Source organism: Photobacterium profundum (genome assembly GCF_003026285.1).
Classification (GTDB): Bacteria; Pseudomonadota; Gammaproteobacteria; order Enterobacterales; family Vibrionaceae; genus Photobacterium; species Photobacterium profundum.
In genome coordinates this window covers 461,158-518,828 of sequence record NZ_PYOD01000003.1, presented here as the reverse complement: position 1 = coordinate 518,828, position 57,671 = coordinate 461,158, and the positions used below count along the sequence as shown (strand labels likewise).

Annotated in this window: 58 protein-coding genes (2 of these 58 only partly in view); 31 read left to right on the top strand and 27 right to left on the bottom strand. The window is 38.9% G+C overall.

Annotation, left to right across the window (positions count from 1 at the left end; translation table 11 throughout):
* Nucleotides 1-269: the 5' end (the start) of a fumarylacetoacetate hydrolase family protein gene (locus tag C9J48_RS11890; protein ID WP_006229552.1), read on the bottom strand. Its footprint begins 754 nt before the window's first position; the window shows 269 of its 1,023 coding nt (coding positions 1-269); the start codon lies at nt 267-269; its stop codon lies beyond the left edge, outside the window.
* A 91-nt stretch (nt 270-360) separates the two neighbouring features.
* Complete coding sequence (locus C9J48_RS11885) at nt 361-1,503, bottom strand: homogentisate 1,2-dioxygenase (protein ID WP_006229553.1); 1,143 nt, start codon at nt 1,501-1,503, stop codon at nt 361-363.
* Between the two features lie 495 nt (nt 1,504-1,998).
* Here C9J48_RS11885 and phhA point away from each other — a divergent pair, with 495 nt between their 5' ends.
* From phhA to C9J48_RS11860, 5 genes are all read left to right on the top strand, one after another.
* The gene (gene phhA / locus C9J48_RS11880) at nt 1,999-2,811 is read left to right on the top strand and encodes a phenylalanine 4-monooxygenase (protein WP_006229554.1); all 813 of its coding nucleotides are present in this window, start codon (nt 1,999-2,001) and stop codon (nt 2,809-2,811) included.
* A complete protein-coding gene (locus C9J48_RS11875; protein ID WP_006229555.1) occupies nt 2,804-3,142 on the top strand; it encodes a 4a-hydroxytetrahydrobiopterin dehydratase in 339 nt (112 codons plus the stop codon). The genes phhA and C9J48_RS11875 overlap by 8 nt, the downstream gene beginning before the upstream one ends.
* A 485-nt stretch (nt 3,143-3,627) precedes the next feature.
* Nucleotides 3,628-4,971 carry a paraquat-inducible protein A gene (locus C9J48_RS11870; protein WP_006229556.1) on the top strand — a complete coding sequence of 448 codons (1,344 nt, stop codon included), beginning with the start codon at nt 3,628-3,630 and terminating at the stop codon, nt 4,969-4,971.
* 37 nt (nt 4,972-5,008) lie between these two features.
* Nucleotides 5,009-6,655, top strand: a complete 1,647-nt coding sequence (gene pqiB / locus C9J48_RS11865; protein ID WP_006229557.1) for an intermembrane transport protein PqiB — start codon at nt 5,009-5,011, stop codon at nt 6,653-6,655.
* The gene (locus C9J48_RS11860) at nt 6,655-7,248 is read left to right on the top strand and encodes a PqiC family protein (protein ID WP_006229558.1); all 594 of its coding nucleotides are present in this window, start codon (nt 6,655-6,657) and stop codon (nt 7,246-7,248) included. Before pqiB ends, C9J48_RS11860 begins: the two co-directional genes overlap by 1 nt.
* 98 nt (nt 7,249-7,346) lie before the next feature.
* Here the strand turns inward: C9J48_RS11860 and C9J48_RS11855 are convergent, their stop codons facing one another.
* Nucleotides 7,347-8,342, bottom strand: a complete 996-nt coding sequence (locus tag C9J48_RS11855) for an NADP-dependent oxidoreductase (protein ID WP_006229559.1) — start codon at nt 8,340-8,342, stop codon at nt 7,347-7,349.
* 351 nt (nt 8,343-8,693) lie between these two features.
* Between C9J48_RS11855 and C9J48_RS11850 the strand changes: the two genes are divergently transcribed.
* Entirely contained in the window at nt 8,694-9,116 is a 423-nt protein-coding gene (locus C9J48_RS11850; RefSeq protein ID WP_006229560.1) for a MarR family winged helix-turn-helix transcriptional regulator, read from the top strand.
* A gap of 103 nt (nt 9,117-9,219) precedes the next feature.
* Here the strand turns inward: C9J48_RS11850 and C9J48_RS11845 are convergent, their stop codons facing one another.
* A complete protein-coding gene (locus C9J48_RS11845) occupies nt 9,220-9,435 on the bottom strand; it encodes a hypothetical protein (RefSeq protein WP_006229561.1) in 216 nt (71 codons plus the stop codon).
* Between the two features lie 328 nt (nt 9,436-9,763).
* On the opposite strand from C9J48_RS11845, the gene C9J48_RS11840 reads away from it, so the two are divergent.
* On the top strand, nt 9,764-10,669 hold the full coding sequence (locus C9J48_RS11840) for an ROK family protein (RefSeq protein ID WP_006229562.1): 906 nt from the start codon (nt 9,764-9,766) through the stop codon (nt 10,667-10,669).
* 105 nt (nt 10,670-10,774) lie between these two features.
* Here the strand turns inward: C9J48_RS11840 and C9J48_RS11835 are convergent, their stop codons facing one another.
* Complete coding sequence (locus C9J48_RS11835; RefSeq protein ID WP_006229563.1) at nt 10,775-11,821, bottom strand: porin; 1,047 nt, start codon at nt 11,819-11,821, stop codon at nt 10,775-10,777.
* Between the two features lie 4 nt (nt 11,822-11,825).
* Nucleotides 11,826-12,311 (bottom strand): hypothetical protein, encoded by a 486-nt coding sequence (locus C9J48_RS11830; RefSeq protein ID WP_006229564.1) that lies wholly within the window; start codon nt 12,309-12,311, stop codon nt 11,826-11,828.
* 257 nt (nt 12,312-12,568) lie between these two features.
* Here C9J48_RS11830 and C9J48_RS11825 point away from each other — a divergent pair, with 257 nt between their 5' ends.
* Nucleotides 12,569-15,295: a hybrid sensor histidine kinase/response regulator gene (locus C9J48_RS11825; protein ID WP_006229565.1), complete on the top strand. Its 2,727-nt coding sequence runs from the start codon at nt 12,569-12,571 to the stop codon at nt 15,293-15,295.
* A gap of 733 nt (nt 15,296-16,028) precedes the next feature.
* On the opposite strand, the gene C9J48_RS11820 is transcribed toward C9J48_RS11825, so the two are convergent.
* Nucleotides 16,029-17,189, bottom strand: a complete 1,161-nt coding sequence (locus C9J48_RS11820; protein WP_006229567.1) for an MFS transporter — start codon at nt 17,187-17,189, stop codon at nt 16,029-16,031.
* Nucleotides 17,190-17,844: 655 nt separating this feature from the next.
* Nucleotides 17,845-18,789 carry a ribosome biogenesis GTPase YlqF gene (ylqF, locus tag C9J48_RS11815; protein WP_006229568.1) on the bottom strand — a complete coding sequence of 315 codons (945 nt, stop codon included), beginning with the start codon at nt 18,787-18,789 and terminating at the stop codon, nt 17,845-17,847.
* Nucleotides 18,790-19,291: 502 nt separating this feature from the next.
* On the opposite strand from ylqF, the gene aphA reads away from it, so the two are divergent.
* Nucleotides 19,292-20,011 (top strand): acid phosphatase AphA, encoded by a 720-nt coding sequence (gene aphA, locus C9J48_RS11810; protein ID WP_006229569.1) that lies wholly within the window; start codon nt 19,292-19,294, stop codon nt 20,009-20,011.
* 152 nt (nt 20,012-20,163) lie between these two features.
* Here aphA and C9J48_RS11805 read toward each other — a convergent pair whose 3' ends face one another.
* Nucleotides 20,164-20,463, bottom strand: a complete 300-nt coding sequence (locus tag C9J48_RS11805; RefSeq protein ID WP_006229570.1) for a hypothetical protein — start codon at nt 20,461-20,463, stop codon at nt 20,164-20,166.
* A gap of 263 nt (nt 20,464-20,726) precedes the next feature.
* Nucleotides 20,727-22,883: a heavy metal translocating P-type ATPase gene (locus C9J48_RS11800; protein ID WP_006229571.1), complete on the bottom strand. Its 2,157-nt coding sequence runs from the start codon at nt 22,881-22,883 to the stop codon at nt 20,727-20,729.
* Nucleotides 22,884-23,138: 255 nt separating this feature from the next.
* Here C9J48_RS11800 and C9J48_RS11795 point away from each other — a divergent pair, with 255 nt between their 5' ends.
* Entirely contained in the window at nt 23,139-23,840 is a 702-nt protein-coding gene (locus C9J48_RS11795) for a class I SAM-dependent DNA methyltransferase (protein ID WP_006229572.1), read from the top strand.
* 37 nt (nt 23,841-23,877) lie between these two features.
* Nucleotides 23,878-24,309: a GNAT family N-acetyltransferase gene (locus C9J48_RS11790; protein ID WP_036802656.1), complete on the top strand. Its 432-nt coding sequence runs from the start codon at nt 23,878-23,880 to the stop codon at nt 24,307-24,309.
* 323 nt (nt 24,310-24,632) lie between these two features.
* Here C9J48_RS11790 and C9J48_RS28360 read toward each other — a convergent pair whose 3' ends face one another.
* From C9J48_RS28360 to C9J48_RS11765, 5 genes are all read right to left on the bottom strand, one after another.
* On the bottom strand, nt 24,633-24,866 hold the full coding sequence (locus C9J48_RS28360) for a hypothetical protein (protein WP_006229574.1): 234 nt from the start codon (nt 24,864-24,866) through the stop codon (nt 24,633-24,635).
* A 111-nt stretch (nt 24,867-24,977) separates the two neighbouring features.
* Nucleotides 24,978-26,507 carry a winged helix-turn-helix domain-containing protein gene (locus C9J48_RS11780; RefSeq protein ID WP_006229575.1) on the bottom strand — a complete coding sequence of 510 codons (1,530 nt, stop codon included), beginning with the start codon at nt 26,505-26,507 and terminating at the stop codon, nt 24,978-24,980.
* Between the two features lie 285 nt (nt 26,508-26,792).
* Nucleotides 26,793-27,239 (bottom strand): universal stress protein, encoded by a 447-nt coding sequence (locus C9J48_RS11775; RefSeq protein WP_006229576.1) that lies wholly within the window; start codon nt 27,237-27,239, stop codon nt 26,793-26,795.
* A gap of 192 nt (nt 27,240-27,431) precedes the next feature.
* On the bottom strand, nt 27,432-28,214 hold the full coding sequence (locus C9J48_RS11770; protein ID WP_131541633.1) for a DUF3313 family protein: 783 nt from the start codon (nt 28,212-28,214) through the stop codon (nt 27,432-27,434).
* A 110-nt stretch (nt 28,215-28,324) separates the two neighbouring features.
* The gene (locus C9J48_RS11765; protein ID WP_006229578.1) at nt 28,325-28,762 is read right to left on the bottom strand and encodes a hypothetical protein; all 438 of its coding nucleotides are present in this window, start codon (nt 28,760-28,762) and stop codon (nt 28,325-28,327) included.
* A gap of 429 nt (nt 28,763-29,191) precedes the next feature.
* Here C9J48_RS11765 and C9J48_RS11760 point away from each other — a divergent pair, with 429 nt between their 5' ends.
* The 4 genes from C9J48_RS11760 (at nt 29,192) to C9J48_RS11745 (ending at nt 34,557) form a co-directional block, all read left to right on the top strand.
* The gene (locus C9J48_RS11760) at nt 29,192-30,340 is read left to right on the top strand and encodes an efflux RND transporter periplasmic adaptor subunit (RefSeq protein ID WP_036802657.1); all 1,149 of its coding nucleotides are present in this window, start codon (nt 29,192-29,194) and stop codon (nt 30,338-30,340) included.
* A gap of 11 nt (nt 30,341-30,351) precedes the next feature.
* A complete protein-coding gene (locus C9J48_RS11755; protein WP_006229580.1) occupies nt 30,352-33,417 on the top strand; it encodes an efflux RND transporter permease subunit in 3,066 nt (1,021 codons plus the stop codon).
* 107 nt (nt 33,418-33,524) lie between these two features.
* Entirely contained in the window at nt 33,525-34,085 is a 561-nt protein-coding gene (locus tag C9J48_RS11750; RefSeq protein ID WP_006229581.1) for an HdeD family acid-resistance protein, read from the top strand.
* A gap of 70 nt (nt 34,086-34,155) precedes the next feature.
* On the top strand, nt 34,156-34,557 hold the full coding sequence (locus tag C9J48_RS11745) for an NUDIX hydrolase (RefSeq protein ID WP_006229582.1): 402 nt from the start codon (nt 34,156-34,158) through the stop codon (nt 34,555-34,557).
* 106 nt (nt 34,558-34,663) lie between these two features.
* On the opposite strand, the gene C9J48_RS11740 is transcribed toward C9J48_RS11745, so the two are convergent.
* The 3 genes from C9J48_RS11740 to msrP all read right to left on the bottom strand — a co-directional run bounded on the left by C9J48_RS11740 (nt 34,664) and on the right by msrP (nt 37,202).
* Nucleotides 34,664-35,158, bottom strand: coding sequence for a hypothetical protein (locus C9J48_RS11740; protein ID WP_242610802.1), 495 nt, complete (start codon nt 35,156-35,158; stop codon nt 34,664-34,666).
* A gap of 386 nt (nt 35,159-35,544) precedes the next feature.
* On the bottom strand, nt 35,545-36,186 hold the full coding sequence (gene msrQ / locus C9J48_RS11735) for a protein-methionine-sulfoxide reductase heme-binding subunit MsrQ (protein ID WP_006229584.1): 642 nt from the start codon (nt 36,184-36,186) through the stop codon (nt 35,545-35,547).
* Nucleotides 36,186-37,202 (bottom strand): protein-methionine-sulfoxide reductase catalytic subunit MsrP, encoded by a 1,017-nt coding sequence (msrP, locus tag C9J48_RS11730; protein WP_006229585.1) that lies wholly within the window; start codon nt 37,200-37,202, stop codon nt 36,186-36,188. The genes msrQ and msrP overlap by 1 nt, the downstream gene beginning before the upstream one ends.
* 285 nt (nt 37,203-37,487) lie before the next feature.
* Here msrP and C9J48_RS11725 point away from each other — a divergent pair, with 285 nt between their 5' ends.
* The 4 genes from C9J48_RS11725 to C9J48_RS11710 all read left to right on the top strand — a co-directional run bounded on the left by C9J48_RS11725 (nt 37,488) and on the right by C9J48_RS11710 (nt 41,055).
* Nucleotides 37,488-37,898, top strand: coding sequence for a hypothetical protein (locus C9J48_RS11725; RefSeq protein WP_006229586.1), 411 nt, complete (start codon nt 37,488-37,490; stop codon nt 37,896-37,898).
* Between the two features lie 89 nt (nt 37,899-37,987).
* Nucleotides 37,988-38,458: a hypothetical protein gene (locus tag C9J48_RS11720; RefSeq protein WP_006229587.1), complete on the top strand. Its 471-nt coding sequence runs from the start codon at nt 37,988-37,990 to the stop codon at nt 38,456-38,458.
* A 280-nt stretch (nt 38,459-38,738) separates the two neighbouring features.
* On the top strand, nt 38,739-39,878 hold the full coding sequence (locus tag C9J48_RS11715; RefSeq protein ID WP_006229588.1) for an acyl-CoA desaturase: 1,140 nt from the start codon (nt 38,739-38,741) through the stop codon (nt 39,876-39,878).
* A gap of 271 nt (nt 39,879-40,149) precedes the next feature.
* A complete protein-coding gene (locus tag C9J48_RS11710) occupies nt 40,150-41,055 on the top strand; it encodes a L,D-transpeptidase family protein (RefSeq protein WP_006229589.1) in 906 nt (301 codons plus the stop codon).
* A gap of 361 nt (nt 41,056-41,416) precedes the next feature.
* Here C9J48_RS11710 and C9J48_RS11705 read toward each other — a convergent pair whose 3' ends face one another.
* The 4 genes from C9J48_RS11705 to C9J48_RS11690 form a co-directional block, all read right to left on the bottom strand.
* The gene (locus C9J48_RS11705; RefSeq protein WP_006229590.1) at nt 41,417-41,680 is read right to left on the bottom strand and encodes an Lpp/OprI family alanine-zipper lipoprotein; all 264 of its coding nucleotides are present in this window, start codon (nt 41,678-41,680) and stop codon (nt 41,417-41,419) included.
* A gap of 412 nt (nt 41,681-42,092) precedes the next feature.
* Nucleotides 42,093-42,689 (bottom strand): SCO family protein, encoded by a 597-nt coding sequence (locus C9J48_RS11700; protein ID WP_006229591.1) that lies wholly within the window; start codon nt 42,687-42,689, stop codon nt 42,093-42,095.
* Nucleotides 42,686-43,180, bottom strand: coding sequence for a hypothetical protein (locus C9J48_RS11695; protein ID WP_006229592.1), 495 nt, complete (start codon nt 43,178-43,180; stop codon nt 42,686-42,688). The genes C9J48_RS11700 and C9J48_RS11695 overlap by 4 nt, the downstream gene beginning before the upstream one ends.
* Nucleotides 43,181-43,365: 185 nt before the next feature.
* A complete protein-coding gene (locus tag C9J48_RS11690; protein WP_107281129.1) occupies nt 43,366-44,283 on the bottom strand; it encodes a polyprenyl-phosphate transporter in 918 nt (305 codons plus the stop codon).
* Between the two features lie 260 nt (nt 44,284-44,543).
* Here C9J48_RS11690 and C9J48_RS11685 point away from each other — a divergent pair, with 260 nt between their 5' ends.
* The gene (locus tag C9J48_RS11685) at nt 44,544-44,999 is read left to right on the top strand and encodes a GtrA family protein (RefSeq protein WP_006229595.1); all 456 of its coding nucleotides are present in this window, start codon (nt 44,544-44,546) and stop codon (nt 44,997-44,999) included.
* On the opposite strand, the gene C9J48_RS11680 is transcribed toward C9J48_RS11685, so the two are convergent.
* Nucleotides 44,950-46,242: a sensor histidine kinase gene (locus C9J48_RS11680; protein ID WP_006229596.1), complete on the bottom strand. Its 1,293-nt coding sequence runs from the start codon at nt 46,240-46,242 to the stop codon at nt 44,950-44,952. The two genes, C9J48_RS11685 and C9J48_RS11680, sit on opposite strands and share 50 nt — an antisense overlap.
* A 5-nt stretch (nt 46,243-46,247) precedes the next feature.
* A complete protein-coding gene (locus C9J48_RS11675; RefSeq protein ID WP_107281128.1) occupies nt 46,248-46,922 on the bottom strand; it encodes a response regulator transcription factor in 675 nt (224 codons plus the stop codon).
* Between the two features lie 156 nt (nt 46,923-47,078).
* Between C9J48_RS11675 and C9J48_RS11670 the strand changes: the two genes are divergently transcribed.
* The 7 genes from C9J48_RS11670 to C9J48_RS27900 all read left to right on the top strand — a co-directional run bounded on the left by C9J48_RS11670 (nt 47,079) and on the right by C9J48_RS27900 (nt 51,830).
* Nucleotides 47,079-48,230, top strand: a complete 1,152-nt coding sequence (locus tag C9J48_RS11670; RefSeq protein WP_006229598.1) for a glycosyltransferase family 2 protein — start codon at nt 47,079-47,081, stop codon at nt 48,228-48,230.
* Nucleotides 48,230-49,693 carry an ArnT family glycosyltransferase gene (locus tag C9J48_RS11665; RefSeq protein ID WP_006229599.1) on the top strand — a complete coding sequence of 488 codons (1,464 nt, stop codon included), beginning with the start codon at nt 48,230-48,232 and terminating at the stop codon, nt 49,691-49,693. The genes C9J48_RS11670 and C9J48_RS11665 overlap by 1 nt, the downstream gene beginning before the upstream one ends.
* A 234-nt stretch (nt 49,694-49,927) precedes the next feature.
* Nucleotides 49,928-50,179 carry a hypothetical protein gene (locus tag C9J48_RS11660; protein ID WP_006229600.1) on the top strand — a complete coding sequence of 84 codons (252 nt, stop codon included), beginning with the start codon at nt 49,928-49,930 and terminating at the stop codon, nt 50,177-50,179.
* 291 nt (nt 50,180-50,470) lie between these two features.
* Entirely contained in the window at nt 50,471-50,869 is a 399-nt protein-coding gene (locus tag C9J48_RS11655) for a VOC family protein (protein WP_006229601.1), read from the top strand.
* A gap of 168 nt (nt 50,870-51,037) precedes the next feature.
* A complete protein-coding gene (locus C9J48_RS11650; protein ID WP_006229602.1) occupies nt 51,038-51,301 on the top strand; it encodes a hypothetical protein in 264 nt (87 codons plus the stop codon).
* Nucleotides 51,302-51,487: 186 nt separating this feature from the next.
* Nucleotides 51,488-51,661 (top strand): hypothetical protein, encoded by a 174-nt coding sequence (locus C9J48_RS27905; protein ID WP_165481762.1) that lies wholly within the window; start codon nt 51,488-51,490, stop codon nt 51,659-51,661.
* Between the two features lie 13 nt (nt 51,662-51,674).
* Nucleotides 51,675-51,830, top strand: a complete 156-nt coding sequence (locus C9J48_RS27900) for a hypothetical protein (RefSeq protein ID WP_006229603.1) — start codon at nt 51,675-51,677, stop codon at nt 51,828-51,830.
* Between the two features lie 297 nt (nt 51,831-52,127).
* Here the strand turns inward: C9J48_RS27900 and pdsS are convergent, their stop codons facing one another.
* Nucleotides 52,128-54,371 carry a proteobacterial dedicated sortase system histidine kinase gene (gene pdsS, locus C9J48_RS11645; protein ID WP_258191560.1) on the bottom strand — a complete coding sequence of 748 codons (2,244 nt, stop codon included), beginning with the start codon at nt 54,369-54,371 and terminating at the stop codon, nt 52,128-52,130.
* An 18-nt stretch (nt 54,372-54,389) separates the two neighbouring features.
* A complete protein-coding gene (gene pdsR / locus C9J48_RS11640; protein WP_006229607.1) occupies nt 54,390-55,076 on the bottom strand; it encodes a proteobacterial dedicated sortase system response regulator in 687 nt (228 codons plus the stop codon).
* Nucleotides 55,077-55,335: 259 nt separating this feature from the next.
* Between pdsR and pdsO the strand changes: the two genes are divergently transcribed.
* From pdsO to bla, 4 genes are all read left to right on the top strand, one after another.
* Nucleotides 55,336-56,094, top strand: coding sequence for a sortase-associated OmpA-like protein PdsO (pdsO, locus tag C9J48_RS11635; protein ID WP_006229608.1), 759 nt, complete (start codon nt 55,336-55,338; stop codon nt 56,092-56,094).
* A 46-nt stretch (nt 56,095-56,140) separates the two neighbouring features.
* Nucleotides 56,141-56,377 (top strand): hypothetical protein, encoded by a 237-nt coding sequence (locus tag C9J48_RS11630; protein ID WP_006229609.1) that lies wholly within the window; start codon nt 56,141-56,143, stop codon nt 56,375-56,377.
* A gap of 23 nt (nt 56,378-56,400) precedes the next feature.
* Nucleotides 56,401-56,610, top strand: coding sequence for a hypothetical protein (locus C9J48_RS11625; RefSeq protein WP_006229610.1), 210 nt, complete (start codon nt 56,401-56,403; stop codon nt 56,608-56,610).
* A 65-nt stretch (nt 56,611-56,675) separates the two neighbouring features.
* Nucleotides 56,676-57,431 (top strand): subclass B1 metallo-beta-lactamase, encoded by a 756-nt coding sequence (gene bla, locus C9J48_RS11620; protein WP_006229611.1) that lies wholly within the window; start codon nt 56,676-56,678, stop codon nt 57,429-57,431.
* A gap of 168 nt (nt 57,432-57,599) precedes the next feature.
* Here the strand turns inward: bla and C9J48_RS11615 are convergent, their stop codons facing one another.
* On the bottom strand, nt 57,600-57,671 hold the end of the coding sequence (locus tag C9J48_RS11615; protein WP_006229612.1) for a chemotaxis protein CheV. 891 nt of this gene lie beyond the right edge of the window; 72 of the gene's 963 nt are visible here — the last part of the coding sequence; its start codon lies beyond the right edge, outside the window; the stop codon is at nt 57,600-57,602.

Sequence of the window (57,671 nt, the reverse complement as noted above, 5' to 3'; positions counted from 1 at the left end):
TGGTTAACATAAGCACTGCCATCAGCCCATTGATATGCACGAGGAAGCGGCGAAGCACATCCGTGCGGGTTAAAAGGAAAGATATCATGGGCAACACCATCATTAAGGTTGCGGTAGAGGTGCTGTAAATCGGCTTCGACTTGGTCCCAGTTATCTAACGCAAACTGTAGGGTTGGGGCAATGTCGTGTGCGTGAACGGCTTGTGTTAAATCTCTTGATACAACAACGAGTTGACCATCACGACCTTGATGTAAAGACGCTAATTTCACTGTGTGCTCCTTATTTACAATGTAAATCTATATATCCAAGTTAGTAGAAAATAACTAATGCTATTAATGATTTATGTGTTATTACTTGTTGCTATTTACGATTCAACCAAGAATAAACATAGTCTTTATTTTCCACACCTTCAGGTAAGTCTGCTATTTCTAATGGGAAGCGTGTATCGATCATCACGGCAACTTCGTCAGTTTCTTTTTTCTGATTAGTCTGACTCGCAGCAAGTGCTTTAGGGTGAGGGCCATGAGAGAATCCGCAAGGGTGATGAGTGATCATTCCTGCTTCAATATTATCTCGGCTGAAGAAATTACCACGGTGATAAAACAACACTTCATCGTAATCATCATTGTTATGAAAGAAGGGTACTTTAAGCGCATTTGGATCGCTTTCGATCGGACGAGGTACAAAAGTACAGATGACAAAACCATCTGCGATAAATGTGGTGTGTGCCGACGGTGGCAAGTGGTAACGGTGGCTCATTAGTGGGCGAATATCACGCCAATTTAATTTGAAAACGGTAAGATTACCTTTCCAACCTTGTGCATCTAATGGATTGTAAGGGTAGGTAATGGTATTCATTTGGTTACGCGCTTTTAAGAGTACTTCCCACGTTTTTTGGTTGCTTTGTTGATCGTCTTGTTGAGCTAAAAAGTCATCATCAATGCGGGCATATTCTAATATTGCAGGATCATAAACGGCATGTTGCCCAACAATACCTCTATCGGGTGTTTTATAGCCGCTGTTAGACGCTTCAATCAGTAACAATGATATTGGCTCATCCATTTCAATACGCCAGCTGGTGGCGCGTGGTATAACAATGTAATCACCGTCTTTAAAGCTTAAATGACCGTAATCACAATAGAAATGACCACTGCCACTATGAACAAATAGCACTTCATCACCATCGCCGTTACGTACTAGATGATCCATACTTTGTTGGCTATTCCAAACGCGTATTTTCACATTGTCGTTATGAAGAAGCAGTGAAGCATCCCACGGTGTAATGCCTGTTTGTTCAAGTTTGGTGGTGTCTATCGCGCGTGGTCGAAGTGGGCCTTCCCATTTTATCCAGCCTGTTGGCGCGTGCTTATGATACATATGGCTAGCTGGACCAAAGAAACCTTCTTTCCCGCATTCGCGTTCGAAAGTACCTTCTGGAAGGTCACAATGTGCCTGCCGAGAAGCTTTCCCTTCAATGATTGGAAACTGAAACCATTGCTGCATCATTAACTCCCTCTTTCGTCAGCTTTTTTAACACCGATTAACCCAAAACAAAAAACGAATAAGGTTAAGTAAATGTTAATTAATAATTTAACTTTGGCGGAGTTACAGTAAACAATCAATTAAATGGTAGTAATAGAAATACTGATAGTGTGTTGAATATTTTACATATATGTATTTCTAAAATCGTTCTTGCTGTAGAGATACTTTATATCTTTCAATCTGTTAATTTGCCCTTTAGAAGCTGATTAAAAGAGGTAGTTGGTTATGCTTGATTCTTGCGGCTAAAGTGTCAGCACGAAGTGCATGTAAAATTTATGTTACACGTCACTTTTGTTTGATTCCTATTTATAGCTTCCAATTACCCCTGTAAAACACCTAATCTTTATAAAAAGGACAGGTATAGATTATCTGCGTTCATAGGTGTAATGGTGAAGCTGTTAATCATTAACGTCCTATTAAAGCCATGGTAAGGCGAGAAAATTAGAGGGCATTTTTATGGGAAAAGCGACCAAGTATGTCTCTAAAAAGTCAGATGAAAATGGCTTTATTGATTGGAGTGAAGATGAGAATCAAATCTGGCATGATTTGGTTGTAAGGCAGCTCACTTGTATTAAGGGGAAAGCCTGCGAAGAATATCTTGCTGGATTAAAGTTACTAAATTTACCGACCGACCATGTTCCGCAGTTAAAAAATATTAATCGAGTGTTGAAAGAAACGACGGGCTGGGAATGTGTAGAAGTCCCCGCATTGATTAATTTCGACCGTTTTTTTTATTTACTTTCTAACAAACAATTTCCAGTAGCTACCTTTCTACGAAATCGTGATGAATTTGACTATTTGCAAGAGCCTGATTTCTTTCACGAAGTATTTGGTCATTGTGCGATGCTGACAAATCCCGCTTTTGCTGAATTTACCCACGCGTACGGCCGGTTAGGTGATCAAGCCAGTAAGGAAGATCGCGTGTATTTAGCTCGACTGTATTGGTTCACGGTGGAATTCGGTTTAATGAAAACAGCTGATCAGCGTACTATTTATGGCGGTGGTATTTTATCTTCACCTGGCGAGACAGAATATGTATATAAAGGAAGAAAGGCACGTTATAAGCCTTTTGAACCCGTCGATGTAATGCGGACACCTTACCGAATAGATATTATGCAGCCACTCTATTTTGTGATTAAAAACATTAACCAGCTGTATGAATTAGCACAAAAAGACATTATGAGCATGGTGCAAGAAGCCAAAGCTTTGGGGCTACACAAACCGTTATTTCCACCAAAGAAAAAGGAGCATTTAGGGGAATATGTCTAATTTACATGAATTGAAATGCGAAGCTTGCCACATTGATGCACCAAAAGTAACCGACCTTGAATTAGAAGAAATGTTACAGGGTATCTCGCAGTGGAGCGTAATAGAACGTAATGGAATTAAACAACTGGAACGTGAATTTACATTTAAAAACTTTAAACTTGCTTGGGCTTTCAGTAATAAAATTGCAGAGCTAGCCGAGGAAGAGTTTCACCACCCGACCATAACGTTAGAGTGGGGGAAAGTCACCGTTTGCTGGTGGAGTCACTCAGCAAAAGGGCTACATAAGAATGATTTCATTTGTGCAGCGAAGACTGATCGTTGTCTAGAGTAGCACGTTACTAATGATGAATTCGATGTAACTAAAGCCACGCATTTTTGTTGTGGTTTTTTTCATGGTCTGAGCTGGGTTATCACTCTGTGCTAACTAATTGAGGGTAATTATTGGGCATAAAAGAGAATAAAAAATATTAAATGCAGTGTGTAGCTTTTTTATAACTTTTGTTATTGAGGCTAATCTTGTAGTTTTTACTTTCAACCCAAAATTTAAGTTTTCACATTCCTCTAAACGAATAATACTATTACTTTCAGTAAAAAACACTGTTCACTTCTCAAGGGAGTGTTGTAAACTCTGCATTTTAAGAAAGTATTACGATATATCTGTGTTTATAATCATTATTAGGCATAGCATTGTGTGACTTGGCGCATAACAATATATATCTTATTGTATTTATTGGTTTTACTTTTCTTGTTATCGAAGCTTATGCCTTGTTCTTACCTATACTGAGGTGATATGTGTTAAATGAGTCAAATTTACCCATGACAGAACACAAAGCACCTGAATTGATGATTGCGTGTGAAGAGTGCGGGTTAGTTGTAGATAAGCCAAGGCTCGAAGAAGGGCAAAAGGCGGGATGTCCACGTTGCCATCATACGTTAACTAAGCAAATTTCTATGCCGTTTCAGCGTCCGTTAGCCTACGGTATTGCTTGTATGATCATGCTGGTTTTGAGTATTAGTTTTCCGTTCATGTCTTTTAGTGTTCAAGGGATCTCTCAAGAAATAACCTTGTTACATGCTGCTGAAATGCTGCAGCATTTTGAAAATAGCTTGTTGGCGTTATTACTGCTAATGACAGTTATCGTATTACCTGCTGGCTATATTTTCGTTGTGATGTATTTATATTATAAAGCCTCGAAAATTAAGCAAGTGGGGCGCGAAAATGTAAATCTACGAGTGATAAAACGTTTATGCCGTGGTCTTTTTCGTGTTGAAGCTTGGTTGATGGTAGATGTTTTTTTTATTGGGGTACTTGTTAGTTTAATTAAAATTGCATCGTTAGCGGATGTTGGGTTAGGTATCTCTTTTGGCGCTTTCTGTGTTTACACTGTATTGGTTGTTAAGTGTGTCTCGATGGTTGATAGAACGTGGCTATGGGATCAGTTTATTCCGATGGTACCGCTTAGTGACGTGAAACCTGGCGACACGCATATGTCGAATAATCATGTTAACTGCCATATGTGTTCTCAATTAAACCCAATGCCAGAAAAAGCACACACGAAGTGTTTACGCTGCGGCAGTCATTTACATCATTATGCCCCGAAACTAAGCCTTCAAAAGTCGTGGGCGTTACTATTAGCGTCATTCATTTTTTATATTCCAGCAAATCTCTACCCAATGATGTACACCGTTAGTTTGGGAAAGGTTGAAGGCTCTACTATAATGGGGGGCGTTGTATTACTGTGGAATATGGGCTCATATCCTATCGCGATGGTGATTTTTTTCGCGAGTGTCGTCATTCCCTTAGCCAAAATGTTTTCTTTGGTCTGGTTGTTTATCAGTGCGCGTAAAACTGCGGATTCATCCACCAAGCGGGCTATTCAACGTTTGGGTTTGTACCGAATGACAGAGCTGATCGGGCGTTGGTCAATGATTGATATTTTTGTTGTCGCCATTTTAGTTGCGCTGGTACAACTACAAAATTTAATGGCAATTTTTCCTGGTCCTGCTGCTTTGTCTTTCGCGATTGTGGTTATTTGCACAATGCTGTCAGCTATGCAGTTTGATCCTCGTGTTTTCTGGACACAATCAAATAACGGTAATGAGCCAACCCCGCATTTAGATGAAATAAAAGAATTCGATACCGCTGATCATTCAGTTTAATCGACAGTAATTTCTAACTTTAATAAGAAGCCTGATTATGAATGATAACAAGCCAGCTAAGGCTGACGTTCAAGATTTAAAACAGATATCAACGATATGGTTAGTGCCTATTGTTGCATTGGTAATTGGTATCTGGATGTTGGTGCAATTTGTTGGAAGTAAAGGCCCAGAGATAACGCTGACGTTAAAAACGGCAGAAGGTATTGAAGTGGGGAAAACCGAGATTAAATCACTGAATGTAAAAGTAGGCGTCGTGACCGAAGTTAAACTGAGCGATGATTACACGTATATCACCGCAAAAGTGCAGATGGATAAAGACGCAGAAAGAATGCTGAAAGAAGATACACGATTTTGGGTAGTAAAACCCCGAATTGGTAAAGAGGGTATTTCGGGTTTGGATACCTTACTGTCAGGGTCATATATTGAATTACAACCGGGCGTTAAAAAAGAAGAAAAACGAGACTTTGAAGTACTCGATGTACCGCCTGTTGCACCCGCAGATGCTAAAGGTTTACGATTGATACTTACGCACCGTGAAGCGGGTAAACTCAGTGTTGGTGACCCAGTATTATATGAAGGATTTACTGTAGGGCGAGTTGAAAAGGTGAGCTTTGATACTGACACTAAAAAAGCCAACTACCAGCTGTTTATTTTTCAGCCATATGACAGTTTGATCCGTAGTCGTACTAAATTTTGGTTAACATCAGGTGTTGATTTACAGATGTCGGCGCAGGGCTTCAACTTGAAAATAGGTTCAATAGAATCATTAATTACAGGAGGAGTCAGTTTTAGAGTGCCTAATGGCTCTGAAGAAGGAAACCTTATCACCAAACAGATGAGCCTGTTCAAGCTATATAACAACTTTAATGTGGTACGTGAGCGAATTTTCGATGAGTATATTGAATATGTCATGCTATTTGATGAATCGGTTCGTGGCTTAAATGAAGGTGCTCCTATTGAATATCGTGGTATTCGTATTGGTACGGTGAAAAAAGTGCCTCTACGTTTACCAACAGGCGAAGAGGGTTTTTCTACCAAGCAGATTCCTGTTCTTATTCGGATAGAGCTTGGTCGAGTTTATGGTAAAAATGGTTTTGATTCTCTTGATGGCTTGAAACGCAATTTAGAACGTGAATTTAAAGGTGGGCTTCGCGGTAGCCTTAAAACGGGTAATTTATTAACTGGTGCATTATTTGTCGATACAGAAGTATATAAAGATGAAAAAATGCCACCAATCAATAGCTATGATGACTATCCGTTGTTTCCAACTAAAGCAGGTGGTTTTGCTGAAATTCAAAAGCAGATTAGCGGTGTACTGAAGAAGTTTAATGATTTACCCGTCGAAGATACGTTAACGTCTTTAACTAAGACATTAGACACTTCGCAAAAAACCTTACTAGCCGCAGAGAAGGTAGCGAAAAGCTTAGACAAATTGCTAGCACAAAAAGATACTCAAGCATTACCCAATGATATGCGTAAAAGTTTACAAGAAATTCAGGCAACCTTGAATGGCTTCGGACCTGATGCTGCACCTTATCGAAACCTTGAAGGAGCATTAGCGCGTTTTGAGCAAGTAATGAAAGAGCTACAACCCGTTTTACGACAATTAAATGAGAAACCTAATTCATTGGTTTTCGGTGACGATAAAGTACAAGATCCTATTCCGGCTGGAGGCCGCCAATAATGAAAAAGCACCTATTATTTATGGTAGCCGCAACTGCATTCTTAGCTGGCTGCAGCAGTCAACCCGATGCAGTGAATAGTTATTTATTACCTGCTGGCGCACAAAGCATAACGTCTCAAATTGGGTCTAACCAGCCATTGTTGGTTATTCGCCCGGTTGAGATGGCTGAACATCTCGCGGGTACTGGTCTTGTGTATCAAGTGAGTGATACTGAAGTTGTACAAGCTCAACAAAATTTATGGGCTGAAAGTATAGGTAAGCAGCTGACACGGCGTATTAATCAAGATTTACGTAATAAGCAAAGCCAGTTCTGGACAACTGAACTTACGCCAGCCTTGAGCACGTATAATTCACCACGATTGCAGGTGAAAATCGATGAGTTCAATGGTCACTATTCCGGTATGGCTAAAATTAGTGGCGAGTGGATGCTAGTTAAAAGTGATGGTGATTTGAATGGTGTGTACCCATTCAAATTCCAAGTACCTTTGCAAGAAGAAGGGTATGATGCGCAGGTTAAAGCTTTATCTGAAGGTATAAACCGTTTAACGACTCAGATTGCAAAACGGTTAAATGTGGCGCCAGCTTCTTTGTAATGAAATAGCGTAGTTCATAATATTAAATATCATCAACAAAAAAGGAGCCCTTAGGCTCCTTTTTTATTATGCGTTAAATTAACTGGGGTATAACAGGCTTACAGTTTAACCAGCATTTTTCCTTTGTTTTTACCTTCGAACAGACCGATAAATGCATTAGGTGCTTCAGCCAAACCTTCGTAGACGGTTTCTTCCCATTTGATTTTACCTTCAGCAATCCATTGACCCATTTGCTGTGCGAACTCACCGTAGTGCGCCCAGTGGTCAAATACAATGAAACCTTCCACTTTTAATTTCTTGATAATAAGCATGGCAAGGTTAGTAGGACCAGGCTGAGGCTCTGTCGCATTGTATTGAGAAATCATGCCACATACTGCCATACGGCCGTAATCATTCATATTTGCCAAAGCAGCTTCAAGATGCTCACCACCTACATTTTCAAAGTACACATCGATACCTTGCGGTGCCGCTTTTGCTAATGCTTCAGTTAAGTTTGATTCTTTCTTATAGTTAATGACAATATCAACCCCCAAGCTTTTAAGCAGTGCCACTTTATCGTCAGAACCTGTTGAACCGACAACAGTACAGCCGTGCATTTTTGCAATCTGACAAGCAACGCTACCCACTGCGCCAGAAGCAGCTGAAATGAAGACAGTATCTGTTGGTTTTAAATTTGCGATACGGAATAGACCTGTCCATGCGGTCATACCGGGCATACCCATAATGCCTAAGAAACTTTGATCGGGTAGTGGTGTTACAGGAAGTGCGGTTAAACCGTTTCCGTTACTGATGTAATGGCTGCGCCAACCTTGCATGCTATTTACTTTGGTGCCAACAGGGAACTCAGTGTTTTTCGATTCAATGACTTCACCAATTGCACCACCTTCTAAGGCTTCACCTATTTGGAAAGGGGCAATGTAGCTTGCACGATCCATCATGCGACCACGCATGTAAGGGTCAACAGACATCCAAAGGTTCTTTACTAATACTTCACCATCTTGTATTTCAGGTAATGTGTTCTGAGCCAATGCAAAGTTTTCAGCTGACGGAATGCCAGTAGGGCGAGAAGCTAATTGAATTTCTTGAATGTTCATTATGTCTTCCTTTGAAGGATTTTAAGTAACAGTAGCAGCTTCTTTTCATTTTGTTCAAAAGCTTACTGCTTGTTTAAAATTTACGGCTTGTTAAAAAAGTAAGAACTAATTACTTTTCCTGCAAATATTTTGCGCGCTAACTAAATCTGTTTTTAAGTTACACTTAGTTTTTCATTTATGCAATAGATTTGCGCGATAATATTTTGCGCGTTAATTATTTTAAGGCTAAGTATATTACTGTGATGCAATACACGTTATTATGCGGAGTATAAGATTCGGAGTAGATACGAACAGTATCGCTTGAGTGAAAAAAGATCACTGAAAGGTGATTGTATGCCGGAGAGGGAAAGAATGTCTCAACAGTTATCAGATAATGTGTGCTTTGCACTCTACACGGCAACCAATGCATTAGTACGCGCATACCGTCCGTTGTTAGATGAGTTTGATCTCACTTATCCACAGTACATCGTTATGCAATCATTGTGGTATAACAATGATGTAAGCCTAACAGAGCTATCTCATGATACTCATCTCGATCCGGGAACATTAACACCAATTGTGAAGCGTTTAGAAGGCAAGCAGATGCTTACTAGACAAGTATCACCCGTTGATGAGCGTAAAAAAGTGATCTCTTTAACGTTGACTGGACGTGAGTTACAAGAAAAAGCGAAAGATTTGAAACAGCAGCTTCGCCAGAAGTCGAGTATGGATGCGTCTCGAGTAGAAGAGCTTCGTTTACATTGTTTAGAGTTAGCTAAAAACCTTCAAAAGTAGCTTGGGCAAAGCTATAGTCACTCGCCATCAATTATAACTAATGTTAAGTAGTTATGAGATGGCGAGTAAAATAGTCGGTTCATTATTAAGTTTATCGAATCCATTATCCTTGTTTAAAACGGTAGTAGCCGTTTATCCAGCATTCTGGTAATTGCTCGCCAGATGGAAAAGCCAAATTCTGTTTGTCTATCGCAACAGGATCAGCTAAATCTTCCCCTGATTGGTATTGAACATCCACCTGTTGAGTAAAAGGGTTTATTAAAGACCCCATATCAATCACATCTACTAGATCACCAGTACGAGTCTCTTTAAGAAACATAGTGTGATTCTCCTTGACGACATTTGTCTAAAAAGAAATAAGTCAAAGTCATGACCATTGTTAAGTAATTATGGCTGATTTTAATGATTAGGCGATCTTGTCGTTAAAATTGATTGTGTGATTGCTCTGGCGTTTGGGACAGAAATTATCTATCTAAACAAAAGCGGTATCACTAATTGGCATTTTTCTGGTTCACTTTGTTGCATGTGTTGCTCTTATTCCTTAATTATTAAGTATTATATCCAAGTAACCTTACGGTGTAGGTTCTCGCTGAAGTAAGTACAGTAAGGTAACTTGGATATATAACGATAAAAAATCTGGAGTAACGATGAGTCAGTATTATTGGGGCGTTGATCTAGGCGGTACGAAGATTGAGTGTGCAGTGATGTCACGAACAGATGATCAGTGTGTGCTACGTGAGCGAGTTGCCACAGAAGGAAGTAAAGGTTATGTCCATATTCTACAACGTATCAAGTCTCTTATTGATATGTGTGCTGAATCTATAGGTGAATACCCCGAGGCGATTGGCTTTGGTACACCTGGCGCGTTAGACCCCCAAACAGGTGTAATGAAAAACTGTAATTCAACAGCATTGAATGGTCAGCCTTTTGATAAAGACCTTACAGAAATACTGGGCACTAAAGTTGTACTTGCAAATGATGCAAATTGTTTTGCGTTAGCTGAAGCTCGCCTAGGTGTAGTGAAGCGCTTAAAGCCCGATGCTGAAGTTGTATTCGGTATTATCATGGGCACAGGTGTTGGTTCTGGTGTTGTTGTTAATGGCAAGCTGATAAACGGACGACATGGCATTGCAGGCGAGTGGGGGCATAATGTATTAGAACCTAATGGTGCGTTATGTTATTGCGGTAAAGAAGGTTGTTTAGAAACAGTGATTTCAGGGAAAGGCTTAGAAGCGCATTACAAAAGTATTGCCAAGCAAGATCATTCTTTGCCTGAAATCGTAAAATTGGCAGAAAGTGGGGATAGTTTTGCTCAACATACATTAACGCGATTAATCGATAAATTTGGTTTGGCTGTTGCACAAATTATCAATGTTATTGACCCTGATGTGATTGTCGTGGGTGGGGGAGTTGGTAATATAGATGCACTTTATGAGCACGCACCACAAGCGATTAAGCGTCATTTATTTAACCCAATGTTAGATACACTTATTGTTAAACCAGATTTGGGCGATAGTGCTGGTGTATTTGGTGCTGCAATGTTGGTGAAATAAGCAGTTTAACGTGTTTGTCATTTTAATATATAAAAGGGAGTAATTATTGCTGATCATCAGCGTGTAATTGCTCCCTTATATTTAGGTGTTAATCTAGGTATAAATTTAGAATACGAAATTCAGCATAACAGTGTACAACTGAGCATCTTTGTCTTCACCGTAAGCGATTGGTGGTGCAACAAATTGTCCTGAATTTCCGGCGTTGTAATCTTCTCTATCCATAAAAATATTCTGCCATTCAGCATTAATAGAGACTGTGTGAGTGATATCGTATCTTACGCCTGTCGTAATGCTATTGCTTTTCCGGCGTTGGTGGCTCTCTCCATACACTACATAAGGGGTAAACTTATCGATATTATAAGAAGCACTTGCGTACCAGTTAGTTTGAAGGTTGTCGGCATCGACTTCTGCCATAAACTGCCACTGATCAAGTGAATATTCAGCCCCGAGTGTATAGAAATTTAATGTGTCGTATGTAGGTGAAGGAATCATCCTATATTTAGCATTCATGTAACTCATGTGTACACGATAGTTGAACCCACTAATATCGAACGAAATACCTGCAATTCGCTCTGTATCAAATTCTAGTGCTACGCTACCGTAATCCATTTTATTGGTATTGGAAAAACCATAATATGGCATTGCAGTCAGTACTATTTCATCGGAGAGATCATATTGCCAACTCCCTGAGAGACCGTCATAGTAGTTGAATCCTAAAAGACTATCGTAGACCTCTTGTGGCGGTCGTGCCCATGTGTAAGCTTGTCCGACATAGTAATATTCAGACGCAAGAAAAAGAGGTAGCCTTAGGCGCCCGGCTTTAAATGATAAGTTGTTATAGTTGTAAGCTAGATAAGCCCATTCTAACTCTGGTCCCGACCAATCATCTTGCGGGCGTTTAACGACTTGAACAGAAGAACTCAATTCACCCCACATTGCCCAGTCTGCCTGTAAGCCAAATGTTGTATCACAATCGTAGCAAGTGTCATCTGTAATTTCTCGATTCACAAATAGTGGTGTTTTGTTATCTGACTGAGTAATCGATGTTGAGCCAAAACCGCTGATTGAAAAGTTATCGGTAACGTCGATTGCAGCTTGTGAGCAGAATGGAAGTGCAGCGATAATAATGGTTGATAAAAGTGTTTTATTCATTGTCTTACTCTCCCTGTAAGATAGTGATTAAAATATTGGCATTTTCCGGAACTGATTCAATGGGAGCATACGCAATACCATTTGGATTATTATTCAACCATTCAATAATGCTTTTTATATCATCACTATTAAGTTCTTCTGGTGCTTTACCTTTACCTGAAAATGATAAACTTGCCCAATATCCATTCATCTGAGATATGGATTTACCCAGTAACATAGAATAAAACTCTTCTCTATGAATAGAATTCACTGGCAAATCAACTAATATGATTTTTAAACTACCATTTATTTTTTTTGTTTTTCCTTTATAAATCATTCTCGCTTTGCTTTTACTTAAAGCGGGGATATCACTATTCATAGAAAATACGGCAAACTCTACTTCCTTATTATCAGAGTTACTTTCTGCATTAATATGGGATGAAAATAATGTGATGAACATTCCAAATAAGAATGTTATAACAACTCGTTTATCAAGAAAATCCTTATTCATTGATTTTTCCATATCGGTGAGTACTAAACCTACTATACATAATAATAGACACTATTGTGAATACAAGCAGGCATTGGTCTGAGTTCATAATGTGATGAACATTCCAAATAAAAATGTTATAACGACTTGTTTATTAATAAAATCCTTATTAATTGATTTTTTTCATATCGGTGAGTACTAAACCTACTATACATAATAGTAGACATTACTGTGACTACAAACAGACATTGGTCTGAGTTCACATTCAAGGAGAGAATATGGGCTTTTTGAACAAAATATCCATTAAATCGAGACTGTTTCTGTTAGTTGGGTTACCACTACTGTTTATGAGTGTATTTGCTGGGTTAGAAATTAAGAAATTGTACGGCGAAGTACAATCGTTGAATTTACTTAATGCTAGAATTGAATTATTGAAAGAACAATATGTTATTTCATCACAAGTTCACACACTCAAAACAGAAAGATTAGTCGGCGACATTGAATCGAATGAATGGAATGTTCTATCTGAAGCGATTAATCGTGCTTTTTTGTTACTGCCCAGCGCGTTCTCTCAAAGTGAAAAAGAGGGTGCAGAGAATATATTAAAAGAGATGGATGAAGCGAAGGTTGAGCTACTTTCTACAAGTAAAGAAGATTTGAATGATTGGTCTGTATGGTTTGATGATCTCGTTAGTCAGTTTTTAATAACGTTTGAAAAAAATAGAGTGAGCACTGGAAATATAGATATAGAGAAAAACACAGAAGTTCTTTATCAATTGCAGTGGCTGTCTTTTTGGGCACAAGAAGAAAATTGGTTCATTCATCAGTATAAAGAAACGAACAATAATGAGTTTAAACAGTTATTGTCGACGGTGATTGAGCGTCAGCAGCTTTTTATTGATCGGTTTATCGCTATTAGTGCCAGCCCAAAACAAATTGATCTTTTGCTTAAAATATTTGCAGATCCTGCTTTTTCTGACAGTTATAAGTTGCGAGAGGGAATTTTAACAGGAGAAATGAAGGAAAGTGAAATAGCAACAGGTTTGCAAGCTTTTAATGACAGGTTCTCCTTAATACAGCAAGTTGTACAAGAGGTGAGTATCTCGTTAGTTGACGATATTCAGACAACAACGACAGATATCAAAACACTAATGAGTGTGTATCTCGCAGCAATCTTGTTATCGATGGTAGTTATGTGTTACCTAGGAACAAATCTAGCGCGACGTATTCTCTTTTACTTGAGCCGCGTTATTCAAACGATGTCAAAAATTGAAGAAGATCATAATGCAGCATTGAAAGTGAAATCAGATGGTAATGATGAATTCACTGTCTTCACGTCTAAGTTAAACCAATTACTGGAAGATCGTCATTTCAGCCAAGCGAATATTATTAAGGCTAAAGAAGAAGCAGAGAAGGCTAACGTTGCTAAAAGTTCCTTCTTAGCAAACATGTCTCATGAAATACGTACGCCATTGAATGGCATTATAGGGATGTCAGGCATTTTGTCTGATACTGAACTGAACCCTTCTCAAGCGGAATATTTGCAAACCATCGAAACCTCTTCGCAAACATTATTATTGTTGATTAATGACATTCTCGATTTATCTAAAATAGAATCAGGGAATTTGGTGCTTTCACCTCATGAATCAAATCTTGCAGAAGTTGTTTACGACACGATTACTATTGTTCAGGCAAAAGCATCAGAACAAGGACTTAACCTTCAAATTCAATTAGATCCTGAACTACCTACGTCTGTTATGTTGGATGAGCACAGGTTACGACAAGTACTGATGAATTTGATGTCTAATGCTGTGAAGTTCACCTTACAAGGCTCTGTAACGTTATCGATAACTTATACTGATATTGGTGATAAAAAAGCGTCGTTGCTCTTTTCTATAAAAGACACCGGAATTGGTATCGAAAAAGATAAGCAACAACAAGTCTTTGCACCATTCACGCAAGAAGATGGCTCGATTACTCGTCAGTTTGGAGGTACAGGTTTAGGGCTGGCAATTTGTCGTCAGCTAGTTGAGCTTCTAGGCGGTTCAATTGAACTGAAATCAGAAAAGGGATTTGGTAGTGATTTTTACTTTAGCTTAGATGTCGATGTTGTTAAATATCAGCCTAAACTTATCCCGAATTTTGAGAACAAAAAGTGTCTGCTGTTATCAAATCAAACATCAAATGCCGATAAAGTCGAAATGGAATGTAAAAAGTGGGGGTTGAATATTACTGTTTCTGATATAGAAACGGCAGCCGTATTAGGGATATCACAACAATATGATTTAATTTTATATTGTCAAAAAACCTTAAATCGTACGATTAAAGACATTGAATTATTTAATCGTATTCAAGATAGACCAGCCCTCGTTATTTGTTCTCAACTTCAAGATGAGCAATTTGATTTTGGTCATACGATTGATGGATTAACCGTTTTACCGTTGCTTGGTCAGCGATTTGTAAAAGCGATTAGTAATGCATTTACCAACGTAGTGAAGAATAGAGAAATACAAGCTACCCCTGCTTTGAACCCTGAGAGTTGTTTAGTTGATATAAAGTCTGTGAGCATAAATACAACTCCTACCATCACAGAGGGTCAAATATCAGAGCAAGCAGATGCAGATGTTATTTTGATCGTTGAAGATAACTTAGTTAATCAGAAGGTTGCTTCACTCTTGCTTAAAAAAGCGGGTTACCAAATTGTTTTGGCAAATAATGGACAAGAAGCCGTTGATCTTATTACCCAGAAAGAACCTATTTCGTTTAAAGCCATTTTAATGGATTGCATGATGCCGATAATGGATGGTTTTGCTGCAACTGAAGCGATTCGAGTATGGGAAAAAGAACAACAAACTGATCGGCTACCGATTATTGCATTAACTGCAAGTGTTCTAGATGAAGACATTAGTAAATGCTACGAAGCTGGAATGGATGATTATGTTGCGAAGCCATTTCGTAAAGAACATTTATTAGGTAAATTAGAGAGCTTGAATGAAGTTGCATAATAAACTCATGGGATAAAAATTATATTACTTGAATATAAAGAGACTGGAATGTCTCTTTTTTTATTCGTTGCATGTTTGTCTTGTGCGAGATCTCTTACAAATTAGTAAGGAAAACAGCTTATTTTATAAATGAAACATTTGAAATTAAAAATAAAATCTATGAAATTCATGCGTTTATTGGTTTTCAGTGTTTTTTGTACTTACATTTGATGATAAATGTGATCTATGTTCGTTGCTTAGATTTATAAAACCCGTATTCTTTATTGCGTCGGAAGGAACTGACGGAACGGAACAGGAAATTAGCCAAGGAATCTGGCAGCCTCAGGATGAGGGCGGTGAATCAGGACGATTTATCGAACATGGACTGTGAAGGGATAATCAAATGGAAGTGATGCAGTAGGTAGGATACTTACTCGTTAGGATGACGAAATACGGACCACTTCAGGATGAAGTAAAGGATACCTCCAGGACGGAGAGGGAGTCGGAACAGGATGATTCGACGGATCAAGGTAAGATCAAAGGACATCTCTAGGATAGAGAAAAAAGGACTAAGCTGAAGGAATCAGCAAAATCATGGAATGATGCAGGGAGCACTATAGTAGCCGGATTGCTGCAAGTAAGACCTAAGGGCGCGACGAATGTCGCGCCCGCTCTTTTTTTAGGGTACTAAATTTATGGTATTAGAGGGCTTAGCTATACACGCATATAACTCTCTACTAAGCAATAAGTACTGTTAGCTCGCCAATACTTGAGGCTTTTTCTTCAAGCTCGCAAATAACATATAAATCGCTGTACTTAATAATACGATGAAGAAAAAATCCATTAATCCATTCGCTTTAATTAAAAATTTATTAGCTAATAACGGTCCAGTCGCCGAACCCACGCTATAGCTAAACAACATGATTTGTGTTGCCGCTACAATAAAGCTCGAACCTAGTTCATCACAAGCCAAAGTAATCGCTATCGGATACAAAGCAAATGCAGACATACCTAACAGGGCCAATGCGAATACGGTTGTTAGGTAATCACTCGTTAAGTGTGTAACTCCCATAGCAAACACGCCGAGTAACGACATCATCGCTAACAGTAGCGTTTTGCTCATTTTTAATGATAGCGCGCTTACAATAGGCTGAATTATCATGCCACCTAAAATAATCGCAGCCATTAGTACGCCAATTTTTTCATTGCTCATATCGGCCTTACGTAGCGCTAAGGGCATTAACCCATAAATCGTGCCCATAACAACGCCAGAAACTAAGCAACCAATAATTGCGGCTTTGCTTAAACGTGAAATTTGCTTAAACCCCATCGTATGGTGTTCTTCACAATTTGGTTGTCCTTGCTTAATAAACAGAGGTGGTAAAATTGCAAGTAAAATCAAAGCAATAATTGCAATAAATGGTTCAAACCCATTAATACCGAACATGTTTATGCCAAATTGCCCTATAGTCGTTCCACCATATAGCGATGTCATATAAATGCCGAGTCGCTTAGCACGCTCTTTTTTATCGTCACCAATTAATAGCCATGATTCAATCACGACAAATATGCCAGCTACAGCCATACCTGCAAGTAAACGGGCAAATAGCCATACTTCTTTATTTGGAAATAAAGGCATAATAGCAACAGTTATCGCTAGGATCGCAAGGAACATGATGAAAGCGATTCGGTGACCAATTTTTGCAATAATTGGCTCAATCATCAAAGAACCGATTAATAAGCCAAAATAAAAAATACTGGCTAACCAACTAGCAAAACCTGAGTCTATCTTAAATGATCCCATCGATAACGGGATTAAACTCATTAAATAGCCTGAAGCTATTGCAAAAACAGTTAGTCCGGCAACAGGTACAAAAATACCTCCGCCTTTGCGACAAGTAGTGTTCTGAATCACTACCGTGTACTCCAATATTAAATATGTAAATGGGATGTCTGCCTAAGAAAAGACAGTGTCTGATGTTATTTCGAGAGGAATATGAACCCAAAGATGCTTTTCGTAAAGTGAGAAAAACTAATGCGAATGGCCGTAAATACTTATGTTAACTCAGTTGGTTTTAGTTAGTTTAGAGTTAATCACAATGAATGTTAAGATAATCACATTTAAATGATGATAACTCTTTGTTTTAAAGTGCTTTATAGTTTTTATTTAATACATATTTAGTCTAGCTTTTACTCATAATGTTTAGTGTTATAAATGATTTTTAGTGTGTATATTTCTCTATCTATGGAAAAATATTTTTTATTGAGGGCTACTTTTTAGAAAGGGTGTTGCGGGAGGGTAGGTGCATTGTTTTGGTGCACTATGTCCTTATATTTGTGCAATATTTTCCAGTTGCTATATCTAACTTATTGAATTTTAATTGGTTATGTAATGGTATGAAGTTTGCTTTGATATCAGTGTGTTTAGGTATGGAGTTTGAAGAGCTGAATAGCAGTGAGGGCTGTTTGGTTTTTTAAGTATTAAGCACATCAGAATACACCTTCTACTTGTCATGTTTGACATAGGCACTGTTCTTTTGTAGCGGAAGAACAGTGCCTTTTCTTTTTAATTAGCGCTTGTTTTTAAGGTAACGCTTACGACGTTCTTCTTTCTTTTTAATTTGTTGTTCTTTCTTTAGTTCTGCTTCAATAGCGACATTAACTAGCTCTTCTGTGATCATTTCTGGACGTTCCATAGTGATCTTACCTAGTACGCCATTACGCAGTTCATTGATTAGTATTTCTGACGCTTTATGGATATCAATTCGACCACCAGGGCGAAGGCAGCCACGTTTACGACCAATTTCTTCCATTAACTCGATATCTGTTTCTGGTAATTCATCATCAAGATCGTAACGAGCTTTGATTAAATCAGGATAAGCCGCTGCTAAATATTCAATAGTGAAGAAAGCGACATCGGTATAATCCATTGCAGTATCTTTAACCGCACCTGTTGCCGCTAAACGAAAACCACTGTGCGGGTTCTCTACTTTTGGCCACAAAATTCCAGGGGTGTCAGATAACACAATACCGTTTTGTAGGTTAATGCGCTGCTGTTGACGAGTAACGGCTGGCTGGTTACCTGTAACAGCAATAGTGCGACCTGCAATTACGTTAATGATTGTAGATTTACCTACGTTAGGTATACCCATAATCATAGTGCGAATATTTTTGCCCATAGCTTCGCGACCAGGTGCTAGCTTGCGGCATAGTTCCATGATTTGATTTACTTCAGCAATATTCTCTGTCGTGATAGCGATAGCTTTAACACCTTGTTCTTTTTCAAGGTGTGCAATCCACATTTCAGTCATTTCAGGATCGGCTAAGTCACGTTTGTTCAAAACCTTAACAACAGGCTTTTCACCACGAAGTGAAGAAATCATTGGGTTTTCACTACTGAATGGGATACGTGCATCTAGCACTTCAATAATGACATCAACTTTCGGAATTGCTTCTTCAATTTCTTTACGTGCTTTGTGCATGTGGCCTGGGAACCACTGAATCATATTACTCATTTAAAATCTGAACCTTTTTAAAAATCATGCTGTGCATTTTGGTACATGCTGGGCTACAAAAGTGAAAGCGTCGAAATCTGAAAAATCAAAACAGAAGTTGATTTGAGTAATAGAATGTTGTCGGTAACTCATCTGACTTTTCTTTAAAGCATGTACGAATGAGTAGATTCTAGCATCTTCACCAAAAGATCGGAAAAGAAGTCAGTATCAAACAGCATACATGGTTTTGATTTGTACAATGTAAGCGCTCAATGTTAAAAATGGTTGTCTGATAATGACGTTTTATATTAGTCGTTCTAAACGTCATGAAATCATTACCGCTAGACGGCGTTATAACCTTGCAACACCCCTTAATTTTACTTATAGCTCAATGTGTTAAATAAAATCGAAATCTTAGCTTTCTGTAACGGTTTTTGCGATTAAAAATTCTGTGATGGTATTCTCATTTATCCTTACTGAGTGAGAGTACGTTTGCATAACGTTTTTTAATGAATAAAGCATAATGAAAACAAAATTACTTACTCTCGCACTTTCCTCTTTAATGGCATGCGCTTTTGTGTCGACGTCTGTACAAGCAGACCCAAAAACGCCCGGAACAGAAACAGGGTACAGCTCGATTGATGTGATGCAGAAAGGCGAATCAGTACCGCTCAATTGGATCTCGGTAGAAGGTATTAAAGCGAGCCTTGCGGATAAGCCGCCGATGGCTGTGGGCTTTGATATTGACGATACAGTGTTGTTCAGTTCCCCTGGTTTTAATCGTGGTCAGCAAGTTTTTTCGCCGAATGGCTATAGTTACCTTCAGTCACAACAATTCTGGGATAAGATGAACTGTTCATGGGAAGCTTTCAGCTTACCTAAAACAATCGGTCAGAAGTTGATTACAATGCACCAAGAGCGTGGTGATGATATTTATTTCATCACTGGTCGTACAGGGTCTGATTGTGAAATAACCACACAATACCTAAAAGATACTTTTGGAATTGCGAATATGCACAAAGTGATTTTTGCTGGTTCCAGTAAAACGGTTTACACCAAGACTCCTTTCATTAAGGAACATAACATTAAGTTGTATTACGGTGATTCTGATGGGGACATCATTTCTGCTCGTGATGCGGGGGCGGAAGGTATTCGTATTATGCGTGCTGCAAATTCAAGCTATAAAGCGATTCCTAAGAATGGGATTTATGGTGAAAAAGTCGTGAAGGATTCTCAGTATTAATTATTGCGTCATCTTTTTTGCGTGCTGGGTTGTGTGAAACCTAAACGATAGCGATAAATATTGCCCATAGCTGTATTGTTGATAAAGCAACTATGGGCTTTTAAGGTAATGTTACATAGCGATTTGCTGTCATTTGTTAAATATCGGTTAAATTATTTTATAAACTTTTTAAGAATGTTCGATAGAGGTGCATTACCAGGTAAGGAGTCGCATAGTATTATAGAATCAGACACAATTTTACTTTGACCCGCTTCAGATAGAGCTGCAAACATATTGCCGTAATCAATTGAATCATTGAAATCCATATGTCCAATAGCCCTAGAAACAAGTATGAGACTGTCATTTACAGAGCCATCTTTTGAGACTGCAATAATATCATCACAGATAACATCGACAGCTGCTACGGGCAAAGACAGAGATAGAAACGATATAGCTAATAGATATTTTTTCATGACTGTTCCGCTTTGTGTGAGTAAGAAATGATTTATTACTGATAAGGTACAACGTCATCTTTTCTAGTTGCATGCTCGGTAATAAGTTTGTCGTGCTTATATCGATTTTTATCGACGTAGATTCATTATTTTTCATATCTATCTAATAGGTAGCACTTAGTGTTTATGTCGAAAATAGAGAATTTATATTTTGACTAAAAACTCTATTTGCGACAGGACTAAATTATTTATTTTTAAAATAAACAGCTTAATATTTCTGAAATTTATATTCTCATCTGCTTCATTAGTCTTAATGCATTTAGCGTAACAAGGAGAGTTCCACCTGCATCGGACAATACCGCTGCCATCAGACCCGTTACTCCAAACAAGGTTGTTATCAAGAAAAACGAGTTAATACCTAATGCTAGAGCGATATTCTGTCGTGTGATTTTAGCTGTTTTTTGGGAGAGCTTAATCATTACAGGAAGCTTTACTAGCTTTTCGTGGGTAAGGGCTGCATCGGCTGTTTCTAATGCCACATCACTGCCTCTGCCCATAGCAATACCAAGTTCAGCCATTTTTAAAGCTGGGGCGTCATTGATACCGTCGCCAACCATAGCCACCGCGCCAGAATTTTGAAGCTGCAGATCTTGAATTGCTTTCACTTTATCTTCAGGTAGTAGTTCAGCTTTATAGTCAATACCAAGGCGACCAGCGATAGAAGCAGCAGCCCTGCGATTATCACCTGTTAGCATTACACTTCTTATCCCCATTTTCTTTAGATCATTGATAGCTTCTACCGCATCTTCTCGCAATGTATCTGCCATTCCGATAATGCCTAGAGGGGCCATCCCTTCAAGGATAACAACCACGGTATTTCCTTGTGACTCGATTTCTTCAACAGTTTCTTTAAGTTCATTCATATCCATGATAGAGCTATGAACGTATCGTGGTGCTAAGATTGAAATTTCTCGATTATCTACCTTTCCGATAATTCCACGACCATTAATAACTTTTATGGTCTCAGGTTCAACTAGATCAATACCATACTCTTTAGAATGTTCGATGATAGCCTTCGCTAGAGGATGGCTTGATCCTTGCTCAAGTGATGCTGCTAATTTAAGTAGTTCATTGCGATCTTCAGCTAAAGAAATGATAGTTGTTACTTTTGGCTTTCCTTGTGTAAGTGTTCCTGTCTTATCAAATGCTAATACTTTAACGTTCTTAAGTTGTTCAAGAGCAGCACCACCTTTAATTAATGCACCGGAGCGTGATGCAGAAGTTAATGCCGATGTTACAGCTGCTGGAATTGATACAACTAATGCACATGGGCAAGCAATCAGTAGAAGTGTTAGTGCTTTATAAACCCAAGGCATCCATTCTGCGCCCATGAACAAAGGCGGAACTACCATAACTAAAGCTGCTATAGCCATTACAAGTGGTGTATACCATGAACTGAATTTATCAACCATTCGTGCTATGGGAGCCCGACTTTCTTCAGCTTCTTCAATAAGAGTGATAATTCGGTCTATTGCATTGTTGCCTGGTTCTGATTCAACGACGAGAGTTACAGGCTTATCTACAACCATGCATCCAGCCATTACCTTTTCATCTTTCTTCCTATTTACAGGAATTGATTCACCAGTAAGCGCACTTTCATCAAACGTACCGATACTTGACTGAATCGTTGCGTCAACGGGAATACGATCACCTGGAAGCACTTCGATAATTTCTCCTGGGATCACGAATTCAACTTGGATTTTTTCTCTTTTTCCATCAACAATGCGAGTGACGGTATCAGGCGTAAGTTGCATCAGGCTTTTGATGCCAGCTCGGGCTTTTCGTCCAGCAAAACCTTCAAGCATTTCGCCTAGAGAGAACAGGAGAAGAACAAGACCGGCTTCGATGTTTTCACCAAGAAACAGCGCACCTAAAGCAGCAACTGTCATTAGTGTCTCGATGCCAAACCAAGTACCAGATTTCATTTGATTGAAGGATTTTTTTGCAAATGGCAGTGTGCCAATAGCTGTTGCTATGAAGAATGTTTGCTCTCCCATGCTAGGGAATAGAAGCATTACAATGATTGAGATAGCCATTAGTGAGGCTAGTAGGACAAACGTGGAATAGGCTTTCCAGAATGGTTTTTCTTCTTCTTTCGCGTTTGCGTCTAAAAGGGTGAATCCAAGGCTTTCAACGGTTTCGCGTATCAGGCTTGGATCGGCATCTTCATCAAGTGATACAAATAACCGTTCAGTGGCAAATGCAACGCGAACGTGCTTAACCTTGGCAACGTTGGCTAGAGCGTTTTGAATTTTAATAGCACAGCTAGCGCAGTCCATCCCTCTGATTAGGAATTTGTGGTTTGTGAACTTACCGTTTATTGGTGTATTTTGCATCGGTTGCTTGCTTGAGCAACATTGTTTTACAGCACAATCTGTCATTTTTAAACCCTCTTTGTTATTGCTTGAGAATGCATAATAACCTTGGAGTTAACTTCAAGGTCAAGAGTTTTATTTACCTAAAATATATAATGATTAAAGTAATCAGATAAGGTAGCTCTACTCGAGGAAACGTTGTAAAGGTGTTTTTGAATATTTGGCCACGGTAGTTTTTTCGATAATTAAGTTTTTAATGAATTGACTCAATGTTAGGTCGCTACGGTACAATATATCTCTTATTAGATGACAGGATTCATAATGAAAGGGTTAATGTATTCAAAGTTTGCTAATGATTATGATATAGCAATACAGAATAATATTTATAATGCACATTTAGAGAGACCTTCATTACAAGCAATGTTGCCTAATTTAACAAATAAGCATGTTTTAGATTTGGGTTGTGGTAGTGGTGTTTACGCAAAATTCTTGTTAGAAAATGGCGCTAAAGTAACTGCAGTTGATGCTTCACCTGAAATGATTGATATAGTGAATGCGAAGTTTGGACATAAACTAACAGCGTATACTCAAGACTTATCGTTAGGTTTACCAAATGAGATAAGCGATACCTATGATGTTGTCATTTGTCCTCTCACTATTCATTATATTGAAGATCTTTCTTTATTATTTAATGATATTAAGCGAGTGCTAAAAGCGGGTGGTTGCTTTGTTTTTTCAACACATCATCCGCTTGTTGATATTGAGGCATCTCTGTCTGGTGATTATTTTGAGCGAGAGCTGGTAACGGAAAATTGGGATACGATAGGTGAACCAGTAGAAGTTAAATTCTACCGTCGTTCTTTGACTGAGCTTTTTGACTTTATATCACAAGCTAGCTTATGTGTGGTTGAACTTTCAGAAGGGAAGCCATCAGAAGCAATGAAAGAAATTTCACTTGAACGTTTTAACCACCTGAGTAAAAATCCTAATTTCATCTTTATCAAATGCCAACCTATTGCTTAACCAGCTTTATATGGCAGATCAAGTAAATGAGAACATTATGATTGTTGAAAATGTGGCTCCTGAAGATTATGCAGAAATGCTGATGGTCTGGGAGAATTCAGTCCGAGCAACTCATGACTTCATCACTGATGAGGATATTGCGTTTTTTAAACCTATTATCATCGAACATGCTTTTCCTGCGGTATCGCTGCATTGTATTAAGGACAAGTTAGGGGTAATTATTGGCTTTCTTGGTGTTAATGACCAAAAAATTGAAATGCTGTTCATTTTAAATGAGGCGAGGGGACAAGGTGTCGGTAAGGTACTTTTGACCTATGCGTTAACTGAATATTCAGTTAATAGTGTAGATGTAAATGAACAAAACCCACAAGCTGTTGGTTTTTACCAGCGTATGGGGTTTAACGTTGTATCACGCTCACCATTAGATGATATGGGAAAACCATTTCCTATTTTACATATGAAGCTATAAAACTCGGTTTCTTGTAACCGTGTTTGGCAGAAGAAGCACTTAAGACTAATAATCTTAGGTGCTTCCGTATATCTGGTTTTCGAAATGAGTATTTTTCGTTATACAGTTGAATATCGTTTTATGAATCTCAATAAAATAGGAACGCCAGACTTCCCTATCATTTCAGCTTTCCAGCATTGAAAAATAGCCGTCTCGTGGTCTGCAATAAGACTAAAAGCCTGGATATTTTCTTTTGCTTCCTCTGCCCATACACGGTATTTTTCTTCGTAGGGCTCAACCCAGTTTGTCAGCGTTTGTACCAGCTGATCCCATGGGAGATCTACCTAAAATTCGGCATCTTTTATACCTTTAAGCTGCATATCCGTATTATGTTTGTCGTATTCAATTGAGTGTTTGTCTAGATACGGTTCTAGAAGCTTTGCTGTTAAAACTTCAACATGGATTAATGTTTCCCATAGTTGAGAGTGTGATTTATCAGCGTAATTTTTAGCAAAGAAAGATAAAAATGAAATACCATAAATTTCACCTTTGTATGCAGTATGGATACGGTCTTCCACATTTAATCCCTAATTTAAAATAAGGCCATAAATAATAGTGATTTATGGTTATAAATCAATTAATTATAGCTAGATTTAGATGGTCATGCTTAGAACGTAAAAATACAGGGCTTAGGGTTTTAGTCCTAGTTTTTTCTTTATATCACTTAAATCACTGTAAAAGACCAGTGTCTCAGCCACTTCAAACACACGAACTGATCCTGATTTATGTAACGCTTGATAATAATACTCGCTAGCGGAAGCTGTATTACCAAAGGTTTCGGCCAGTTTTGCATTGAGCAACAGTGTCATTACTGTTTGTTGGTTGTAATGAATCTTCTCTAGGTGTTGCTGGGCTTCTGCTGTGTTATTGGTCGTTAGTGCTAGCAAGGCAAATGCTTCGTGTACTTTGTTAGACTGCGGATCCGATAAGAGCATGCTTTTTTGTGCCATTAAAGTATTGTTCAATGCCTCTTTTTTATCATTATCAATACCGGTGTTACTGATGTATAGCAACGTCATTTTATAGATGTAATTCATGGCGATTAAATAATGATTATCTGGTTCGATATCTAACGCTTGCTGGTACAGAGTTAGTGCTTTGAGCTTATCTGCGTCGTTATTATTAAATACAATGCCAATGGCTTGCATGGTCAGTTCAAGAGCTTGTGGGTTAGTCGGCATTTCGCTTAACGCAGAGTCAATTGTTTGCTGAGGAACATTGATGTGTAAGGCGTGCAGTAAATTGGTTAGCATCTGTTTGATGGTGAGGAGTAGGTCATTTTCGTTAATCAGATACTTTCTATCTAAATGCATGAAATTTGAGATGTTATTGTAATACTCTACATCAATGTACTTTTTACCATTTTCTTCTAACAGGTGAAAAGTTAACGATTTACCAGCCACTGGTGACGGTGTGGTATTTCGTACTAATCGGAAGTTCTTATTATATTGCAAGTCATTCAATAAGCTATTGATAGCACCAATTTCGATGCGGGTTGTTTTTGGGTCAGTGGTATTGCTGTCAATCTTAATTGATACATTGATAACACTAGGCTCTAGTGAGCTAAATTTGCGTGTGGATGTAGCTCTTGATTCAGGCGTTTTTACATAATAAAACAGTGATGCTAGGGTGGCTACCAGTAATAAACAGCAGAAGGCGATCAGTTTTCCTCGTGAAGAACGACGTTGATGCGCTGCCTCTCGCTCTTTTTGATACGATGGTGCAGATGAAGGCTGAGGTACTTCCCGGACAGCCTCTTTGTTTGTATGAGCAGTGTTTAAAAGGGCGTGTGCGTTTTCAGTATCCTGATTGTTATCCTCGGTAGATAAGCTGTCATCCTGAATCTCGACCTCTGCGTCTAATTTATAGCCACGTTTAGGGATCGTGATGATATAGCCATGAGGGTGACGTTGGTTACTTTTCAGTATTTTTCGAAGTTCAAATATAGATTGGGTGATCACTTGATCAGTTAAAAAGCTACCGTTCCAGACTTCATTGATTAACTCATCACGACTGAATGTTTGGTGAGGATGCTGGCATAAAAACAATAATAAATTAGAGAGACGGTTATCAATCACGACACTCCGTTCATCGAGAATACATTTGTTTTCACTGGGAATGAAAATCCAGTTGTCGATTTTATAGCGTTTCTTATCCATCTATTTCCTTGAAGTAAAACGTATCATTTCTGATAAAAGATTAGGGGTTTCCAAGGAAAATACAACGTATAAAAGTAATTACTCTTTAAACAAGAAACCGTGAAGCTACGTTGACATGATAGGCGTTGCTCACGGTTTGTCTTGGCGATGTGATCGATAGAACCTTATTGATAATAAAACATAATGAATATGCCTTTATTATATGCGCTTTGTTTCTTTTCGTGGTGATTATAGCTCTTCTTCTATCTACGCATACATGGAATGTATAACCTTAAATTAAGTAACTTATTTTAAGAAGAGAATATCCGTATCAACGGCCTGCAAAATCTGCTTGGCATGATTGTGCGTGATATGGAACTTATGATGTGATTTCCCGGTAACGATCAGCGAAGCATCAATAGATTTTGCTAATTCCGCCACACGTAATGCCACATCACCAGTCATGATATGAATGTGATTTGCTTCAAATGGGAAGGTATCAATTATGAAACTTTTATCGTGTTCAAATTCAGAATATGGGAGCTCTTTGAGCGCACCTTGCAGTTGTGGCCAGTAGGCATACACAGTGGGATCAGTAAAGGCTGCAGGCATATCGATACTGTAGGCCAAGTGCAAATCGGCATCCCATTGATCCGCCATGTCACAAGCTTCGCTGATTAGTTTAAAGCTGGAGTCGTTGTGAATGTCAGCGGCAACGATGATAGTTTTGTTTTTATAGCGTTGATTAAACATAATCTATTCCCATAGGGTAGTGTGAAAATGTAAAACACAATCAGAAGACAGGTTTTATTCTGCTGCGAATGATTAACGTGTTACAGCCTTAATTATGCAATCTAATTATTAATTTCTAAGGCTAGTTCTTTCATTCTTTTCATAACACTGTCGGTATGGTTTATTCCGACAGTATATTTGGGTATGCTGATTTTATGAGGGTTTTACAGGGCGTTGTTGTGCTTCGTAGGCCGCAGATTGAATAAAAGTACGTACTTCTTTAACAAAGTTGTCGACATCTTTTTCAATCTGTTCATAACGTAATGAGGATTTATCATTTTCTAATACACCAGCTGCTTCTATTACAGATACACGCTCTGCTAGCGGTTTGTTAGAAATACTATCGACAATTTGTGCTTCGATGATAATACGAACACTTTGGTTCCGTGTGCCGAGCGCCATTTTTACCGCACCGATAACTGCGCCAATAGGAATTACTTTGGTTAGTTTTAAATCTTCAGGGTTAGCTGTCGCACGGCTAATACGAAGGTTAATTTGTGCGACGTGTGGCCCTACTTTATCGACGACCTTGATGTCTGATGAGATATTACTGCGCAGTTGTTTTGTCACTACAGTAGAAAGTTTCTCTAGCACCGTTTCTGGGATTTGCTTACTGTGTGTTTTATTTTGTTCTAACTCTACTTTTGGCACGATCAATGAAGTGTAGTAGTGTGGCTGAACCGCATCAGATACCCATTGCACTCCTTTTTCTAGGCTGTCAAAATCAACTTCTTTAAGCGTTTTATTTTCGGGATATCGTTGTTCGTTATCTCTTTGCTTGTTGGGACTAAGCTTGAACAGGCAGTAAGTAAAAGTAGAGCCATTCCCATTGTTGCTTTGATGGTAATCTTTTTCATTTTGTTCGTTATCTCGGTTTACTATGTAGAAAAGACAACCTAAGCCCATACAATATGAAAGTGTTGATAAATACCGCACGGTAATATTGCTTAGGTTGTTGTTTAGTTTTTACTATTTTCATTTTATTGTCGCTTTAGTTAGCCAAAATATTTATCTAGGGCTAATTAACTTTTGGTTTGGAACTGTTTTTATGACCCGGAATACTCAACAACGTGTGCTAAGAACTCACGACCCGTTTCATTACCTTTCTTATTTTTATAAAACGTTACGGTGAAATATTTAGGGAAGTCTTTTTCTAAATGCTTTTTAATATTCTTTGCAACTTGCTCTGTACCTATGCTGCTATATACATAGAATGAACGCTCTTTAGCTAATTTCATTTCTTTAGCTTGTTGATCTGTAATGCGCTCTACTTTAGTGAATTCTGATAAATACTCAGAAGAGTCGGCTACTGCGACATAACCATCTGATAGTGTAGATATGTATACTTTATCTTTAATGTCTACTTGCTCTAGTTGCCTCATCTCTTTATTAAACACCGTTAAATCACTGTTTGTTGGTGATTGCGTTGCGGCAGTAGCATTAAGTGAGGTTAACATCATTATAGTGAGAGCTAATTTCTTCATGGAATATACCTTGTTTTAATAGTTCAATAATTTCAAGTTATTTTTTTTGTCTATTGTGATAGGTGGGAGTAATTTATCGCTTAGCGGGGTAATTAAAATCAAAAGAAACTAATCTTTAAATATTTTAGGTTTTTTATCTGTCATTTATGTTTTATTGTCGTTTAAGTTGTTGTAATTAGTGGTATTTAATCTTCGTGATGCGTTTGGCTTTAAGTGTTTTATTGTTTTTGTCTTGAGTGGGTTTATATCGATGTTTTATCAAACCTTGATACTTCTATGAGCTATTTTATTTCGTCTAATAATAATATGTACATAACGGTTGAGTGATTGAATGAACATAAATAAAGCAGAATGGTTTAACCCTGTTTTTTGGGTTGGGTGTTTTTTTGCACTTGATACTTAAAAGTAAACTATAAAATGAGAAATTAAATGTCGAAGAGATTCATTATAAGTATTGTTGTTACTATGTTTCTTATATTGGTGGCTGTGTTTGGCTTCTATCAATTCAAACAGCATATGATTAAGGAAAAATTAGCAACTTTTAGTTTACCGCCGGTATCGGTAACGACAGTGAAAACAACATCCGATAGTTGGACGCAGTCTATTTTATCTGTTGGTCATGTTACATCAGATAAATACGTAAACATTACTCCTCAGTTGTCAGGTCAGGTAATGGCTATTAACTTCGAGTCAGGAAGTAAAGTAAATAAGGGTGATATATTAGTTCAGCTTGATGATCGTTTATTACAAGCAAATCTTGCAACCAGTGTGGCAAATTTAAAATTAGCGCAAATAGAGTACAAACGTCAAAAGCGATTATTGAAAACACACAGTACTTCACAAGACGCAGTTGATACGGCTCTTGCTAAATTAACGACTAGTCAAGCAGATGCGAAATACATTCAGACGCAAATTGATTTCATGAAAATTAAAGCCCCTTTCTCTGGTGTGGTGGGTTTGCGTGAGGTGAACTTAGGAGACTTTCTTCAGCCGGGTAATACAATTGTTGAATTACAAAATGTGGATAAGCAGTATATTGACTTTTCGGTTCCTGAAGTCTATCTCACAAAAATAAAACATGGACAGCAGGTTAAATTTAAAACTGATTCGTACGGCAATAAAGAATTTACAGCAACGATCACTGCGATTGAACCTTCAGTGGATAGTGAGTCTCGCAACCTCGATATTCGTGCAGTCATAACTTCAAAAAGTGCTCACCTTGTATCTGGTATGTATGTAGAAACATCTGTTATTACTCATGATGTGACAGCCGTTGTACCTGTTCCGGTTGTTGCTGTTTCCTATTCATTATATGGCGACACGATTTATGTGATTAAACCTGATAGTGAAAAAGGCAATAAAACAGAAACCGCGTCTGACGGTAAAACAAAGTTTCCTATTTATGATGTTGAGCGCCGTACGGTGAATATTGGTCAACGCCGCAATGGTTGGGTGGGGGTTACATCGGGTTTAAAAGCGAATGAACAAGTGGTGACATCTAACCAGCAACAGTTAAAAGAGGGTGTGCACGTTATTATTAATAACGCTAATCCGTTTCCTGCCAAGAATGATAAATAGGATATAACACGATGAGTTTTACTGATGTGTTTATAAAGCGCCCTGTTTTAGCTGTTGTATTAAGTATGGTGTTATTAGTCTTGGGGCTTAAAGCGTTTAGCATGCTGCAAGTACGACAGTATCCGAAATTAGAAACGGGGGTGATTACGATTACCACCAATTATCCAGGTGCCAGTTCATCCAGTGTACAAGGTTACGTAACACAGCCGTTGCAAGCGCAAATTGCGCAAACCGAAGGCATTGATTATATGACCTCGGAAAGTAGCTTGGGCGAATCGCTTATCACGGTGTACTTGAAGCTAGATTATCCGTCAGACAAAGCTTTGACCGAAATTTTGTCATTAGTACAGCAGGTTAAATATCGCTTACCTGAAGGGGTGCAAGATTCCAGTATTCTAAAGTCAACGTCGGAGTCTCCGGTGCTGTATTTGTCGTTTTCCAGCGATACATTGGCAACTCAGCAGATTTCTGATTACCTTAGTCGTGTGGTGAAGCCAATCTTTTCGACAGTAAATGGTGTGTCGAAAGTGGATTTACTGGGTCAGCGTGATTTCGCGATGCGTATCTGGTTGAACCCAACCAAGATGGCTGCGTTTGGTATTACAGCAACGGATATTCAAAACGCAGTGAAAGGCAGTAATGCTGTCAGCGCTGCGGGTAAAGTGAAAAATGATTATATCGAGATTGATGTAAATGCGCATACCGATGCTAATACAGTTGAACAATTTAAGAATATCAGCCTGAAGGCCAAAGATGGTCGTATTATTCACCTAGAGGATGTAGCCACTGTTGAATTGGGGGCAAATAGCTACGATGCGACTGTGCACTTCAATGGCAAGAAAAGTGTGATGGTTGCCATCAGTAACACGTCTAGTTCCAACCCGCTAACCGTGGTTCAAGATGCGTACAAAGTACTGCCTGATGTGATGAATAGTTTGCCACAAGGCGTGCATGCCAATGTGGTGTATGATTCGACAAAATTTATCACGACATCGATTGATGAAGTGATCAAAACCTTGCTTGAAGCAGCCCTGATTGTTGTGATTGTGATTTTTGCGTTCTTGGGTTCAATACGTGCGATGCTGATTCCGTTGGTGACGATTCCATTGTCGCTTATTGGCTCTATGTTCTTCATGATGGCGCTTGGATTCAGTATTAACTTATTGACACTGCTGGCGATGGTATTGGCTATTTCATTAGTAGTCGATGATGCTATCGTGGTGGTTGAAAATACTTTCCGTCACTTGGAAAAAGGTGTCCCCCCCGTAAAAGCGGCGTTATTGAGTGCGAAAGAAATCGCAGGCCCTGTGATATCTATGACTATCACGTTGGCAGCTGTGTACGCCCCAATCGGATTCATGGGTGGCTTAACGGGTAAGTTGTTCACTGAATTTGCCTTCACCTTGGCGGGCTCTGTGCTGATTTCTGGTTTTATTGCCCTAACGCTGACGCCAATGATGTGTTCAAAGGTGCTGTCAAAAAGCACGCTTGAAGGCGAGTTAGTGAAGAAAATTGATGCCGTAATAGCAGTGATTACCCGCCACTATCAAAATATGCTTTCTGTGGTATTACGTAACCGCATTATGGTATGGCCGTTAGCACTGACTATTTTAGTGTCTTTGGTGTTCATGTTTACACATACTGCTTCTGAACTGGCCCCACAGGAAGACCAAGGGGTGATGATGATGATGGGTAAAGGGCCGTCGTATGCCAATACGCATTACCTTGAGCACTTCACCCAGCCATTAAGCAAAATCGTGAGTGGTTACCCTGAGAACGATATGGATATGATGGTAAATGGTTATCAAAATGATTCTACGTTCTTTGGGTTGGCGGTACTGAAAGATTGGAGTGAGCGAGAGAAAACGACCAAACAGGTGATGACCCAGTTCCAAGCCGACAGTAAAACAGTGCCTGGTGTGCAGGTATATACATTCTCGCCACCGGATCTACCTGGTACGCCACAAGGCTTACCATTCCAGATGTTGTTGAAAACACCAACGGGGAGCTATAAAGATTTGTACCAATACGCCGAGAAGATGAAGACGTATGCAATGAAAAGCGGCAAGTTTATTTATGTACAGAATGATTTGAACTACAACAAACCGCAGCTAGAGGTAACGATTGATCGTGACAAAGCGGCACTGATGAATGTAGACGCGTCAAAGATTGGTGTTGTGCTGCAGCGTTATTTGAGTGAAGGGTTTATTAACTATTTTGCGATGGATGAGCGCAGCTATCAGGTAATCAGCCAAGTACCTCAAAGCTACCGTAGCACCCGTGAGGATCTACAAAATTACTATGTGCAATCAAACAACCAACAAATGGTGCCGTTATCATCGTTAGTAACAATTACCCAGAGTATTCAGCCATCGGCTGTTGACCAGTTCCAACAACTAAATAGTGCCATGATTGAAGCGAAAATGATGCCAGGTGTCAGTATTGGTGAGGCTTACAAGGTGATGGAACAGGGCGCGAAAGATATTCTACCCAAAGCGTACAGTGTTGATTCATCGGGTCAGTTGCGTCAGTTCTTGCAAGAAGGTTCGTCGTTGGTGGCGACGTTCTTCTTAGCTCTCGTTATTATTTATTTGGTGTTGGCGGCACAATTTGAAAGCTTCCGCGATCCTCTGATCGTTTTAACCAGTGTACCGCTGTCGATCTTTGGCGCGATGCTCCCGCTGTACTTTGGGGTAGATACGCTCAACATCTACACCGAGGTTGGATTGGTGACATTGATTGGCTTGATCAGTAAACACGGTATCTTGATCGTTGAATTTGCCAACCAACTGCAACGAGAACAAGGGTTAGATAAAGCGTCAGCAGCACTGCAATCTGCATCGGTACGCTTACGTCCTGTATTGATGACGACTGCGGCGATGGTCATTGGTGTCGTGCCGCTATTGATTGCGGCTGGTGCTGGTGCACAGAGTCGTTTCTCTATTGGTTTAGTGATTACCGTCGGTATGTCGGTGGGTACTTTATTCACCTTGTTTGTGGTGCCAACGGTCTACACTTTCTTGGCGGGCAATCACCAACAAACTGGCGATATCTTAATTGACGAACAAACAGCTTAATCAAAACCTGGCTTGATGATTTTCAGATGTCTAACCCTGCATGAGTATATACTGAGTGCATATACTCAAGCTAATTATTATAAATAACTAATATTTAGGGGAATAATATGAATAATCCAATCAACAAAATAATGGCGCGCGGCTGGAAATGGTTTGTTATTGTGGGTGCAATTATCGCATTTGCCGGTCTTGGTGCCATCAGTCTACCCGTGGCAGTTGGTGTTACTATTACCTCGATCATCGGGATTACATTTCTGGTGAGTGGCCTTGTACAGGCCTATCACACCTTCAGTATCCCAGAATGGCGTATCAAGCTGTGGTATGTACTCAGTGCGGTGCTGTATATTGTTGGCGGGTTATTTATTTTGTTTAAGCCATTAGCGGGATTGGTGACAATTACTATGTTGATGGTGATTACCATGATCTTTAATGGTGCCACACGTATTATTTTCGGCATGAGTAATAAAAATCTTGGGGGCTGGACGTGGATTGTACTTAGCGGAGTGATTTCGACAGCGATCGGTTTGTACTTCTTTTCGATGTTGAATGATCCAGCATTCTCGATGTCATTATTGGGTATCTTTGTCGGTATCTCACTTCTGTTTGAAGGTATCAGCTTTGTATTTTTAGGGCTACAAATGAAAAAAGTGGCGCAACAAACCCAATAAATGCATGCATCTAAAGGAAGAGGACGGTTAGGTCTCTTCCTACTCATTTTTATATTAAAGGGTATCGTACGTGTTAAAGGAAATTGATAAGTTAGCTTGGTTGTATGTAAAAAATAAACAAGTATTAATGGCCCGCTCTAAGGGTAAAGATATTTATTATCTTCCCGGTGGAAAGAGAGAGGTTGGTGAAAGTAATAAAGAAGCACTGGTAAGAGAAATACATGAGGAGCTTTCAGTCGATCTTACTCCGAACACTATCGAGTACTTTAATACATTTAAAGCTCAAGCGGATGAAAAAGCGGAAGGTGTTATTGTAAAAATGACATGCTATCAAGCTGAATACACAGGTGAAATTATGGCTGCATCTGAAATTGAAGAGGTGAGTTGGGCTAATTATAAAGATAAGCATAAAGGATCTGCAGCAACGAAGCTTATACTTGAACATTTAAAGGAAAATGATTGGATTGATTAATCAAACGGACATTGATTGCAAGGTATTGAAACTACAAGACAGCAAAGCTAACCGAGACATTAGGTTAATGAGTGTAAGCTGTATCCTGAATATTTTTATCTGTGTACTATAGGTTAACAGTGTAAATGGCAGTTAAAAGAATGTATTTGTGAACTGTTTTGTTATTAGCATGGCTCTTTAATGGATGATGAATTTGCATTAGTCCATTAGTTAGCTCTACACATTGGTTCATGGCTAGAGGTAGTGTGTTTGGTGTTTCTAACAATTTAATGCCATCGTGATAATAATCTTCAATATTTTCTGGTAGTTGACCTAGCCACCAAGACGGTATTTCTTTACTTGCTTTACTACGATCAAACCAGTGATCGGCAACAAGCAGAAGATAATTTTTTGTGTTCTTATCAAAGCTTTCGGAAACATTCTTTATTGTGTGCATTAATGCGTCACGTCGAGCGATATTGGCACTTAATAAGTGGTGAGCGATAACCCAAACCGTAAATTCATTGGTTTTTATATTGTATATTGGTTGGGGCAGTGCATTTTCATCATCTATTTGAGTGAATAGTAGCGTTATATCTGCCTGCTGAAAAGTTGACATCATTCTTCTGCATAGCGCTTTTCCTAAGTGATTTTCACGCATGCCACGATTGTGAACTGTCGGGTAATGCTGGTCACATAGTTGCAAGCAATCCTCTTGGAATTGTTGAATGCTGACAGTAATAAGATCACTAACCAAGAAATGCTCGCCTTAAAAAATAGTGAAGTGCAACAAGTAATCAAATCATCGAATACGAGTGTAATCTTGATTTCTCATCTATAAAACATACAGAGATAATATGTCATCCTACCAAAAAGTACAGAATTGATCTTAGATCAACCCTATAAATTACATGTATTTGAAGGCGTAGAATAGACAAAGAGGGAAGTGAGCAAAAACTCGACTATTTTACAATCGAGTTTTACATGTGTGCGGCTTTGTTACTAGCACTATGCTTGTTGATTCTTGTTGCTAGACTGCAGTCGTCTAGATGAAGAAGGTAACCACTTTTTAAACGTTTTCCATCGAAAGCTAAGCAGTGTTATGGCCATTAGAATATAAAGGCCTGGCTCAACAATACCTGATTTTACCGACCAATAATAATGAATAGGCGCTAATAACAATGCGAGGTATACCCAATTATGCAGCTTCTGCCAACGGCGACCTAACCGACGTTGCATACCTTGGGTGGAAGTGATGGCAAGAGATGCCAAAATGATCCAGCTAATTGCGCCCAGTGAGAGATAAGGACGAGAAATAATTTCACTGGCTAACAATTGCCAATCTAAACCAAGATCTAAAATTAGGTAGCCACTTAAATGCAGTGCAGCCCAAAAGAAACTATACATCCCTACTAAACGACGTACTCTGACTAATGCACCTTGCTTGAAATAACGTGCAAGCGGTGAAAGTAATAGCGTTATCATTAATGTATTCAAGGCGGCTTTACCTGTGAAGTGGCTGATACCTTGAATAGGATCGGCCCCTAAATTACCCGTTAGCGTCTGACCAACAAGTAGAAGCAAAAAGCCAAGTGATACGATATGAATAATGACTTTTAGCCAGAATATGTGTCGTGGGGATATTTTCATTAATATTGTTTCCTTAAGTCCATGCCTTTATACAAATGACCGACTTCTTTTTCATAACCGTTAAACATCAATGTGGGCTGTCGACGGCTACTAAATAGGTTTCCTTCCCCAATAAATCGTTCACTAGCTTGACTCCAGCGAGGGTGGTCAACTCTGGGATTCACATTGGCATAGAAACCATATTCGCTCGCAGCTAAACGGTTCCATGTTGTTGGTGGCTCTTTGTCAGTTAATGTAATTCGTACAATTGATTTAATGCTTTTAAAACCGTACTTCCACGGCACAACTAAACGAAGTGGTGCGCCATTTTGCGGTGCTAATGTTTTACCGTACAAACCAACTGAAATAAGCGCTAATGGATTCATTGCTTCATCTAAACGTAATCCTTCAACGTAGGGATAGTCAATACCACCACCAATACGGCGAGAGGCTTGTCCTGGCATTTGTTCTGGGTCAAACAAGGTTTCGAAGGCGACATATTTAGCACTGCTTTTTGGATCTGCCATCTTGATTAAATCAGCGAGTGAAAAGCCGATCCAAGGCACATTCATTGACCACGCTTCCACACAGCGTAAGCGGTAGATGCGCTCTTCAAGTGTAAATTTTTTGAAAATATCTTCATAGCCTAGCGTAATGCTCTTATTAACTAATCCGTCTATTTTTACTGTCCATGGGTCTGTTTTGAAGTTAGTTGCTAAGCGTGCAGGATCTGATTTCGCAGTACCAAATTCATAGAAATTATTGTATTGCAAAACCTTATCTTCAGGTGTCAACGATAAATCAGGGTGATATTTTGCTGATGGTGTTGTGATCAATGGCTTTCGTAAATCAACGGAAGTCGTTGGCTTATCATCTGTAAATAAATCAAAGATACCAGCTTGTGCGTTAGAGGCGAGCGGCATACCGACAACAGCTATTCCAAGCTTCTTTAAGATATCACGACGCTGCTTATATATTGACTCAGGAGTTGCTTCGTTTTCTTTGAGTGTCCAGCGATTCGTTTTTTTGATTAGCATACTCATCCTTAATTTGTTGTTTTCATGCTTTTAAACATAGTCGTTTGTGTAATTGAAATTATATGAACTGCTGTATAAGACCTGAGGCGTAGCTGATAAATTTCAATATTTTTGATTTTTTTCTATGAATTCAAAAATAAAGTAGGTATTTTGCTTCTCGCACAGGTAGTGCTTTACATTAAAAATATAGATAAGCACGTATTGTTCAAACTGATAATCATGAAATTTAAAGGATTAAATGACGATTAAGGTACGGATAAAAACAGTGTAAGGATCAGATCAGGAATGATTAAAAAATTAGTATTGGCGTCTTCGTTGTTGCTTACGGCATTGCATGCATCAGCAACTGCGCCATTGAGTGCCGGACTTTTTCTCGGCAGTCCAACATCAGGCATTACAGCAAAATATCAAGATGATTATAAATTTGCTGTTGGTTTAGATACTTTTAGCGTGTCAGCAGACGTAATGTGGAACTTAGGCGAGATTACAGCGCGAACAGAGTATTCACCGTTGTATACGTTTGTAGGGTTACAATGGGTAGATGATAGTGAGCAGAAGTGGGGGCCAAGAGCGGGGCTTGGATTGGAAGTTCCATTCCTTTATTTCCATCTTTATGCTGAAGCGGGTACAACGTGGTATGTCGATGATTCGAACATGGAGCTCGAAGGTGCTGCTGGCGTACGTTTTAACCTGTAGGTGAGTGGTAAGGTAAATCGCGGCTATTACTTGGTCGCGTATTTCTTTTAGTACAATAGACGTATTTTTAGAACAATATTAAGTTAGCGATGATTAATCAATTTCACATCAATATAGAGCTTCAGCATATCTACTTAGAGGTACATGCTGAGCGTTTTCACTATCTACGTAACTTTTTTGAGTCCTATTATTGCTACCAGCATAACCTTGTTACTAAAAAAGGGAAAATGGATTGGGAAGGTATTTTTCAACATGCACAACGGTCGAAATCTGCTCGTGACATTTCGAATAGAAAACAACTTGTTCGAGAAATGACACTACCTTTACCTGTTTTAACTGGTATGTTGAAAGTGTTAGTGAGGGATGATGAAGCATCAATTGATAATATTCAGTGTTTACTTGATACGCATTTAAGTTATGTGGTTATCACGCGTGAAGAACACTTGATGCTAAAAAAAGCCGGTTTACTTGAACGTATGCCAGCAACGTATTATCAAGAAAAGAGTACCAACTTCCACCTAGCTTCTTCGCGTTTTACTGCCGTCGATATTACCTTTTAAATTAACAACCCCTTTCTCCTAGTAACGTCCTCTTGCTTATAAACCTCATTATGTTATAGCCAGTTAGCTATACTTTTAGACAATAGTCAAAGGTTTTGGCATCTACATTACTTGCTTTTTATAGTGAGCTGAATCGCATAATTCATACTTAGGCACGACGATTGCTGTGTCTGTTTACATCTCTTAACAAAACGACAATTTATTGATTGACCTAATTAACCGGACTTATTATTCTAGCGCACACATGTACGCTCAATTGAAAGGCTAAAAGGATAAAAGGATGTCGACCACTAAACCACCACTAATTTGGCTGAATGTTTTTATTTTCTCATTTTCATTGGCTGTAGCTGCCATTGGTACGCCACTTTACGCATATTTTATCGGTTTCGATTGGACGCAAGTAGCAATGCTTGTTGTTGCATTTAGCTATTGTGGTTTGTCAATCACTGCGGGCTACCATCGTTTATGGTCGCATAAAACGTATGAAGCAAATGCTGTACTGCGTTTTATCTTCGCAATTGGTGGTGCCTTTGCGCTGCAAAATAGCATCTTGCATTGGTCTTCGGATCATCGGGTTCATCATCGCCATGTTGATAATAATGATAAGGACCCGTACTCAGCGAAAATGGGCTTTTTCTATAGTCATATTGGTTGGATGTTACGTGAGTATCAAGCTAGTCGTTATACGGATTATTCAAACTGCCGCGACTTACAAAAAGATAAAATTGTAATGTGGCAAGATAAGTATTACGGCATATTAGCTATCGTGACGAATTTTGGTTTCCCATTAATTTTTGGTGTTGTGCATGGCGATATATGGGGGGCATTATTGCTCGTCGGCGTCGTTCGTTTAGTTTTGAGCCATCATACAACGTTCTTTATTAACTCATTGGCTCATGTATGGGGCTCTCAGCCGTATACTGATAAGAACACAGCACGTGATAACGGTATTCTAGCGTTTCTAACATTTGGTGAGGGTTACCATAATTACCATCACATATTTGAAAATGATTATCGTAACGGCATTCGCTGGTGGCAGTTTGACCCAACTAAGTGGTTGATTAAGTTATGTTCTTACTTTGGTTTCACTCGCAAGTTACGTGTTTCTCCTGAAGATCGTATAGAGAAAGCGCGTGCGAAAATGCAACTTGTTCGTTTACAGGCCAAGTTAACAGCTGCATCTAATGCCAATAGTCGTGATGTTCAGGCACGTATTCGATTACTGGAAGATGAATACGAATTGTTGATGATCAAAATTTCAGATTATTATGCAGCTAAAAAACGTATGGTTGAATTGAAGAAGAAGCGTTTAACTAAGCATTATGAAAATTTTGAATTTATGCAGCAATACAATGACATGAAATTGCATTTACAAGAGCAACGAAAATCTTGGAAAATGTTAACCGCACAATATGCATAACTAAATGGTTTTAATATTGTTAGACTAGCAAGGCGGAGCAGTGATGCTCCGCTTTTTTGATCGCCATTGGCGGGGGTTAACTCGTATGTTGAATAAATTGTGTTTTACAGCCAATTCGTTATTTTGTCTTATATAGGTTTAACGCCATCTTGACCATCTTGTTAACTCGATAGAATATGATTGGTATTAAATGTAGGAATTGTTTCGGTATAACGGCAGATAAAACAAAAATTTGCCATAATTATGACTAGTTTACTAATGGAGGTATGCTGTGTTTCGTTCAATACTTTTAGTACTTACGTGTTTAGCTTCAACTGCTGCTAATGCAATTGAATATCAGCTGCCTAATGATGATAGCAACATTGTCGGCACAGTAGAGTATTATGAAGTCGCTAAGGGAGATAGCCTTGCTGATATTGCGAATAAATATAATGTAGGTTTCTTAGCATTATTGGCGGCAAATAAAGGTGTAGACCCTTTTTTACCGACACCAGGTCAATTGCTGACTGTACCGACAAAGGTGATTCTACCTAATGTGAAACGCAAAGGGATTATTATTAACCTCGCTGAACTTAGGTTGTATTATTTCCCTGAAGATGACAAATCGATTGTGTATATCTTCCCGATTGGTATTGGTCGCGTGGGACGCGCAACCCCGAATATGATAACGAAGGTTAGTCAGAAGATAGAAAATCCTACATGGACGCCAACAGCAAACATTCGTAAAGAATACCGTGAAAAAAAGGATATTGAACTGCCTGCGGTTGTACCTGCAGGCCCTGAAAACCCGTTAGGTGAATATGCAATGCGTCTTGCTTATAGCCGAGGTGAGTATTTAATTCACGGTACTAATAAGGATTTTGGTATTGGGATGCGAGTAAGTTCTGGTTGTATACGGATGAACCCATGGGATATTGAGTGGTTATTCCCACAAGTACCAAGAGGTACATCAGTTCAAATTATTAATCAGCCATTGAAGCAATCAGTAGAACCTGATGGAGCGTTGTATGTTGAAGTACATCAGCCGTTATCTAAATCTGATGAGCAAGTAGGTCAATCAAAACCCGTTAAAGCGAATAAATCACTAAAAGAAAAAGTGGAAGGTAATGATATTGCGATATCACGTTTAAATGCAGCTCTTAATCTTCAGCAGGGTCTACCCGTTGAAGTACAGTAGTCGCCTCTAATCAACTCATAAGTTATTACCTACGCTACCTATAAACCAGCTTAGAATGCTTTTTAAGCTGGTTTTATCTTCTTGTATCAAACCTTAAATTCAAACCTCAGTTTTGTTATTTTCAATTATTTCTGGCTCTTACCACTTACTAGCCCAAAGCGTATTAACTATATTGTTGTAAGCTTTAATCGCTGTTTAGGAGGCTTTACACTGGGGTATAAGCCGTTACAGTGGTTAATTGAACAGTATAGGATAAGTGAAAAGAAGCTGATGGGGGATTCGGTGACCGTTGTTTTTTATAAATAAAAAGAAGAAGTGATGATATAGATACCATCACTTCGACTTATTTTAATAAAGCATGTTACTTAGTGTACGAACCAGCGATATTATCAATACGTTGGTTTGCACGCATAGCTTCTTGGTAAGCTGCATCTGACGCTGCTCGAGAGTCATTTACTGCGCCTGCCATTTGATCTTGTTGACTCTGAAGAGCACTAACTTGATCAGAAAGCATATCTACTTTGTTAGTCAGTTGTTGCATTTGGTCTACTTCATCTGAACTTGAACAACCCATAAGAGCTGCACTCAGGATTACACCAGATAGGATAGTTAGTGAACGATTCATTTTTATTCCTTCTACATTCTACATAAGTTTGCCACTACAAACCGAGTATTGAAAAAGTTTTAGTCGGCAAGATCATTATGGCATAACATCTTAAAATTGCTCATTAAAAGCACGCTTTTAATGAAAAAACTTCTATCAAACGTGAGAATACCTTACAGAATTAGAATTATATCAACTTTTTATTGGTATCAATAATCGGCTGAATCGCTTGTTGCTTCTGGGCTTCAAGCACATTGAGCTTGTTATAACTCTGTATGTTTCTGTTTTTTTAATGGGCCATTTCACTTCAAGAAAATAGATTATCCCAGCCGATTGTTAGAAAACTGTCAGACAAACCGGACTTATGCGTACTATTTTTAATTATATTAATGACATGGAAGCAAAGTGGCCTTATTAGAGGCCATATTAAGCGTCATGCTTGTTTGGCATCACCTGTTAAACGGTCAATTGCTTCGGCTAATATATCAGGGTTAAGTGTATGGGGTATTTTTTCAAGCAAAGTGCCATCTGGCTTCAAAAAGTAAAAATACGAACTGTGATCGACTGCGTATTCTAATGCTGAATCTTTTAATTCTGTACGCATATATAAAACCCCATATTTTTCAGCAAGTGCTTTTGTTTGAGTATCTGTGCCTGTCATTCCAATTATGTTTTTATGGAAATATTGCGCGTACTCTGCACTTTTTACGGGTGTATCGCGCTCTGGGTCTAACGTGATGAAAATAGGCCACAGGTTAGATAGCTGTTGTGGAGATACCTTTTGTAAGGCTGCAGACAGCACTGCAAGCGAGGTTGGGCATACATCAGGGCAGTGTGTGTAACCAAAATAAACAACACGTATACGGCTATCTTCTGTATCGTATAAATCAATGGCCTTATCGCCACTTTCTAAAATGTTAATTGGAGATGTTTGCTCGGCAGTAATCGTTGGATCATTGCTATCTGTTACGTAACGCGTAATAAGCCCTGCACCTAGTGCTAACGCTAAAATTATCCATTGATATTTCATTGTGTCATCCTTAAAGAAATATTGAGAGGCTGAATACTGTCATTCGAATTAGTAGAGGAAAGGGCTTTAATGCTTCCTTGCCATGTCATTGCGTTTGTCGTGCAGAAAGGCAGCATGAGCTCGCCGCTGTATTGCCCTGATACTTGCTTAGTCAAAAGTACCTTATAGACCCCCATCATCATTTCATTACCTTCTAATGACACCATCAATTGCGTCGTTTCTTGGGGTAAGTCAGGCCAGTCGACGGTCATTGTTGTTGATTCTAAAGGGTGGACAATATCGGTACTTATTTGGATTATTGCAGTTTGTTGTTTACATGCTTGTTGGCTGAGCTGGCAGGTTTCTTCTAAGGGAATACGTGAAGGCAACACTGGCTGAATACTGGTTGCAGTATATGCATCGAGTAATTGTAAAGAACCAAATCCAATGCCAAAGGCGACAAGTGTTTTTAGCGTTAACGATAATATTGATTTTGGCTGAGGCTGTAACATGTTCTGACTGTTAATTGTAATGTGTTTGTGAATAGTATCACTTACATTGTGTAATCAAAGTGTTGTTGAAAGAAAGTGTGGTAATTATCGAAAAATAAAAAGAATGAAAAAAGCCCTGCAAAGAACTAACAGGGCTAGAAAAGTAGTGCATAGAGGTAGAGAGTAATACTTTAGTTTATTGCAGATTACTCTGTTTTATCTGCAAACTGCTCCAAGCCCCATACAACAGCGAAACCGACTATCGTGGCAATTATTGCATACCCGATTAAAGAGGGTTGACCTGTAACTTGCTCAAAATTGAATGGCGATAAGTTTTGCTCTAATAATGGGACCTGTTCACCACTAGAGTTTGTGCGCCATGTCAGCACTTCCTTCCATGGCCAAATTTTACTGAGCGTACCAATCATTAACCCCGTTAAGAACGTTAACGCGATATCTCGATAATGGCGTAATACCCATGATAAAACGTGTGAAAACGACAGTAGGCCGATTAAACAACCTAGTGCAAATAATGCCAGCGTCACAATATCGAATGACTTCGCTGCGGCCAATACAGGACCATACATTCCTAATAACAGCAAAATAAAGCTGCCAGAAATACCGGGTAAAATCATTGCGCAGATTGCAATAGCACCAGCAATAACAACGTTAAGTAACGTAGGTTCCATTGTTAAGGGGTGTAGTACAGTAATACCATAAGCAAAGAAAGCGCCAGCCGCCACAGAAATAAAGCGTGTTATTTTCCATTGTTCGACTTGTTTGAACATATGAATGACAGACACAATGATCAAGCCAAAGAAGAACGACCAAAGCGGAATCGGGTGCGTTTGAAGCATCCATGTGATCACGCGTGCGAGAGTAAAAATACTGGTCAAAATACCGGAGAATAACAGGACTAGAAAAGTACCATTGATATGCTCGAATGCGCCCTTAACTCCTTGTTGCTTAATAATAGGAATTAGACTGGGATTGATACGTCGAATACTTTCTAGCAATGTATCGTAAATGCCTGTGATGAAGGCAATTGTACCACCCGATACACCTGGTACTACATCGGCGGCACCCATCGCCATGCCTTTTAAAAAGGTGAAAATTTTACTCATTGTAATCCGTACTAAAGTGAATGAATTTATGAAATTGCAGGTATTATACAATGCTAAGGTGAAAAAAAAGTCTTTTTTAATTTTTAGGACTCTTTATCTTAGAACTACACGTTGTTCCTAGTTAGGCCGTCATTCTGATTTCTTGTTATTCACCTTTTTTTTACTGCAGATCATGTAATATTTATTGCTCATCACACTATTCATACAATGAATAGATAACAGCTGGTGAGACCATAATGATAATAAAGGGTTGTAGCTAAATGAAAGTATTTCGGTTCGCAGGCGTGGGTAGTATTGGTTTTGTTGTTGATGCTGCAACGATGTTTTTTTTGTCTTCCTACATCGCCTTTATTCCCGCTCGCGCTATTGCGTTTTGGGTAGCAGCGACGTCTAACTGGTGGTTAAATCGGCATATTACATTTGATGCGAGCAATAATCCTAAACCAGTACAGCAGTGGGGGCGCTTTCTTGCTGTTTCTTGTATTGGTTTTATTCCTAACTGGGGCTGTTATTGGTTATTAATGCAATCGATAGATATTAATCAATTATTAATTGAATCTTTAATTAAATACCCAGAGATGAAAACCCTAATAATAAACCACCTCGATATCGAAGTGGTTTGGTCGGTTGTAGCAATGGTACCAGGGGTGTTACTAGGGCTGATAACTAACTATCTATTGGCTGAACGCTGGGTATTTCGTCCGGCTGTAGCGTGATAGTTGCTGTACATCCCCCCGTTGCATTATTAGTCAAATCTAGCTGCCAGCCATATTTACGACAGATATCGTTGGCAATCACTAGGCCTAAACCGTATCCCTCAATGCCTCTCGGTTTTGTATCAAGCCCTATACCAGTATCTACAACTTCAATGGTATCTGGAGAAACAGTGATCGTTACCGTGCCTTCTTCGGTACACGCAAACGCATTTTTCACTAAATTACCTATCAATATTTTTATTGTAGTTTCAGGTACTTTGATCTTGGTTTCTTCTTTTAGCACCACCTCACAATTGATTGGTTTGTGATCGATCAAATGTGAATGAGTCTGAATGATATTTTCAATTTCCGCTTTATCAAGTGTTCGCAATACTAAGGTAGAAAGCTCTTCATCGCGGGTAAGAGATAGTAATGTTGTCACAAAGTCATTCATTTCATTACTGGCAGAAAGCAGGCGCTGGCGTTGCTTTTCAATAAAGACGGGTTCACTAGATTGACCAAGTAAAGACACTGCTCCCTTGATAACCATTAATGGTGTTCGTAATTCATGGCTAGCGTAACGGTTGAATGAGCGTTCCCGCTCAATAGAAGTATGAAGCCGAGCTTGATATTGATTAAAGCTATGAACTAACTGTAAAAGTTCTTTTGTTTCGACACCTTTGGGTACAGGTATTGGGGTCAAGTCATGGGGAGAACGTGCTTCTAGCTCTTCAGCGAGTGTTGATAGTGGGCTAGTAAGGCGCTGTGATATGCGTAGTACAACAGCAAAGCTAACCAGTAGCAGAGTGATAGAAATAATAAGTTGTTTTGCTTGGCTCCAAAATATTTGCTCTTCACTGAATTCATAGATCTCATCGAAGTATAAAATATAGACCGTTTGCACTTGGTCGCGAATTGTTAGCTGCGACTTCATGATAAAGTATTCAGTGTCTTGTGTTTCTGCCTGTTTCAGTTCTACTGCGGTATTGAATTGAAGGTTGTCAGGAATTGTTATATTGGCAGGTAATGCTTCTTTACCAACATACGCAAAGCTAAAAGGGGGAATTGCAACACTGGTGTTATGGCTATCGCTTAAAAGCTCTTGAGCAACTTCTTTTGAGTAATTGAGTCGGTTCTGGGCATTTAAATACTCAAGGTCTTCAAGTGTTGACTCCATCAGAGAAAAATGAGTCGCGATAATGGCAAATGCCACGATCGCAAAATAGGTGAAAGTGATCTGCTTTGCGGATTTAACTTTAGACACGTTACTTACCCTTTATCAATGAGTTGATAGCCAACCTTTGGCACCGTATTGATATAAGCGTGTTTGAATGGTTTATCTATTTGACTGCGTAATTGGTATATATGGCTTCTTAACACGTTCCCTTCGGGTTCATCATCCCCCCAAAGTGCAGAGATGAGCTCATCTTTTGCTACTACGTTCGGCGCTCTGACCATCATCAGTTTCAATATGGTAAATAAGGTGGGGTTTAAAGAAAACTGGCAGTCATTACGAGAGACAACATGCGTATTTAAATCTAATGTTAGATCACCAAAATTTAATGTTTTGGTTGCTGTATTGCCAATACGTCGACGGGTTAATGATTTAATTCTCGCTTCCAATATTTCTAAATCAAACGGCTTCACAAGGTAATCATCAGCACCTTGTGCGAAACCTTCTAAGGTATCCTCTCGCGTATCTCGTGCCGTCAGCATTAAAATCGGGGTATCAACGCCTTGTTCACGCAGTTTCTGGCAGACGGTAAATCCATCCATGCGAGGCAGCATGACATCAAGAATAATAAGGTCGTAATAATTACTGCTGGCTAGCTCATAACCATGCAAACCATTATTGGCATAATCCAGCGTATAACCTTTAATCTCGAAAAAATCGAATATGACACCTGCGATGTCTTTATGGTCTTCAATAAGGAGTAATTTCATCGTCTTACCAGTGCTTTAATAATAAAAATAGTAAATATTTATGGGTCATATAATGACACATATTAGAGTGAAAAAAATGTCAGAGACCTTTTTATGACACGACTTCTCGTACGATGAACTTAATCGCACAGGAAAGACGCATTTAAGAGGTATTGTATGTCGACCATTACTTTATTATCTCAACACAGAGATAAGCAGAATAAAGGTAAAGAGAAGTCGCCCCTGCTATCCATTATTATTCCAATGTACAACGAAGAATTAGTCATTAAAGAATGCCATAAACGGGTATGTGCTGTGCTTGATGGCTTGAACGAGCATTGCGAAATTATTTATGTCGATGATGGCAGTAGTGATAGCAGTGTCAAGCTTGCGAATAGCTTGTTTAGTGAATACCACCAGATAGTCACTATCTGTTTAAGCCGTAATTTCGGTAAAGAAGCGGCAATGAGTGCTGGTTTACAAGCCGCAAAAGGGCAGGCTGTTATCCTCATTGATGCAGATCTTCAAGATCCCCCTGAGTTAATCCCTGCCATGGTGAAAGAGTGGAAGCAGGGTTTTGATGTTGTAGACATGCAACGTCATAAACGTCATGGCGAAAGCTGGTTTAAGCGAGTAACCGCGGCTGCTTTTTATAAATTAATCAACAGTATGTCGGATATACCAATCCCTCAGAATGTGGGTGATTTTAGGCTCATTGACCGCCGTGTTGTTGATGAGATAAATAAACTGCCAGAGCGAACTCGTTTCATGAAAGGTTTGTTTGCATGGCCTGGATTTAGACGTACAACGCTGCAATTTGATCGAGATGCTCGTCAGGCGGGTGAAACGAAATGGAATTACACCAAATTGGTACATCTTGCCTTTGAAGGTATTACGTCATTCAGTACTCGGCCGCTACGCCTTGCCACTGCGGCGGGTCTATTTACATCCCTAGCAGCAATTATTATGGCAGCGGTTGTCTTTACGAAAACGATTATCTGGGGTGATCCCGTTGCAGGTTATCCTTCGACGATCATGATTGTTCTGCTGTTAGGCGGAGTACAACTACTCTCGATTGGTTTAATGGGCGAATATGTTGGACGTTTGTTTATAGAAGCGAAGCAACGACCATTATTTGTTGTGATGGATCAGACTATCAAAAATGCTACAGCTAATATGACGACGAATGCTGATCACGCCAATAATATCGAAATACAGGCATTTAACATAAAACCAATTGATGATAACGCACACCCGATAAATGTTTCAAGAGAGTCTGTTTTTATGGAAGGGCAGTTAAATACAAAGGGTGAGGAAGTAAAAGCATAATGTTTAATTCATTGAAAAAGCAATCTTTAACTCAACTCGCAATTGTACTTACTGTTACATCGATTCTGATTCGTTTCTTGAGCCTTGGTTTATACCCACTCATGGATACAACGGAAGCCCGTTATGGTGAAATGGCAAGAATAATGTATGAAACGGGGAACTGGATTACCCCCATGTTTGATTACAATGTACCATTTTGGGGAAAGCCGCCGCTTTTTACTTGGTTAAGTGCCGCTGGATTTGAGGTTTTCGGTGTTAATGAGTTCGCAGCCCGCGTACCGCATTTACTTGTTGGATGCTTTATTCTGGCATTGACGTGGTTTGTTGCTTCTAGAGAGGAAAATAGCAATAAAGAACATGCATGGCTAGCGACGGCAATATTAGCGACAACAGCTACCTTTATTGTGATTTCCGGTGCTGTGATGACTGATACGGCACTCACCTTTGGTATCACACTCTCTATGATTGGTTTTTGGCAATCATGGACGAAGCAATCTCGCTTTTGGGGTTATATGTTTTTTGTTGGGCTGTCAGTTGGCATGCTGGCAAAAGGACCGTTAACCCTCGTTTTAGTGGGTATTAGCCTAACAATTTGGATTTGTGGCGATAAAAGATGGAAACGTATTCCGACCTGTTTACCTTGGAAAGGTGGAATCGCTGTTTTCTTAATATTATCATTACCATGGTACTTGCTTGCAGAATGGAAAAGCCCAGGCTTTCTCAATTACTTTATCGTTGGTGAACACATTAAACGGTTTATTGTGAGTGGTTGGGAAGGCGATTTATATGGCACCGCACATAAAGAAATTCGAGGCACTATTTGGCTATATTGGGCACTTTCTGCATTACCTTGGACACCTATTCTGATGTATCAGGTAGCTCGATTCTTCAAAGCCGGAGAAGAAGGGGTAGTAAGTGACAATGGGTATTTCGGTTTCTTATGGTGTTGGATGTTATCACCACTCATTTTATTTACTTTCTCGGGTAATATTCTATCGAGTTATGTTATGCCTGGTTTACCTGCTTTTGCACTATTAGTCGCGGGTTACCAAGGAAAATTAAAGCTACCTGAAAAGATATATAAGATTGGTTTAATCACGCCTGTACTTATTGTTATTGCAGCATTATTACTTGGCTATAATCTAACGGGGAAAGAAGTTGAGAAAAATTTACTTTCAACGTGGAGTCAACAAGTTGAAGCACCTGATAGTCAACTTGTATATTTGAATAAACGTCCATTCTCTGCTCAGTTCTATTCAAATGGCAAAGCAAGAAAGGTGACGGGGTCACTTGGTGCTGTATTGAATGATTTGAAAGAGCCAACGTTTTTGGCTGTAAAAACAAATCAGATCCCACAAGGTTTTATGTGGAATAAGAACCGTTGTGAATTAAGAACTGAGTCGACTAATCGAGAACTTGTTTACTGTACTCAACCTAACAATGATGAATTGCCACCTGCTTAAGGTTTTGATTCTAAATGTTAATTTTGTGTTTTGATAACCTTGTCGTGTATATCTATGGCTATCTAATTATGTAATAAAGAAATTATTTGTTAGGCTCGTATGGCTTTTTTAGATATGTGATAGGGGTCTCGTTGGTCGTTTTTTAAACTGTGATGAAAATATCAACTACTACTTAAGTAGTGTGAAATTATAGCGTCAGTATTTGATTAATTTTAAATTATTGGAGTCATCATTATGTATAAAGAATTGCTGGGGATCCCTAAAGAGCATGTTTTTGTTCGAACCGATATGAAATGGGATATTGGTAAAAAGATAGACATTGATACATTTTGGTTCGATGAAAAAGATGCGACAGACCATATTGTTGCAAGATATATAGTGAAGGTAACTAAGTTCGTTTATCCACCCAAAAAGTCTTTAATTAGTTTTAATAAGTATACACCAGACAGCCTTTCGTTATTGGCTTCAGGCGAACTGCAGCATTAGGCTTTGTTTTTTAAAATCGTATATTCTAACCTTATACTCAAAGAGTCATGAATCCCGTGGCTCTTTTTTCATCTCTTGTGCTTTGCTCACAAAGCTGGCGGTTAACTTGTGTTATTACTTGACGGTATTGTGACAAGCTGTGAAAGTATAGCCATAATCAACTGAATGCACTTGCCCGTTCAGTAAGTAATACTGAAATTGAATTTACCACGCTATATGTTCGAATCTTCCCCAAGAAATCAATCTGCGTATAGCTATTTGTGGTGTAATAAAGATCAAAGGACGATAAAAATGATACCAAGAGACTCAACACTTCGTGTTGTAAGACCAACCGATAACCTAAAAAAAATAGCGCTGATGTACAGTAAAGCGCTTGGTTTTGAAATGGTGAAACAGTTTGATGACCATGACGGTTTTGACGGCGTAGTATTAGGGCATCCGAAGCACGCATATCATCTAGAGTTTACTCATCAGCGTGGTGTTACTGTTGGACAAGCTCCTAATCATGATCATCAGCTTGTTTTTTATGTTGCATGTAGCCGAGAATGGGAGCGAGCATGCAGAAGTATGATTGATGCAGGTTTTAGTGTTGTTGAAAATAATAACCCATATTGGGAAGGTGTAGGTAAAACTTTCCAGGATGTTGATGGTTATCGTTTAGTACTTCAAAACAGAGATTGGGCTCTTTAAAGTTAAACTTAACCTGCCCTAAACTGACTTCGTAAGCACAGGACTTTCCTGTGCTTTTTTATATACTCAAACCTTCGTTCTTTTCTTTTGTTTCTATTCTCATTCTTTAGCTGGCAGTGTTCGCTAATATCAACTTCAATTAGTGTAAACCTACTTGTAGGAGCTAAAATGAGAAGCCTATTTATTGTCATATTCATGTGTACGATTGTAAGCACCGTAAATGCTGAAACATTGTTAATGTCGCATGATATGTATATCGAACGCTGTTTGAGTACCTTTGGTGAAGATCCATTAACGAAACGTGTCTGTGAAAAACAATATCAAGACATTGAAAAAAAAGAGCTACAACTTATGGCTCAAATTGATACATCTCAGAAAGAATCTAGCCTTGAAGGTGCACCTTTAGCACTGCCAATTGATAATGTGGAATAGGTTATTCACGTTACCTCAAGATGTTAAATCTTACATCTTGAGGTGGATAAGATCTAATACGAACAGTGCTTAGTGGAGAGTATGGTTATTATCATGACGCTAAGTGGTCACTTTACTGATGTTGTTCAGGTTAGATTTAGCTCTTTCTCGTAATATTGTACCTGTACTTATAACGAGGTAGAGATATTGAATACAATTATTAGTTTAATGTTTGTTTTGTTTACCGTGTATACCGCAGTACGTGTATTTCGTTCATTTACAGTGAATAATTCGACAACGACATCCAATGTTGATGGTGTACTTGTTGAGCCTAATAGCACTTATTTCCTTGCATCGAGTAAAGCTAAACTCATTAACTAATAGAGGTTTTAATATGTCTGTAAATGCACAACCTTCCGCTATAGTCACTGAATTGAAAGCATTAAGTAAATATATTGTTATTGGATATGGTATGACGCTTTCAATGTTGACGCTAGGCTGGGTAATGAGTGGCGCCGAAAGCTGGGCTTGGTGGTCACTAGTTGGATAAACTATGCCAAATATGCTTTTTGAGGTTCTATTAGCTATTGCTGCTATTGTAGTTGCAATTGGCTTGTATTCTGCTGCAGTAATGTCTTAATGAAATATGTATTATCAACTAAATATGTTACCTGATGTATAGATACATGGCACTTAGGAATCTATTACATTATTTACGAGCTAAAAAACTCTCGTATTAAAATAACGCCAATACCTATTAAAGTATTAGGCGTTATTTTATATTATCAATCTAATCTCCATTATCAAATGAATACGCTGAAGATATATACTCAAACCTTCTTATACCTTATTTATCATTTGCATCCAAAGGCAGCGTAACAATGACTTCCACACCTTTATTATCTTTTCTATTCCTAAGCATAATTGTGCCATTATGATATTCAGTAATGAGTCTCGCAATAAACAATCCCAATCCTAAGTGTGGCTTATTTTGCTTGTCTTGAGTTCTAATTGAGATCATTGAGTTCAATAATTGATCCGTCATGTTATCAGGCAGTAAAGGGCCATGATTACTGACGATTATAGAAGCGTATGTTTGTGCTTGAATCGTTTCACTAGAAAGGCTGACTTCAATCTCAGATTTGTTGTGGCTGAAATCTTCCGCATTAGCGATTAACTTATCTAAGAGCTGTGCAAGGTAATCGGGTGCTCCATCAATCATCACATTTGTTTCTGGCACCTTTACTTTAAATTGTTGCTCAGGAAATGCCATTTGATAGCCGTGCATACAGCCTGTTACTAGCTCATTTAGTGGGAATACCTCTTTTTCTGCGCCCTGTAGGCTCTGCTCAATACGTGTAGCTTCAGTCATACTGGATAGAATGGTACTTAAACGATGAATACCATCTTGCGCCCGTGCAATATAACGCTGTGAATCTTCATCTTGGTTATGCATTGAAAGGTTTTCAATTGAAGAACGCACTACTGCTACGGGGGTACGTAATTCATGTGATAAGCGTGAAGACAGGTTCTCTAAATAATGATTATATTGCCCTAATCGCCCAACCATAGAAGCTAAACTTCGAGAAAGATCGGCAATCTCATCACTGCCTTTTGCTGGAGAAATGGTTTTCTGAATACGTCCTTGGCTATCTATTGCTTGCTCAGCTTCATCTCTTAACTGCCGAATACGTGATGATATATTTGAAGCGAATAAGAATAAGGTAATGGTTCCAATAGCCATAATGGCTAGTATTATATTAAACAACTTTTCTAAAGCACGATTACGCAATGTTTGGATGCCATTCGTCGATTCTTCAGCAACAACGGCCCCCATTACATTATTATCAAGCCAGATGGGGTAGGCTGCCGCTAATATCATGGCTTTTTTATCTTCAGAAAGTCGCCATTGTGAATAGCCTCTGCCTTGCAGTGCTTGCGAAATATGTACACCTTTAAGGTTTGCAGCATCTTGTTGAGAGTCCGTAAACTGCTGAGGTGCTGATATCAGAAATTTGTAGTACAAGGGGTGCAATACATTCTGTTCAAATACTGACCACCACGAATCATCATCTTCACGGTATTTTACAGATGAAGACCAAACACCATCTGAATCTTGAATATCACCAGTTTGAGCCAGTATTCGTTGGTGGCGATCAATAACTGAGATGCGGGAACTATTATGACCCATACCTTTTAAAATTTTATCTATTTCAGGCGATGGAACCAGAACCGTTCCTAATCGATTGAGATGAGATGTATTAGATGTGCCAATAATGGTATCAATAATACGATTCCTGTTATTGTTTATATCGTAAAATGAAAACCCAAGTTTATTACCGAGCATCGTGAGCGGAATTCGGAGCTCAAGGTTATAGCCGCTTTCTGTATTTTGCCAAAAACCTTGAATATCACTGGCAGCCACTAAAGAAGCAGGATCGATCATGCTGGTATTATCGCTAATAGCTGAATTTTGATTATTATCGGTTGGTTTCGCTATACGGAACGCATTTACCCAGCCACTTTCGTAAGGTGAAATAACATAACGCTGAAATTCACCGTTTGGCGATGTCATCGCAATAATTAAGTGATCACTTCGATCAACTCGTGCCGAATTTTTACGCCGCATAATCGGCGACTTATCATTTACTTCGAATACAGCGTAAAGGTAGCCTTGATATTTTCCTACCATGTGTTTGAAGTTAATACTGTTTGATGTGGAATAAGGGCGGCGGCTGAATTGTACATAATCACGACCATAATTCACCATTTGATTATCGTAATCGTGCCAATCAGACAGTTTTCCATCTAGCTTGATCGGGTTTTGTAAATCGTAAGCATACAGATCTTTGCCTTTTTCAACCGACTTAAGAAAACTGGCTTGAAGATTAAACAGATTCGGGCGTTCATTTAATGCAGTTGCAACAGCGCGAGTGGTGCCAATTAAGGTTTGCTCTTGGCCTTGGCGAAGTAGCTTTTCCATTTCCCATACATATTTATACCCAAGCCAAGGAAGTAACAGTAAGAAACTTGATATTAGAATGACTTTTGTGCGTAAACCAAAGCGTAATTGGGGGCTGAATTTCATCATTCTATTTTTCATATGCTCTTATACACCCCAGCGATAACCCATGCCGTAAACGGTATGGATACAATCAAACGCGTTGTCGCATTGAACAAACTTCTTTCGAATACGTTTCACATGAGAAGTGATTGTGCTGTCATCAACAACCACTTGTGCCGCCTGCATTAAGTCATCACGACTTTTAACATGACCTGGACGTTTAGCTAGCGCATAAATCATCCAAAACTCAGTCACTGTTAATTCAATGGGTTGATGCTTCCAAAAAACCTGCATACGGTTTTGATCTATGGTCAGCGAATCTCGTTCAATTAATGATTCTTGTTCGGTAGGGGTTGCCATTACCTCACTACGGCGAAATAACGCTGCAATACGGGCAATCAAATGCGGCAAGCTGATGTCTTTGGTGAGGTAATCATCAGCGCCCATGCGTAAACCACAAACCGTATCAAAATCACTGTCTCTAGCCGTTAAAAAGATAATAGGAACAGTTGAAGACATGGCCCGTAGTGATTGGCATAGTGAAAAACCACCATCGATTTCATCTTGTAAGCCGATATCTATGATTGCTAAATCGGGCAAACGTTCTTGAAAGGCGGTTAATGCATCAGGACGATTATCGTATCCTTGAACGCTATAGCCATGCTTTATCAATACGTCGGTGTAGTTTTCACGGATGGCGACTTCATCTTCAACGATTGCAATTCTTTTCATGGGGACCTTGTTTCTCTTTTATATGAATTGTTTCTATGTGCTGACTATACAACAAAAAATGGACTAAAAAAGGGGAGGAAACACATTGCCTTTTTTTCGCCACATTTGATCACCATATTGCCATTTTCTTTCCTCTGTATCGCCAGATCAACTTGCTTTAATGACTACATCGAAACGGCAACCTGCTTTGAAACGTTACTTCAATAAAAAATGTGCGTTGCAGGTTACTCATAATAAATAAGACGATGAGGAATACATCATGAAAAAGCAATTAATTACGACTTTGGTTACAGCAGCACTTCTTACTTCAGCAATGGCACCAACTGCTTACGCTAACCAAGCTGATCTGCAAACTGCAGACGATACATATGTAGTGGGTGAGCAAGAGCAACTGATCGGATTAGGATCGGGTGCTGCTTTTGGTGCATTAGTTGGGGGCCCTGTTGGCGCGGTTATTGGTGCAATGGTCGGTGGAATTGTTGGAACAGCTGTCGGACAAGATGAACACATTAAATCCCAAAACGAAGACATGGTTGAATTGACCGCGCGTAATACCGAACTTGAACGTATAGACGTTAACTATAACCAAGCCCAAATCGAGATTGCTCGTTTGCAGCAAGATTTACAATTACAAAGCGAAGAGCGTCAAGCATTAATGCTCGAAGTAAATGTACATTTCCGTACTGGTTCATCAGATATCGAGCCGCTTTTTCAGCAGCAACTTGATGAAATTGCTGAGCTGATGAAGCAATCACCAGAAATGAGTTGGCAGCTAGCTGGGTATGCCGATCGCCGAGGTGATAGCCAGAAGAATTTTGATTTATCCATGCGCCGTGTCGATGCCGTTCGTGATTACCTAGAATCTCAAGGTATTGATACTGATCAGCTTCTTGTTGATGCCTACGGTGATTTAGAGCCATTAAAATCAGAACAAAACTTTGAAAATGACTTCTTTGACCGCCGTGTAACTCTACGCAGTACCCAAGGTGATGTATACACAGCTCATACGTACCCGTAACACATTATCTAATAGACATATTTAATTATCGACAGTGGAGATTTTGATGAAATCAAATAAACCGGAGGCACCTAGTTGGGTGCTTCCAACTCTTATTCTATTACTACTTACCATGCAATTATCAGTGAGAGCTGAAGATATAAGAGAACCACAAATAGACACGCTTTACGGCGAAACATTGGAACTGGTTGATAACCAAGATCAAGAGAGTCCACCTGAATGGCATGAATATGATGGGATGCAACAACTCGCGGTAAGTAATGTATACGTTCATCGTTTTTAATGCTTTAAAAAGGGATTTACATAATGCAAGTTATCAATATAAGTGACCGCGTAACTAAAATATTGAATTGTTTGAATTATGAAAAACAGTTCATTGATTGGGAAAGTATGGCTTATGCTGCAGAGTGTAAGGCTATCGCATTTTGTCGGCATTATTTAAAAGTGGATGAGGGGCAATTAATGTCGTCTTTTATGAAGTTATCGGTAGTGCATTTCAGTGTTATTTATTGTTAATACAGCATGTTAAATCAACCAATGTATCAACTTTTTAGATCGTTAAATAATAAGGTAGAAAACTGATGAACAAATTAATATTATCTCTTCTCTTCGTTTTTAGCCTTACTTCTTTACCTTCATTTGCTGAAAATAACAACAGTAAACTTGATATAACATTAGTGACAGACAACGTATATCTCGTAAAGTCGTATAGAATATTAAAGCCTCTTGATCCGCTAGAACAATCAATAACTATGGACGCTAATTCGATTATCTATGTTGATGGTAAAGACGCCTATTATATTGATACGCCATGGAATGCTACTGATATGCCTGAACTTATGGCTTGGTTAGATGATCATGAATTGATTCTTAAAAAAACGGTATTCACCCACTTTCATGAAGATCAAACGGGCGGTCTTAACTATTTACTCGATCATAAATTTGAAACGTATGCATCCCAAAAAACGAATCAGTTACTAATAAAAGAGGGTAAATCAGCGGCTAATAACGAGTTTACTGTGGGTAGTTTTGAGTTTTTAAAAGACAAAATTGAAGTCTATTACCCCGGAGCTGGTCATACGTCCGACAACTTGGTTGTCTGGTTACCAAAAGAAAACGTACTCATTGGAGGCTGTTTACTGCGTGCAAGTGAAATAAAAAACATTGGTTGGATTGGTGACGCAGATACTGAACAATGGACTCAATCAGTACAAAAAGTGCAAGGCAAATTCCCAAATGTAAAATTCGTGATTCCAGGTCATGGAGCGGTTGGAGGCAACCATAGTATTATCACTCATACAATAAAAGTAGTTAATGAATTTAATACCAAAAAATAGGGTTTGCGTGCAACAATAGCTAAAGTCTGTGGTATTTGCCAAAGAGCACAAATAAAACCAGTTGTATAAATCTAGATAAGTTTTTGACCATTTTGGCTGTGTATTACCTGACCATTAACTTATCCAGAAGGGTATTAAGCATTGTGATAATTAATTTTTCAATAACGATTAACTTGAGTGGCTAGGTGCGTGGCCTAATACTTCACGTAAACGTTCTTGAACAACATCGACCAATACATC

Coding starts and splice junctions, on each gene's coding strand:
- C9J48_RS11855 (WP_006229559.1), bottom strand. CDS start 8,342: ATGAACATTCAAGAAATTCAATTAGCTTCTCGCCCTACTGGCATTCCG.
- C9J48_RS11875 (WP_006229555.1), top strand. CDS start 2,804: ATGTCTAATTTACATGAATTGAAATGCGAAGCTTGCCACATTGATGCA.
- C9J48_RS11705 (WP_006229590.1), bottom strand. CDS start 41,680: ATGAATCGTTCACTAACTATCCTATCTGGTGTAATCCTGAGTGCAGCT.
- C9J48_RS11675 (WP_107281128.1), bottom strand. CDS start 46,922: ATGAAATTACTCCTTATTGAAGACCATAAAGACATCGCAGGTGTCATA.
- C9J48_RS11670 (WP_006229598.1), top strand. CDS start 47,079: ATGTCGACCATTACTTTATTATCTCAACACAGAGATAAGCAGAATAAA.
- ylqF (WP_006229568.1), bottom strand. CDS start 18,789: ATGAGTAATATGATTCAGTGGTTCCCAGGCCACATGCACAAAGCACGT.
- C9J48_RS11825 (WP_006229565.1), top strand. CDS start 12,569: ATGGGCTTTTTGAACAAAATATCCATTAAATCGAGACTGTTTCTGTTA.
- C9J48_RS11775 (WP_006229576.1), bottom strand. CDS start 27,239: ATGTTTAATCAACGCTATAAAAACAAAACTATCATCGTTGCCGCTGAC.
- C9J48_RS11695 (WP_006229592.1), bottom strand. CDS start 43,180: ATGTTACAGCCTCAGCCAAAATCAATATTATCGTTAACGCTAAAAACA.
- pdsO (WP_006229608.1), top strand. CDS start 55,336: ATGAAAAAGCAATTAATTACGACTTTGGTTACAGCAGCACTTCTTACT.
- C9J48_RS11845 (WP_006229561.1), bottom strand. CDS start 9,435: ATGTTTCTTAAAGAGACTCGTACTGGTGATCTAGTAGATGTGATTGAT.
- C9J48_RS11765 (WP_006229578.1), bottom strand. CDS start 28,762: ATGAAGAAATTAGCTCTCACTATAATGATGTTAACCTCACTTAATGCT.
- msrQ (WP_006229584.1), bottom strand. CDS start 36,186: ATGAAAATATCCCCACGACACATATTCTGGCTAAAAGTCATTATTCAT.
- pqiB (WP_006229557.1), top strand. CDS start 5,009: ATGAATGATAACAAGCCAGCTAAGGCTGACGTTCAAGATTTAAAACAG.
- C9J48_RS11715 (WP_006229588.1), top strand. CDS start 38,739: ATGTCGACCACTAAACCACCACTAATTTGGCTGAATGTTTTTATTTTC.
- C9J48_RS11660 (WP_006229600.1), top strand. CDS start 49,928: ATGTATAAAGAATTGCTGGGGATCCCTAAAGAGCATGTTTTTGTTCGA.
- C9J48_RS11720 (WP_006229587.1), top strand. CDS start 37,988: ATGATTAATCAATTTCACATCAATATAGAGCTTCAGCATATCTACTTA.
- C9J48_RS11690 (WP_107281129.1), bottom strand. CDS start 44,283: ATGAGTAAAATTTTCACCTTTTTAAAAGGCATGGCGATGGGTGCCGCC.
- aphA (WP_006229569.1), top strand. CDS start 19,292: ATGAAAACAAAATTACTTACTCTCGCACTTTCCTCTTTAATGGCATGC.
- C9J48_RS11685 (WP_006229595.1), top strand. CDS start 44,544: ATGAAAGTATTTCGGTTCGCAGGCGTGGGTAGTATTGGTTTTGTTGTT.
- C9J48_RS11805 (WP_006229570.1), bottom strand. CDS start 20,463: ATGAAAAAATATCTATTAGCTATATCGTTTCTATCTCTGTCTTTGCCC.
- C9J48_RS11860 (WP_006229558.1), top strand. CDS start 6,655: ATGAAAAAGCACCTATTATTTATGGTAGCCGCAACTGCATTCTTAGCT.
- C9J48_RS11830 (WP_006229564.1), bottom strand. CDS start 12,311: ATGAATAAGGATTTTCTTGATAAACGAGTTGTTATAACATTCTTATTT.
- C9J48_RS11650 (WP_006229602.1), top strand. CDS start 51,038: ATGAGAAGCCTATTTATTGTCATATTCATGTGTACGATTGTAAGCACC.
- C9J48_RS11760 (WP_036802657.1), top strand. CDS start 29,192: ATGTCGAAGAGATTCATTATAAGTATTGTTGTTACTATGTTTCTTATA.
- C9J48_RS11725 (WP_006229586.1), top strand. CDS start 37,488: ATGATTAAAAAATTAGTATTGGCGTCTTCGTTGTTGCTTACGGCATTG.
- msrP (WP_006229585.1), bottom strand. CDS start 37,202: ATGCTAATCAAAAAAACGAATCGCTGGACACTCAAAGAAAACGAAGCA.
- C9J48_RS11700 (WP_006229591.1), bottom strand. CDS start 42,689: ATGAAATATCAATGGATAATTTTAGCGTTAGCACTAGGTGCAGGGCTT.
- C9J48_RS11850 (WP_006229560.1), top strand. CDS start 8,694: ATGTCTCAACAGTTATCAGATAATGTGTGCTTTGCACTCTACACGGCA.
- C9J48_RS11840 (WP_006229562.1), top strand. CDS start 9,764: ATGAGTCAGTATTATTGGGGCGTTGATCTAGGCGGTACGAAGATTGAG.
- C9J48_RS11665 (WP_006229599.1), top strand. CDS start 48,230: ATGTTTAATTCATTGAAAAAGCAATCTTTAACTCAACTCGCAATTGTA.
- pdsR (WP_006229607.1), bottom strand. CDS start 55,076: ATGAAAAGAATTGCAATCGTTGAAGATGAAGTCGCCATCCGTGAAAAC.
- C9J48_RS11780 (WP_006229575.1), bottom strand. CDS start 26,507: ATGGATAAGAAACGCTATAAAATCGACAACTGGATTTTCATTCCCAGT.
- C9J48_RS27900 (WP_006229603.1), top strand. CDS start 51,675: ATGTCTGTAAATGCACAACCTTCCGCTATAGTCACTGAATTGAAAGCA.
- C9J48_RS11885 (WP_006229553.1), bottom strand. CDS start 1,503: ATGCAGCAATGGTTTCAGTTTCCAATCATTGAAGGGAAAGCTTCTCGG.
- C9J48_RS11870 (WP_006229556.1), top strand. CDS start 3,628: ATGACAGAACACAAAGCACCTGAATTGATGATTGCGTGTGAAGAGTGC.
- C9J48_RS11835 (WP_006229563.1), bottom strand. CDS start 11,821: ATGAATAAAACACTTTTATCAACCATTATTATCGCTGCACTTCCATTC.
- C9J48_RS11625 (WP_006229610.1), top strand. CDS start 56,401: ATGCAAGTTATCAATATAAGTGACCGCGTAACTAAAATATTGAATTGT.
- C9J48_RS11795 (WP_006229572.1), top strand. CDS start 23,139: ATGAAAGGGTTAATGTATTCAAAGTTTGCTAATGATTATGATATAGCA.
- C9J48_RS11755 (WP_006229580.1), top strand. CDS start 30,352: ATGAGTTTTACTGATGTGTTTATAAAGCGCCCTGTTTTAGCTGTTGTA.
- bla (WP_006229611.1), top strand. CDS start 56,676: ATGAACAAATTAATATTATCTCTTCTCTTCGTTTTTAGCCTTACTTCT.
- pdsS (WP_258191560.1), bottom strand. CDS start 54,371: ATGATGAAATTCAGCCCCCAATTACGCTTTGGTTTACGCACAAAAGTC.
- phhA (WP_006229554.1), top strand. CDS start 1,999: ATGGGAAAAGCGACCAAGTATGTCTCTAAAAAGTCAGATGAAAATGGC.
- C9J48_RS11750 (WP_006229581.1), top strand. CDS start 33,525: ATGAATAATCCAATCAACAAAATAATGGCGCGCGGCTGGAAATGGTTT.
- C9J48_RS11740 (WP_242610802.1), bottom strand. CDS start 35,158: ATGATGTCAACTTTTCAGCAGGCAGATATAACGCTACTATTCACTCAA.
- C9J48_RS11630 (WP_006229609.1), top strand. CDS start 56,141: ATGAAATCAAATAAACCGGAGGCACCTAGTTGGGTGCTTCCAACTCTT.
- C9J48_RS11790 (WP_036802656.1), top strand. CDS start 23,878: ATGATTGTTGAAAATGTGGCTCCTGAAGATTATGCAGAAATGCTGATG.
- C9J48_RS11655 (WP_006229601.1), top strand. CDS start 50,471: ATGATACCAAGAGACTCAACACTTCGTGTTGTAAGACCAACCGATAAC.
- C9J48_RS11800 (WP_006229571.1), bottom strand. CDS start 22,883: ATGACAGATTGTGCTGTAAAACAATGTTGCTCAAGCAAGCAACCGATG.